A 56528-nucleotide genomic window follows, 5' to 3' on the forward strand; every position below is an offset into this window, starting at 1 on the left:
AGAACCTTCTGACCGCCCTCGATATGGGTGTCGATATTGTCGGCGGCATTCCCCATTTCGAGCGCACCATGGAAGACGGGGCCCGGTCGGTCGCCAGGCTGTGCGAAATTGCCGCCGAACGCGGCCTCAGGGTCGACATGCATTGCGACGAGACGGACGATCCTATGTCGCGCCACATCGAGACCCTTGCCTATCACACCCGGCGTCTCGGCCTGGAGGACCGCGTGGCCGGCTCGCACCTGACCTCCATGCATTCCATGGACAATTACTATGTGTCCAAACTGCTGCCGCTGATTGCCGAAGCCGGCATTCATGCCATTGCCAACCCCTTGATCAACATCACGCTGCAAGGGCGCCACGACACCTATCCCAAGCGCCGGGGCCAGACCCGGGTACCGGAACTGCGCGCCTATGGCATCAATGTCGCTTTTGGCCACGATTGCATGATGGACCCCTGGTATTCTATGGGCTCCGGCGACATGCTGGACGTCGCCTCCATGGGCCTTCACGTGGCGCAAATGACTAGCCGCGCCGAGATCCGCTACTGCTATGACTGCGTGACGGCCAACCCGGCAAAGGCCATGGGGCTGGAGGGCTATGGCCTCGCAAAAGGCTGCAAGGCCGACTTCGTTTTGCTGCAGGCCCGCAATACGATCGAAGCCATCCGCCTGAAAGCCACGCGGCTGAGCGTCGTCAAGGCGGGCAAGGTGATCGCAAAGGCGCCTCCCAGGCAGACCCGGCTGGCCCTGGAGGGAAGGCCTGCGAGCGTCGATCCCAGCAGCTACGCCCCCAACGAAGGCTGACACCTGCCATCAACCGGGCGCAAAAAAGGGCAGCGGCTGAACCGCTGCCCTTATATTCCGGTATCTTCTGATCCCTTGCCGTCAGGCGCTGGCCACAGCGTTCAGGAACCGGTCGACACGTTCCCGCAATTCCGTGGTCCGCTCATTCACATCCGTCGAAGCATCAAGGACCTGAGTGGCCGAGGAGCTGGTGACCCGCGCTTTTTCAGAGATTGAAACAATCGTCTGTGCCACGCTTTGCGTGCCCCTGGCCGCTTCCTGAACATTGCCGGAAATCTCGTTTGTTGCCGCGCCCTGCTGTTCGACCGCCGCGGCGATGGTTCCGGTATATTGATCCACTTGGCTCATGGTTTCGGTGATACCGGCAATCGCGTTCACCGCCTCTTTGGTGGCTGACTGAACCTCAGAGATCTGACTTTCGATCTCTTCGGTCGCCTTGGCGGTCTGTGTCGCCAGCTCCTTGACTTCCGAAGCCACAACCGCGAACCCGCGTCCGGCTTCTCCGGCCCTGGCCGCCTCAATGGTTGCGTTCAAGGCCAGCAGGTTGGTCTGCTCGGCAATGGCGGAAATCATGCTGACCACATCACCGATCTGCTGGGCCGCTTCCGCCAGCCCTTCGATCTTGGCATTGGTCTGCTGCGCCGCTTCGCTGCCGCTGCGCACGATCTCCGTGGTCGCATCCACCTGCCGCCGGATCTCATGGATCGAGGCAGACAGTTCTTCAGACGCCGACGCCACAGTCTGAACATTGGTGGAGGCGGTGCCGGAGGCATCGGATGCACTGGTCGCTTCGCCCGCCGTCTCATCCGCAACGCTGTTGAGATCCTGCGCAGCTTCCCGCATCTGTTCGCTGTTCGAATAGACCGCATCCAGCATCTGGGTGACTTCCTGCCGGAAGTCGGCAATCAACGCAGTGACGGCTTCGGCTTGCTGCTCCTGCGTCAAAGCGGCTTCCCGCTGCTCCTGTTCCAGCCGCTCCCGCTCCACCGCATTGTCGCGGAACACACTGACAGAGGCTGCCATTTCGGTGATCTCATCCTTGCCGGACTGCTCTTCAAGCTCGACACTGGTATCACCACTGGCAAGCACATTCATGACCTGGCTCAAGGTCGAAATCCGCCCGGACAGGTTCCGCGCCATCAGCAGGCCGAACAGGCAGGCGACAATGGCGCACACAATCGCAATGAAAAAGATCCAGAACCGCAAGGAGGCGAGCGGCGCCAGCACCTCTGCGGCATCCTGAACCACCACCATGACATATTGGTTGCCAAGCGCGGCGAGCGGCACGATGGCCGCGAACACATCACGGCCCTTGAAATCCGCAAGGCGCGTGAAGGTTTTGCTGCCTCCGAGGGCCGCCGTGACTTCCGGCCCTGTATATTGATCGCTCAGGAGCTCAGAGGTGTCCGCCGTGCGCAAACTGTCATTTTGAACCAGTCCTTTCTGGTTGATCAGAAAGCTGTCTCCGGTCTCTCCAAGGCCTGCAAACTTGCCAAGCAATGTCGTGATCTGGTCCGTAGGGGCTTCATAAACCACCATGCCGATGGTCTTTTTCCCGACCAGGATCGGCGCTGCGAGAAAGCCTGTCGGCTGGCCGTTCTTGGCCGCATAGGGCACCGGATCATAAGACAGGACTGTTGCGTCCTGACCGGCCACAATCTTGTCATAGGCCAGTCCGAGCGGCGTTTGCTGCCAGGTAGCTTCTTTCAGATTGACCCCGAAGTCCCCCATCTTCCGGGCCGTATAGATGACGTCCCCGTCCAGATTCACCAGGAGCAGGTCGGGAAGGCCATTGGCATCTGCAAAGTCGCGCAGAGGTGTGTGATGTTTCGCATGGGCCTTGTCATAAGGCTTGCGGCCCGCTTTCACGAGCTGATCCCGCTCCGCTTCGGGATGCGGGTTGTCGGTGACATAGATCTTCGTCAGCGTTGCTGACGCCTTGTCCTTGTATTTCTTCCAGGCTGAGTCGAACGCGCTGTAGGCTGCCCGCAGCGTCTTGCCCTGGCCATGTCCTTCAAGCGTTTTCAGTTTACCTTGATAAAAATCGATCAGGCTGTCCCTGCGGCTTTCCGCAAGCGCCATCAGCCGTTGTTCCGCCTGCCCGCGAACAGTGTTCGCCCCGGACACATAACTGGCAACCCCCACGCCAGCTGAACACAAAAGCGCTATGCCAAGCACAAGCGCAGGAAGTTTCGCCGCAACTTTCACAGCCGTCTCCTGATGAGACCAACGGATGTTCAACCGGATCCGGTTGACCACCATCTCGTTGATCAAGTTCAAAATGGTAGACAATTTTCGGTGCGCATGACCGCACCACGCGTCAGAGCGGGAAGGCGCGCCTCCTTCCCGCCCGGGCGCTCTCAGAGGTTTTCGACGTTTACACCGAACGTGACCGCCCCGATAGCTTCCCCGCTGTCCGGGTCAACAACCGGAACACTGACCTGGCTTTGCAAGGTCTGGCTGCTCTCATCTTCTTCCAGGTCGCTCACATGAACCGAGCCTTTGCCGACAGAATAGGTTTTCTGCCACTTGGCTTCATCGCCCTGCCAGTAGTCGGAAGTTACGTCACTCTGGCCCACATTCAGCCCCTTGCCATCCATGACAAAGATTTCCGTGAACAGACCGTCGCTGCCTTCCTGAATGTCAGCAAGGTAAACCGAAAGTGGCTTTTCCAGAATGGCATCGATCATCGGCTGATCGACCGCTTCTGCTTCCGCGCGCCACGCCTTGTCCAGCTCGTCGATCTTCGCCTGATCATAAGAGCCGGTTTCACCATTTTGTGCTTTCACAGCAGCAACCACTTCTGCAGAAGAAGCGATTTCGGCAATGCGCTCTGATGCAAGTGTCTTCAGCTCGGCTTCAAACTCATTTGCTGATGCTGCACCGGCAAACAAGAGAACCGCTGCAGTAGTGTAAAAAAAGCGTTTCATTCCTTACTCCCAAGTTTCTCCTCGACAACAGTGGACAAATCCAATTAAAATTATATGTATAAGAAAATAATTAAGTGATATATCTATATTTTTTTGCATGCATAGATTGAAAATATTGTTATTTTTTACAACAGAAATCAAATTTATACTTCTATTAATCAGAAATTCCGCATTGCAATAGGACAGTCCCTAGCCAAAATTTGTTGCATGACGCCTCGATTTTGCGGTATTTCGAATTCAGCTGCGAAGGCAAATGCTTGGCGCTCTTAGGCCTGCACGGCACAGAAGAAGCACAAGGGCCTGTCCGGCACATTTTCCGCCGCCCGCTCCCGGATAGGCAAGGACACCTAAATTGACCGCAACCGCCCACATTCTTGATCTTTATCGAGGCACACCGGAACACCGCTGGGCGGACAAGGCTCCGTCAGCAATCCGCAAGAGCCGCGTTCCGGGGACGGTGGCTCTGTCCCGGGAAGGATTGGAAGGCGACCGTCAAGCTGATCTTGAAGTTCATGGCGGCCCGGACAAAGCTCTGCACTTATATGCTTCGGAGCATTATGAAGACTGGCGCAAGGCCTTTCCCGGTTTTGCGGACATCTTCCAGCCAGGCGGTTTCGGGGAGAACCTGTCGCTCAGCGGAGCAACGGAAGGCAGCTTTTGTATTGGCGACATCCTGGCAGCCGGCCCGGTCCGCCTGCAGATTTCCCAGGGGCGACAGCCTTGCTGGAAACTCAACCTGCACACCGGCAATCCGGCCATGGCGGCCGCGTTTCAAAAAACCGGCAAAACCGGCTGGTATGTCCGCATCCTTGAAACCGGTCGGCTCCAGGCCGGAGACACACTGGAACTTGTCGAGCGCCCCTGCCCCTGCTGGCCTCTTGACGAGGTAATCCTGGCGAGGTTCAATCCCAAACTGGATGTTGCAACCGCAAAGGCCCTTGCCGGTCTCGATGTACTGGCAGAACCCTGGCGTGCTTCCTTTGCCAAGAAGGCCAGGCTCTGACAGGCCACCGCCCGCTGACAGATATCCCCCCTCGCCCCACCCCGCACAGTCAAAAACGGGCGGACGCTTGCATCCCCGGGGCTTTTCAGGTATACGCGCGCTCGCGCCTGCACCCCTGGAGGAGGCGCTTCTGGACCGATCCCGGACACTTTGCATCGCTTTAAGACGCTGGTTCGCCGGTCCGTTACCATACACTCAAGGAGTTTTGCCATGGCTGCCAGCTATGAGCTGAAGGCGTCGGCACGGGACCGGGTGGGCAAGGGGGCCGCACGGGCACTGCGTCGCGAAGGCCTTCTTCCTGCCGTGATCTACGGCGACAAGAAACCCGCTTTGCCGATCACCATTCCGGTGAAGGAAACCACCATCACCCTGCATAAGGGCGGCTTCCTGACCCATATCGGCGTGATCGATGTCGACGGTGAAAAACACCAGGTCATCGCCAAGGACTTCCAGCTGCACCCGGTGCGCGATGATGTCCTGCATGTCGATTTCCTGCGCGTTGCCAAAGGCGCGACGCTCACCCTCGAAGTTCCGGTGCACTTCCTCAACGAAGAAACCTGCCCGGGCATCAAGAAGGGCGGCGTTCTGAACGTTGTGCGCCACACGGTTGAAATGACCGTTCCGGCCGACAACATCCCGGAAGCTCTCGAGCTTGACCTTGCGAAGGCACAGCCGGGCGACAGCCTGCACATTTCCGCTGTGAAACTGCCGGAAGGCTGCCAGCCGACGATCACGGACCGCGACTTCACCATCGCGACCATCGCGGCCCCGGCCGGCATGAAGGACACCGACGACGAAGCGTCCGAAGACGGCGAAGAAGCAGCCAGCGAATAAGCTCTGCTGTTTCCGACACTCTGATTGGAGGCGGCCGACGCCTCCAGTCCCGAGCAGCCGGTTCCGGCTGCTTTTTCATATCCGGTGGTGAGAAGAAGGGTGTGCCATGAAACTGATCGTCGGCCTTGGAAACCCGGGCGCGAAATACGAAGGCAACCGGCATAATATCGGCTTCATGGCCGTCGATGAGATCCACCGGCGCCATTCCTCCTTCCAGCCCTGGCGGGCCCGGTTTCAGGGTCAGGTTTCCGAAGGCCGGCTGGGCAGCGGGAAAGTGCTGCTGCTCAAACCCTCCACCTATATGAACGAGTCCGGCCGCGCGGTCGGCGAAGCGCAGCGGTTCTACAAGCTGGAGCCGGAAGACATTATCGTTCTCTATGACGAACTGGACCTGCCGCCTGCCAAATTCCGCATGAAAAAGGGCGGCGGCCATGGCGGCCACAATGGCCTGCGCTCCATGACCGACCATATCGGCGCAGACTACCGCCGCCTGCGTCTTGGCATCGGCCATCCTGGGGACAAGAAGGTCGTCGCAAATTATGTGCTCGGCGACTTTGCCAAGGCAGACCGGGACTGGCTGGACCCGCTGCTCACCCAGATTGCGGACCATGCGGAGCTTCTGGCCGATGGCAAGGACAGCCAGTTCGCCAACAAACTGACTCTGGCCCTGGATCCGGGCAAAGCGCAGCGCAAGGACAAGCCCCCTGCCCACAAGGACAGGCAAGCTGTGGCGAAAGCAGACAAACCGGCCTCCAAGCCCAAGGGTCAAAGCCATATCCGCCAGGCCCGGCAATCGAAAACAGCCAAACTGCCCAAATCCGGCCCCATGGCCGATATGCTCAAAAAGCTTCTGGGCGGTGACTAAAGCCTGACGTGTTCATGTGATTTCAAACCAGTGTGTGTTGAGCATTGAAGTCTTTGATTTCAGGCCGAGAAAGGCACATCCTGAACGACACAATCTGCTCAGAGGCGCAAGCGCCAGCGGAGCTCCGCCTCAACCAAAACACAATCTAGGCACGAATAATTAGCCTGGCTCGCGTCATAAAATCGTCATCCCGTGGCGTCACGGTTGGACCGTCTCCCTCTTTCTCTGGAGAGAAAACTGATGCGCTTTTTTCTTTTTTCCTTCTTTGTTTCAATGTCTTTCACCTATCCAGCCGCTGCATTTGTCAAGCTGGAGGGCTATTTCATCGCCGAAGACACCTGCGAGGCCTATCAAAGCAAGAACCGGCAGACCAACCCCGGCAGCATCACCACCGTGCCACACAGGGCCTATCCGATGCTCGGCATCAATAAGGAGGGCGGGGATTATTTCCAGGTGCTGATCGAAGACGCTCCGGTCACCACATCCCGCTGGGTCTCCACCGCCTGTGGCCTGCACGCAGTCGCAGCCGGCACTGGAGAGGGACGACAGCCTCCTCCGACGGACGACCTTGTCGAGCAGGACGGGCCGGAATCGGTCGACAATCTTCTCACCTTGAGCTGGCAGCCCGCCTTTTGTGAAATACGCTCTGGCAAGACCGAATGCCGGAACCTGAACAACGGCCTTCTGCCCCACACAACCGGCCAGCTGTCCATCCACGGCCTGTGGCCCCAGCCCAGGAACAAAGCCTATTGCGGTGTGCCGGACAGCGTGAAACAGCTGGACACGCCGGACAGCTGGCAGCAATTGCCTGCGCCGGAGATCGACACGGAGACCGCCGACGCACTCAGCGCCGCCATGCCCGGGACCGCCAGCTTTCTGCATCACCATGAGTGGATCAAACACGGCACCTGCTATCTCGGTGAGGGCGGCGCCGACGAATATTATGATGACACGCTCTATCTCACCCGGCTGGTGAACGAGTCGGATGTGGGCGATCTCTTCTTCAACAATGTGGGGGAGGAAATCACCGGCGAGGAGATCCGGGCCGCTTTTGATGCGTCTTTTGGCGCAGGAACCGGCGAACGGGTTGAAATCAAGTGCAGCCGCGATGGCAACCGCACGCTTGTCAACGAGATCTGGATCAGCCTGAAAGGCAAGATCACGCCCCAGTCCGAACTAGGTGATTTGCTGATGGCCGCGACCCCGAAAAAGATGGGCTGCAAGCGCGGCATTGTTGATCCTGCCGGGCTGCAATAGCCAGCCCGGCCTCCAAGGCCCCGGCCCGGTCAGGCGGCGGCAGGCGTGACGCCGTCAAGACAGCGGCTGAACGTTGATGATCTCTACACGCCGGTTGCGGCCACTGGCCGGATTGTAAGGGTCCACCGGTCGGCTTTCGCCATAGCCGACCGGGAACAGCTGCTGCGGCGCAATCCCGTAAAAGGCGGCCAGGAAATCGGCCACGGTCCGTGCCCGCCGCAAGGACAGGTCGAGATTATACTGGGCCGAGCCCCTCAGATCCGTGTGACCTGCAACCTGGAACCGCATGTTCCTGAGCCGCGGATCCTGTAGCGCGACGCCGAGCGCCTGAAGGGTCAGGATACCGTCATTGGTCAGGGATGCGGAATCAAATTCAAAATTGACCGTCAGATTGATCCGGGGCAACTCCACTTCCGGCGGCAATTCGCCCTCGACGCTGATCCCCCGGTAAGGATGAGGCTCTGGCTCTTTGCGGCGGAAGGACCGGACAGCCGGTTCTGCGGATTTGGGCAGCAGGGCTTCGACAATCTGCTCGCTGGTGACAGTCTGCGCCGCCAGCTCTGAAGAGGTGGAAACAACTGCCAGTCCTCCCGCCACCAGAAGGGTGCAAAGCCAGCCCCTCAGGCTTGACGGCAAGGCCGCTGTCCTGATCTTCCCCGTCAAGAGTTTGCCCATAAGTCTCCCCTTTGCCCGGATCATTCTTCAATCGTCACATGCAAGACCGCCGCCGACATGTCCCTGGGCAGGCTCTGCCTGTCCGGCTGCTCGGCCATTCCGGCCCTCAAAGCCGTCAGGAAAACGCGGTCATCGGCGCCACCGTCTGCGCCTTGCGCACCGGCGGGCAGTTGAAACTGGCCGCCATTTAGGTCTTCAAGGTCTTCCAGCTGGCGGAGCGGACTGCGCGCCGCAATCACCACAATTGCTTCGGTTCCGGCCGGCGGACTGACGGTAAACTTGCGCCGGCCCTGGCGCCCGTCCCCGTAAAGAAACGCTTCACCGGCCCTGGCCTACTCCCGGAGCGGCCCCCGCCTTGGCAACAGATTAACCACCGTGCCATCGGCCTGCAGATAGACGATATAGAGGAAGGACGCATAGCCGGGCGCCGTCACCCGGAAGGCCAGCGAATCCCCATAGCGCAGGCGTGTATTGCCACCCAGCATGCGGATCTCCGGCCGGGACGGCGCCGCCAGCAGCGGGTCGAGGGTTTTCAGAACCTCACAGACCGGCCAGGGGCGTATGTCGATTTCACTGGTGATGCGCGCATCAAGCTTTTCTGTCAGAGCCGCCAGTGCCGCCGGACTGCTGACAAATCCGGCCAGCAGCGGCACCCCTCCGGCCGCAGTACCCTTCACATAGACCTTGCTGCAGGTGTCTCCGGGCACGGCCACATCGCTCTCCCGGCCGGTCCGCCCCATGCCCGGCACGGGCCTTGGCGGCTGGAACCGGGTGCGCATCACATAGGCATTGCGCATGTCCTGCCTTGCCGCCTGATAGCTGATCCAGCCGCGGCCGTCCCCGGCCCAGAACGGGCCCCAGGAATTCTGCACCAGAAAGGCCTGGCGGCGTTCGTCATAGCCGATAAAGACCATCTGGTGATTGCCGACACTCGGACCATGCGGCGCCAGTGAGCCCTGATAGATTTCACCCGACTGCAAATATTGCAGTCCGGACCCGCTCTGGCCGGACGCGGTTGACCCGGCCGCGTAGAGTTCGAACCCCGCCGTGACCGGATGGCCCGCCGCAAGTTGCTGCTTGATGGCATCCAGATGCCTGCTGGTTGCGCGGCGTTTGTAAAGCAGCACCTCATAAAGCGCATCGAAGCGGTTGATGCGGAAGCGTCCGGCCATGGGCTGCGCCTGTTCCGCCGCCCCGGTACACATGGCCTGTTCGGGTACGGTCTGCCGGTCCGGCACGCTGGCATTCACAAAATACTTTAAAGCGTGAAACGGATGACTACCGCTGTTTTCACAGCGGTCCGCCCGGTTGCGGATGCGCGAATGCAGAAAAGCCGGGCTCGGCGTGTGATTGACATGGCCAGGCGCGCTGCCGCTTTCCAGCGCCGCATAATAGCCCCTGAGCGCATAGCCAATGGCATAGGACACGCAGCTGCCATGGATCTGCTGCAAAGGCGGCGGCATCAAAGGCGACAGATCAATCGCATCGGGAATATAGGCCCGGGTGACCTGACGGGTGCTGAGCCCGCCCAGCAAAGCCGGATCGATGCTGTCGAGGCCGTAGAGTCCGGTCAGCTCGCTTGGGTCGAAGTCCTGCGCGGCCCCTCTTTCTATCGTCGCAAACAGGATTAACAAAGGCAGCAGAAACAGCGCTTTTTTCATCTGCCCCGCGCTCCGGAAAGATTTCAAGGCAGATTGCAGACCCCGTTCACGCCCCATGCCATCCTCAAATTGTCTAAACACATCTTCTCAAGCAACCTGACCATAGTGCACGATTTTCCGCAGAAATACAGATGCAACCTGCCGTGGCAGCTCTCACAAGCAGGCGCCGATGCCCAAGGCCATCTCAACAAGAGTTTCGCTGCACCAAACCTTGACCTTGGTCCCGGCCTCGGGCATGTAGCGCCAACAGTTTCAGATACAAACCGAAAGCGAACGCCCATGGGTTTCCAGTGCGGTATTGTCGGCCTGCCGAATGTCGGCAAGTCCACGCTCTTCAACGCGCTCACCAAGACGGCTGCGGCACAGGCCGCCAACTATCCGTTCTGCACCATTGAACCGAATACCGGTGAAGTCGCTGTTCCCGATCCGCGCCTTTACGCCATCCGGGACGTGGCCCAGTCCAAGGAAGTCATTCCGACCCGGATCACCTTTGTTGACATTGCCGGACTGGTGCGCGGCGCCTCCAAGGGCGAAGGCCTCGGCAACCAGTTCCTGGCCAATATCCGCGAAGTCGACGCGATTGCCCATGTGCTGCGCTGCTTTGAAGATGACGATATCACCCATGTGGACGGGGCCATTGACCCGCTGGCCGATGCGGAAACCGTCGAGACCGAGCTGATGGTCGCCGACATGGAAAGCCTGGAGCGCCGGATTGCGCCCTTGAAGAAAAAGGCCACCGGCGGCGACAAGGAAGCCAAGGTGCTGCAGCCGATCATGGAAGCCGCCCTGGCCCTTCTGCAGGACGGCAAACCGGCGCGAATGCTGGAGGTAGCCGACGCGGAAGAAGCCAAGCTTCTCAAGGGCCTCAATCTCCTGACCTCCAAACCCGTCCTTTATGTGTGCAACGTGGATGAAGCCTCAGCGGCAGACGGCAATGCCCTGTCGGCCAAGGTGGCCGAACGGGCCAAGGCGGAAGGCGCGGTCGCCGTGGTCATTTCCGCAGCCATCGAAGCGGAAATCTCCCAGCTCGACAAGGAAGAGCAGGACGAGTTTCTGGAGACCATCGGCCTGGAAGAACCCGGCCTCGACCGGATGATCCGTGCCGGCTATGACCTGCTGGGCCTGATCACCTATTTCACCGCCGGTCCGAAGGAAACCCGTGCCTGGACCATCACTGACGGCACCAAGGCGCCAGGCGCAGCCGGGGTGATCCACACGGATTTCGAACGGGGCTTCATCCGGGCCCAGACGATTGCCTATGACGATTATGTGTCCCTGGGCGGTGAAACTGGAGCCAAGGAAGCTGGCAAGGCTCGCGATGAAGGCAAGGAGTATGTGGTCAAAGATGGCGACGTGCTGCTGTTCAAGTTCAACACATGACCTACGTCATCCCGCAGCCGAAAACCCCCGCCCTTCCGGTCTCCGGCACTGAAGATCTTTTTCCCGTGCGCCGGGTCTATTGCATTGGCCGCAATTACGCGGCTCATGCGGTGGAAATGGGCCATGACCCGGACCGGGAGCCGCCGTTCTTCTTCCAGAAGAACCCGGACAATCTGGACGCTTCAGGCATCTTCCCCTATCCGCCCCAAACAGCGGATGTGCACCATGAGGTGGAACTGGCGGTCGCCTTGAAATCCGGCGGGACAGATATTTCAGTCAATACGGCGCTTGACCATGTCTTTGGCTACGGAACGGCTCTCGACATGACCCGCCGCGACCTTCAGGCAACGGCCAAAAAGATGGGGCGCCCCTGGGAAATCGCCAAGGCCTTCGAAGCCTCCGCCCCGATCTCCCCGCTGGTGCCTGTGGCCAGCTGCGGCCACCTGGACAGCGGCAAGGTCACGCTGAGCGTCAATGAGACCCTGCGCCAGCAAGGCGACCTCAACCAGATGATCTGGAAGGTCCCGGAAATGATCGCGTATCTCTCCAGCTATTTCGCGCTGGCCGCAGGCGACGTCATCCTGACCGGCACACCTGCCGGGGTTGGCCCCGTGCAGCGCGGCGACACAATGGTGGCCCGTGTGGCCGGACTGCCGCCGCTCACCGTGACAATTGCCTGACAGCTCCTCTCGTCCCTTTTGAACACAGCCAAAAGTCCCCGAAGCGCGCCCTTCGGGGCTTGCTTGACCTGACAGGCCAGTTGATCGCCATCAGCTTGCCTTGAGATCAAACCTTGGCCATGGTCCCCTGGGACGGCGGGGTTTGTTCCACCGCCCGGACCGGGAGCTTTTCAAACCGTGACTTTTGACCAGATTGCCTTGTTTATTCTGTTCGGGATCGTTTTTGCCCTTCTCGTCTGGGGCCGGATCCGGTTCGACCTTGTGGCCTTTGCGGCCCTGATCTTCGGGGCCTTGCTGGGCCTTGTGCCTTCCGGCGAAATTTTTTCCGGCTTCGGCCACCCGGCGGTCATCATCATTGCGCTGGTGCTGATCGTCTCCAAGGGGCTGATGAATTCGGGCGCCGTGGAATTGATTGCCAGTCGGCTCCTATCCGCCTCGCGGGGCCTGCCGGGACATATCTCGCTGATGTCGGTTGCCGGCGCCGGGCTGTCGGGCATCATCAACAATGTGGCCGCGCTGGCCCTGCTCATGCCGCTGGATCTGGAAGCGGCCCGGAAAGCGGAAAGGTCCCCGGGCCTCTCCCTGATGCCACTGTCCTTCGCCACAATTCTTGGCGGCATGATCACCCTGATCGGTACGCCGCCCAATATCGTGATTGCGCAATACCGCTCAGACGCGCTTGGCAGCCCCTTCACCATGTTCGATTTTGCCCCCGTCGGGCTGACGGTTGCCATCTTCGGGATTGCCTTTGTTGCCCTGTTCGGCTGGCGCCTCCTGCCCGCCCATTTCCGCAGCAAACCGAAACAGGAAGGCTTTGCGGAAAGCCTTTATTCTGCGGAACTGAAAGTCGGCAAGGTCAATCCGGACATGCCGGTCACGGTCGGCGATCTTTATCCCGTTGCCGATGAAAAGGATGTCACGATTATCGGCCTCATCCGAAACGGCCGCCGGATCAGGGGGTTTGCCCGGCGCGAACCGGTCAAGGCGGATGATTTTCTGGTGGTGGAAGGCGACCCCAAGGCCATTGAAAGCTTCATGGGCGCCGCCAAACTGGACTTCGCCGGATCAGAGCAGCACAAGGGCAAGCTCGGCGGCTCCGCCCTGTCCCTGGCCGAGGCCATTGTTCCCGACAGCGCCCGCATCAGCGGCACCTCTGCCTTCAACCTGCGTCTTCTCTACGGCCACGGGGTCACCCTGCTCGGCATTTCCCGGCAGGGGCGGCGCATCCAGAAACGGGTGCGCCACGAGACTATCCGCCCCGGCGATGTGCTGCTTCTGATCGGCACCGACGAGCGTCTGGAAAACGCCTTTTCCTGGCTGGGCGTGCTGCCGCTGGAAGGGCGCCAGACCGGCATGATCCAGCGCAACAAGGCCTGGCTTGCCATTGCAGGGTTTGTGCTGGCGATTGTTGCCGCCGTTGCGGGCCTTGCCTATCTGCCGGTCGCGCTCGCCGCCTGTGTGATCCTGTATGCGGCGGCTGGCCTTGTCAGCGGCTCAGAGGTCTACAGCGCTGTGGAATGGAAAGTGATCGTGCTGCTCGGCTCGCTCATCCCCCTCGGCAAGGCCTTTGAGACCTCCGGCAATGCCCAGGTGATTGCGGACGGGATCGTCGCAGGAACGTCCGGCGCACCGGCCTGGGTCACGCTCGCAGTCCTGATGATTGTAACCATGACGCTCTCCGACTTTCTGAACAACGTGGCCACCTGCCTGATCGCCGCGCCCATCTCGGTCCAGATCGCCGAACGGCTCGGGGTCAGTTCCGATCCCTTCCTGATGGCCGTCGCCGTTGCCGCCTCCTGCGCCTTTCTCACCCCGATCGGCCACAAGAACAATACCATCATCATGGGCCCGGGCGGCTACCGCTTCGGTGATTACTGGCGCATGGGCCTGCCGCTGGAGCTGCTGGTGCTCGTGGTCGCCCTTCCGGCTATTCTCGTCTTCTGGCCCCTGTGAAGACCGACCGGAAGCCGAAGACAACCGCCGAAAACGAAAGGATGAAAGATCATTTCATATAAAACGTCTAAATGAAGAAAAACAACAAAATAACTCCTCTTAACTCATGCAAAACAACATAAGAATACGGATTTAGTAAGCACCTTTCACGACCCTCCTGCTAGGCTTGACCGCAAGACAACAGGAGAACCACCAATGTCCTTGCTGACAAGATTTGAACGCTACCCGCTCACCTTTGGCCCAACCCACATTGAACATCTTCCAAGGCTGACGGAAGCCCTTGGCGGCAAGGTGGATATCTACGCCAAACGGGAAGACTGCAATTCCGGCCTTGCCTTTGGCGGCAACAAGCTGCGCAAGCTGGAATATATTGTGCCGGATGCGATTGCCTCAGGCGCCGACACACTGGTGTCCATCGGCGGGGTCCAGTCCAATCACACGCGCATGGTGGCAGCCACCGCCGCCAAGATCGGCATGAAATGTGTCGTGATCCAGGAAAAATGGGTTCCTCACTATGATGCGGTTTATGACCGGGTCGGCAATATTCTGCTCACGCGGCTGATGGGCGCCGACAGCCGTCTGGTGGAGGACGGGTTTGATATCGGTATCCGCAAAAGCTGGGAAGATGCGATCAAGTCGGTGGAAGAGGCTGGCGGCAAGCCCTATCCGATCCCGGCCGGGGCCTCGGTCCATAGATATGGCGCGCTTGGCTATATCGGCTTTGCCGAAGAAGTGGCGCAACAGGAAGAAGAACTGGGCTTCACGTTTGACTATATCGTTGTGTGCGTCGTGACCGGTTCGACACAGGCCGGCATGATTGTCGGCTTTGCAGCCCAGGACAGGGCGGACCGGGTGATCGGCATCGATGCCTCTGGCACCCTGGATCAGACCCGTGCCCAAGTGCGCTCCATCGTGGACAATACGGCCGAACTGGTCGGACTTGGCCGGGCTGTACGCGAGGACGAGATCCATATCAATCCGGACTATGCCTATCCGGCCTATGGGGTGCCGTCGGAAGAAACCAATGACGCGATCCGCCTCGCCGCCAAGACCGAAGCCATGATGACCGACCCGGTCTATGAGGGCAAATCCATGCAGGGCATGATCGATCTCACCCGCAAGGGCTTTTTCCCGGAAGGTTCAAAGGTTCTCTATGCCCATCTGGGCGGCGCACCGGCCCTGAACGGCTACAGCTATTATTACAAGGACGGCTAAGCCATAGCGTCATTCCGGCAGCCACTCTCCCAAGCCTATGATGCGGGGTCGTAGCACACGCCAATCTAGCTTAACGGCCCAGCAATCGCCGCGCTTTGTGCTTGAAGCACCTTCAACCTGCCGAAGCTTCGATACCAGTCTCTTCCGGCTTTGGCCGTTTGATCGCATCTCTGGTCCTCCAATTTGCGGGACAATATCTCCAAGTTGGTGGACCACTCGATGGGGGCTGCTCCATCATCAATGTTGCGCAAAACCCATCCATTGAAGCCCTCAAAGGTGTAATTAACTTTCAAATCTTCCGTGCTGACTCTGGCGCATCTTCATCCAGAAAATCGTAGGATTGCATGGCGAGAACTGCGAAATCTGAGACTTGCGAGGTCATTCTTTCCACCCTTTTGCAACTGGTTCACCCGACGTTGCTTTGATTGCTTTGCTTTTAAAAATGACGAACTCATCGAGTTTCGGTACGAAGATTGGATCAAGAGTCGGCAAACGCGCGAAAAGGCGCTCGCCGACGAGTTCATAGTGAAACGATGGTGTCGGTTCGCTGGAACGATCGATCTTGAAAGGCTCATTGGCTTCGACACGGTTTGGCTGTATCAGCAGAAATTCGCACCCCATGAAGCCTTGGCGCTGCAGGTCAACGTACGTCCCTTGATCAGTGATGATTGCCGGATTGATCGCATCGAATGTTTCAAACCGGTCGATACCGACACCAGGCTCAGGTTCAACAGGAACAAGGCCTGGTGAAACTCTGATACCGTCCAGCATGTCGTTAAATGCCCCCCAATAAGGTACAGCAATTTGATAAGCACGCCCATCGCTCGGCAGGCTTGCAACCCACTCTTCAAGCCCGGGCACTTGGGACCACTCCGACCGTGGCACCCGCCACGCGGCGAAGCATTGCGGGTAGACACCACCGCTAAATTGCTTTCGAAATCGCTTTTTGTAGAGAGATGTTTCTTCCGCCAGTCTCCTGTCTTCCGGGCGGAAGAAAGGCGTTAGATCCGGGCTTGCCGCTGCTGCCCGTTTTTCAGAGGATTTAAAATCAACCTCTCCAACAATTTCCGGCGGATAAGCGCGCAAGAATTCCACACGGCTATCAATGCCCGACAACGCCCGCCCGCTGACGTAATATTCCATTTTGTCAAACGTCTGATCGTCACTTACCCAAAGGACGGGTAGCATCGAACTGGGTGGGAGATACTCATTCTGGTCCGTGAAGGGAGGATCCAATACACGCGGCTGATTCTTAGCATCTTCTTCACGCTCCTCGGATGTCGCCGATGCCCATCGGCAGGCGCTGATGACCGGAACGTAGACGGCTTCATCGGACCCAGGCACATAGGCACCAACAATAGGAGGACTTAAATAGGTCCTACCAGTTTTGACACCTGGAGCATAACTGGAACCGGTCACCAGTGTTCCCGTACACTTGATCACCCGCTCAACCCGAACGGGTTTGCCGTCAACCTTCAAATCCACTATGTACCGATAGTAAGCTGGATAACGCGGGTCAGATTCGACGCAACCCGACAGCGTCAAAATCATCAATGCCGACAAGATACAGAACCAAGCCTTCAGACTCGTGCACTTGAGACCACCTTTCAATATTTTTTTCATATTGCCTGAACACAACATGCCACCACTCCTTCTGACAGGCTCAGAATGAGATACTGGACAAGAAACAGTCTTCAACATCAGTTATTTGTTCTCTCTAGCTCAACGGCTCGCAGAGTTCTTCGCTTTCAAAATTTCAAGCGCGTCGAAAGCTTTGCTCAAGAGGTGATGGCGGGGCACCATCAAGTGGTCCAGTTTAATTGTTAGTGCGTCGTGGGTCTCCGGTCCATCGGAACGATGCTTTCCGGCGCAGGCGGGCGGTAGCCCGGAGCGCTATGCGGTCTGAGAGTGTTGTAGTGGACGCGCTATTGTTCGATCAGGATTTGTGCCTCCGGTAGGTTGTAGAATATCTCACCGTTGAGCAACTCATCACGGAACCGGGCGAGCAGGAAGCCCTCTTTTCCAACCGCAAGATCAGCGCCGTCTGGGGGTCAAGAAACACCACAACTGGCGCTCTTATGTGACGCCCTGCCCCCTCTTCTCCAGATGGCCGGAGACCAGGCTCTGGCCACCCTATTTTTCCCGTGCTACGTCCCCCTGCAGAACCTTTTCACAGCAGCAAGCTGCCGCCTCCCGATCCTCTCCCTGGCGGCGGCTTTGCCGGGAGCCTGTTTCTTTTCATGACCACACCCACCCATTTTGAAGACTTTGCCGCCGGGCAGTCGTTTGATCTTGGATCCATCGAGGTGAGCCGGGACGATGTCATTGCCTTTGCTTCAGAGTTCGATCCCCAGCCCTTTCACCTGGACGAAGAGGCAGGCAAGGCCTCGCTGCTGGGCGGTCTTGCCGCCTCCGGCTGGCATACCGGCAGCCTGATCATGCGCCTTCTGGCGGTCAACCTGTTCAACAAGAGCACGGGAAGAGGCTCGCCCGGCATTACCAGCCTGAAATGGCGTCAGCCGGTTTTCCCCGGTGACACGCTGTCAGCCCGCGTGGAGATCACCGGCACCAAGCTGCTGCGCTCCAAACCGGATCTCGGCCTGGTTTTCCTGCGCGTATCGGCCGCCAATCAAAACGGCGCTGAGGTGATTGAATGGGAGAACCCGGTTCTCTTTGAACGGCGGGAGCCCGGCGCATGATTGAGTTTTTCAACGACATCGCCGCCGGGCAGGTCACTGAGCTTGGCAGTTACACCTTCACGGCAGAGGAGATCATCCGCTTTGCCGAAAAATATGATCCCCAGCCCTTTCATCTGAGCGAAGACGCCGCTGCGCAAACCCATTTCGGACGGCTCTGCGCCTCCGGCTGGCACACGGCATCGATCTTCATGAAGCTGCAGGTGGCCAAGACGGCGGCTCTTCGGACTGAGGCGGAAGCTGCGGGCAAACCGGCCGCGAGGATCGGCCCCTCTCCCGGCTTTGAAGACCTGAAATGGCTCAAGCCGGTCTTCGCCGGAGACACGCTCACCTATTGGCGCACGGTGACCGGCAAGACCGAAAGCCGCAGCCGGCCGGACTGGGGCCTTGTCCACGCAGACATGACCGCCCGCAATCAGGACGGTGTTCTGGTGTTTTCCTTCAAGGCGACTGTGTTTGTGGAGCGGCGGCCGGACGCAGCGTAGCGCGCTGTCAAGCCAGATGGCAACGCGACGAAAGCATCTCAAAGCGCCCTCGCAAACAGAACTTCGTCGCGGATCTCAATGCCGTAATCGCCGCGCAGGGGAATTTCCGGCCTTTTCTCCCGCTCCGCATCAATCACACCTTGTGCGACCCGCTCCATGCGGAAGCCCCGGCGCTGGTAGAAGCGGAAAGCGTCGAGATTGTCGTTGGAGGTCCGGACCGTCAGACGGGGCACGCCTTTTGAGCGGGCCTCGCTCACAACCGCGTCCAAAAGCTGGCTGCCAACACCCCCCCAGCGGTTGAGGGAATCGAGCGTAAGGATTTCCCATTCCCCGTCCCGCTGGATCAGGGTCACCAGCCCGACAAGCACCTCGCCATCAAAAGCGACGTAGCCCGGCAGGCGCGAGGCGTCAATCAGCTCGCCATCCAGCAGCATTTCCGGGCCCGCCCAACGCTCCCGCAACAGCTGATAGACGTCAGCATGATCCTTGTCTTCCGTTGCACGAATGATCGCGGGCATGGTTTGCTCCTAGCGGTGAAACAACCGGGTTTTCAGGGGGCTGCGCGCCTGCCAGCCTGCCCGTTCCAGCTCCGGATCCACATGATCTTCTTCCGGATAGCCAACGCATAGATAAGCCACGAGCCGCCAGCTGCCGTCAACCTGCAGGATTTCACGAACTTCGACCGGATCCAGAATCGACACCCAGCCAACCCCGATCCCTTCAGCCCGCGCTGCCAGCCAGAAGGTATGGATCATACTCACCGTGGAATAGGCAAGCGTCTCGGGCATGGTCGCCCGGCCAAGGCCACTGCCCTGCTCCGGCTGCTCCTCACAGAAAACCGCCAGATGCACCGGAGCGTCTTTCAGACCGGCCAGTTTCAGCGCCCGGTAGTGCCGGGCTTTTTCCGGTTCATAGGCGTCTGCCGCTTTCTGATTTTCCGCTTCGAACTGGGCCGTGATCCGTTTGCGCGTGTCATGACTGTCAACCATCACGATCCGCCAGGGCTGGCTGTTGCCAACAGATGGAGCCAGATCGGCCAGCTGCAGCAGATGCTGCAGTTTGCCCTCCGCCAGGGGCTCGCTGCGGAATCGGCGCACATCGCGCCGCCATTTTAAAAGGGTTTCAAAGTCCTGCTGGAACCGGCTGGAAAACCTTGGGGGGCTCTCCCCGCTCTGGTCGCCGCCGTTCATAAACGCTCAGTGCCCCGGAAATTCCACCAGGGTGCGCACCGGCACATTCAGCTCTTCCAGCTTCTTGCACCCGCCAAGATCCGGCAAGTCAACAATGAAGCAGGCCGCCTCGATATTCGCGCCCATGGATTTGAGCAGCTTGCAGGCCGCTTCCGCCGTGCCGCCAGTCGCAATCAGATCATCCACCAGGATCACCCGGTCGCCCGGCTTGATCGCATCCTTGTGCATTTCCATTTCGTCCAGGCCATATTCCAGGGAATAGGCAATCCGCACGGTCTCATGGGGCAGCTTGCCCTTCTTGCGGATGGGCACGAACCCGGCCGAAAGCTGATGGGCCACCGCCCCGCCCAGAATGAAGCCCCGCGCCTCGATCCCGGCAATCTGGTCGACCTTGGAGCCCGCCCAGGGCTGAACAAGCGCATCGACCGCCCGGCGGAAAGCCCGCGCATTGCCGAGCAGCGTGGTGATATCCCGGAACAGAATACCCTCTTTGGGATAGTCCTTGATCGTGCGGATCGCATTGATCAATTCATCCTGGATTGTCTGGTCACTCATCGAGACGTCTTTCTTCAAACTGTTCGGTTCGGCACATGCCCCAACGGACGCTTATATCAAGTTTGCGCGCCCGGTCGAAGCGATTTCAGCCGGGTTTTGATGGATCAGAACGGCGGGGGCGGTTCCGGTCAGGAGGTCTTGGTCAGCACCCGTCCGGCCACCGCATCCAGCTTGGCCACCAGCTCCGGGTCCCGTTTATCCGGCGCCGTCATCAGAGCATATTCCAGAGCGGTGTCAGATCCGGCCGGGCAGGCCTGATGCTCTCTGGGCAGATCCCGCGCCACCCGGCCCACCAGCCGCTGCGCATTTTCAGCGTTGTCATGCAGCACCTTGATGATGGCCTGGATATCCACTTCCCCATGATCCGGATGCCAGCTGTCATAGTCGGTCACCATGGCGACGGTGGCGTAACAGATCTCCGCCTCCCGGGCGAGCTTGGCTTCGGGCATGTTGGTCATGCCGATCACGTCACAGCCCCAGGACCGGTAGAGCTGGCTTTCGGCAAGCGAAGAAAATTGCGGGCCTTCCATCGCCAGATAGGTGCCGCCTTTGGAACAGGCCAGGCCTTCGGCCTCTGCAGCCGCCGCAACAGCGTCCACCAGTTTCGGGCTGACCGGCACGGCCATGGAGACATGGGCCACACAGCCCGTACCGAAGAAGCTCTTCTCTCGGGCTATGGTGCGGTCAATGAACTGGTCCACCAGCACGAAGGTGCCCGGCGCGTGCTCTTCTTTCAAGGACCCGCAGGCGGACACGGACAAAAGGTCGGTGACACCGCAGCGCTTCATCACGTCAATATTGGCGCGGTAATTGATTGTCGTTGGGGAATAGACATGACCCCGGCCGTGGCGGGGCAGGAAGACGACCTTCAACCCGTCAATCTGGCCGATCCGCACATGGTCGGACGGCGTGCCCCAGGGGCTTTTCACTTCAACCCATTCGGACTGTTCCAGTCCGGGCAGATCGTAAATGCCGGACCCACCGATAATGCCAAGCACTGCGTCAGCCATTCTTCATCTCCTGCGAGAAACCCATCCGGCTCGCTGAGTATCAAGCGGCTCCGCCGTTGAACAGGGCAAAAACGAAAAAAGGCGGGCACTCTGCCCGCCTTTCTGAAGCTCCTGGGTCCTGCCAGCCTTAATGCGCCACGTTGCGCCAAAGCTGTTTCTTGGTGAAATACAAGAGCCCGGCAAAGACAATCAGGAACACCATCACCCGGAAGCCGATCTTCTTGCGCTGCTCCAGATGGGGTTCTGCCGCCCACATCATGAACGCGGCCACATCCTTGGCGTACTGGTCCACCGTCATGGGCGTGCCGTCGGTATATTCCACCGCCTCATCATAAAGCGGCGGAGCCATGGAAATGAAATGACCGGCCAGGAAGGAGTGGTTGTAGTACTGCCCGTCGGGCACTTCAACGCCTTCCGGCGGGTCCACATAGCCCGTCATCAGCGAGTAGATATAATCCGGCCCGTTCTCCTGATACTGGGTGAAGATGTCGAACACAAAGCCCGGGAACCCGCGCTGGGCCGCACGCGCTTTTGCCAGCAGGGAGAAGTCCGGCGGATAGGCGCCGTTATTGGCAGCACGCGCCGCCTGCTCGTTCGGAAACGGCGACGGAAAGCGGTCGGCCAGAATGGCAGGACGCTCAAACATGTCGCCGTAGTCATCCGGTCCGTCGATCACGGTGTATTCCGCCGCAATCGCCTTGGCCTGGTCTTCCGTGAACCCCGGCCCGCCCTCTTGCGCCAGATTGCGGAAGGCAACGAATTTCAGCCCGTGACAGGCTGAACAATTCTCGCGGTAGATCTTGAAGCCGCGTTGCAACTGCCCCCGGTCATAGAAACCGAAGGGGCCTGAAAAAGACCATCTCTGATAGTCGATCTCAACCTTTCCGCCAGCAGCCAGGGCCGGGGACGCGATGGCAAGAGCGGCAACAGCTGCAAGGGAACGAACCATTTTGATCATGGTGCTCATGTCTCAATTAACTCCTGATCCGGTTCGCGTTACTTCGTTTCCGGTGCGGCGGGCGCACCGGCTGGGGTGCCGGAGCCGCCCTTCAACACCGCTTCTGAAATCGACGCCGGGAGCGGCCGCGGCTTCTCAAGGAAACCGAGCATCGGCAGGATGATCAGGAAGTGGGCGAAATAATAGGCGGTGAAGATCCGGGAGAAGATCACATACCAGCCTTCCGCCGGCATCGCACCGAGATAGCCCAACGCCACACAATTGGCTGCAAAGATCCAGAAGAACTGCTTGAACAGCGGCCGGTAAGTCCCGGAACGGACCTTGGACGTGTCGAGCCAGGGCAGCACAAACAGGATCGCAATGGCGCCGAACATCAACACAACACCACCCAGCTTGTCGGGCACCGCCCGCAGGATCGCGTAGAAGGGCAGGAAGTACCATTCCGGCACGATATGGGATGGCGTCACCAGCGGGTTTGCTTCGATATAATTGTCCGCATGGCCAAGATAGTTCGGCAAATAGAAGGCGAACCACGAGAAGAAGATCATGAACACGATAATCGCGAACAGATCCTTGATCGTGTAATAGGGGTGGAACGGCAGCGTGTCCTGCTTGGTCTTCGGCTGCACCCCGGTCGGATTGTTGTTGCCCGTTGTGTGGAACGCCCACACATGCAGGATCACCACGCCGAATATCATGAATGGCAGCAGATAGTGCAGGGAGAAGAACCGGTTCAGCGTCGGATTGTCGACCGCGAACCCGCCCCAGAGCCAGGTCTTGATGGCTTCACCGACAAGCGGAATGGCCGAGAACAGGTTGGTGATCACGGTCGCGCCCCAGAAGGACATCTGACCCCAGGGCAGCACGTAGCCCATGAAGGCGGTGCCCATCATGATCAGGAAGATGATCACACCCAGGATCCACGAGATTTCCCGCGGGGCCTTGTAGGAGCCGTAGTAAAGCCCCCGGAAAATGTGAATATAGACGGCGATGAAGAACATCGACGCGCCGTTGGCATGCAGGTAGCGCAGCATCCAGCCGAAATTCACATCGCGCATGATGTGTTCGACGCTGCTGAAAGCGGCTTCCGTGCTCGGTGTATAGTGCATTACCAGCACGATGCCGGTGAGGATCTGGGCGATCAGCACGAAGAAAAGAATGCCCCCGAAGGTCCACCAGTAGTTCAGGTTTTTCGGGGTCGGGAAGTCCACAAAGGATCCACGCACGAGCGAAATGACCGGCAGGCGGCTTTCAAGCCACTTGGCTGCAGCGCTCTGCGGGACGTAGTTTGAATGTCCAGCCATGACTGTCTCCTGGAAAGATGTGCCGTTAACCGATCTTGATCGTCGAGTCGCTGACGAACTCGAGCGGCGGAATCAGCAGATTTTCGGGAGCCGGGCCCTTACGGATGCGGCCGGCAGTGTCATAGTGGGACCCGTGGCAGGGACAGAACCAGCCACCGAAATCGCCGGAATCGCCAATGGGAACGCAGCCAAGATGGGTGCAGATGCCCACCTGAACGAGCCAGTTTTCCTTGTCTTTCACACCCCGGTTCGGGTCCGTTGCCTCGGCATCGGGCGGCAGATTGGAGTTCCGGGCCAGCTTGTCCGGCAGATCGGTCAGCGGCACCTCTTTGGCCTCTGTAATTTCCGTTTCGGTCCGATTGCGGATAAAGACCGGTTTTCCGCGCCATTTGACCGTAATTGACTGCCCTTCTTCAACAGCAGACACATCCACCTCAATCGAAGCCAGTGCCAGCGCCGATGCATCCGGGTTCATCTGATCGATAAAGGGCCAGGCCAGTGCCCCTGCACCAACCACGCCCATTGCCCCAGTCGCGATATAGAGAAAATCACGGCGGTTCGGTTCTTCCGGATCCGTGTTATGTTCCAAGGTCGCGTCCCCTCTCCATTTTACCTGTGCCGAAAGCCCGCCTCATATCCGGTCCTTCGCTCCTTCCAAAGGATAGCCGGAATGACTGCGGGCTCAACGGTTGCCGGGTGCGGCAAGTTTCCGCACCATACAAGCGGAGGCGATTGTGCACCCTTCGAAACGCTTGTCCAGATAAACTGACGCAAGGGTATACATATGTCGCAGGTGGAACAAACGCCCTGCGGCATTTTTGGACCAGTTTTGAAAGGAGATGCAAGACCGGAAAAGGACGTAGTCCCGCCTTGCATCCTTGAGGGAATTCTCCGGGTCGACGGCAGCCGGCCGACTTTGCCCGTCACGGGCAGACGTCAACATTTTCAAAGCGTTGGCCAACCGGGTGAAGCCATTCTAATCATGGCATATTCTGGCGCGCTCGATGCTCACCCGCATGCGGGTGAGCATCTCTCAGCCGATCTTTTCAACGAGCCCTCAGGCCGCCTGGACGGGCGCTAGAAACCCGCCGGACTGATGCTGCCAGAGCTGGGCATAAAGACCGCTCTGCTCCAGCAACTCCTGATGGGTGCCTTCCTCGATGATTCGGCCCTTGTCCATGACGATCAGCCGGTCCATGGCCGCAATGGTCGACAGGCGATGGGCAATCGCAATCACGGTCTTGCCTTTCATCAGGTCGAACAGGCTTTCCTGGATCGCGATCTCCACTTCCGAATCGAGCGCAGACGTCGCCTCGTCCAGCGCCAGGATCGGCGCATCCTTCAAAAGGACACGGGCAATGGCAATGCGCTGGCGCTGTCCGCCGGAGAGTTTGACCCCGCGTTCCCCGACATGGGCATCCAGCCCCTTGCGCCCTTCCATGTCGGTCAGACCATCCACGAACGTATGCGCATGGGCCTTTTCAAGGGCGGCTGCAACCTCCTCGCGCGTCGCATCCGGTTTGCCATAGGCGACGTTTTCAAAGATCGAGCGGTGCAGAAGCGACGTGTCCTGGGTGACCACACCAACATTGGCCCGGATGTCATCCTGCTGCACTCTGGAAATGTCCTGGCCGTCAATCGTAACCTTGCCGCCTTCCAGGTCGTAAAAGCGCAGGAGCAGATTGACGAGCGTGGACTTGCCCGCCCCGGAGCGGCCGATCAAGCCGATCTTTTCCCCCGGCTGGATGGTGAGGCTGAGATCTTCCAGCACGCCAGCTTTCTTGCCATAGTGGAAGTGGATCTTGTCGAAGCGGATTTCGCCCTTGTCGACCACAAGGGGCTTAGCCCCCGGAACGTCCATCACTTCCCGTTCGCGGGAAATGGTGGTGATGCCATCCTGAACCGTGCCGATATTTTCAAACAGGCCGGCAAGTTCCCATAAGATCCAGTGAGACATGCCCTGAAGCCTCAGAACAAAGGCGACCGCGATGGTGACATCTCCAATCGAGACCGTACCGGTCTGCCACAACATCACGGCGAGCGTGCCGATCGCAGTCAGCAAAAGCATGTTGATGAACACCAGCACGATGTTCAGCCCCGTCACCAGACGCATCTGAAGAAAAACGGTCTTCAGAAACCCCATCATCGAGCCTCTGGCATAGGCCTCTTCACGGTCCGCATGGGAAAATAGCTTCACCGTTGTGATGTTGGTATAGGCATCCACAACGTGACCGGTCATCAAGGAACGGGCATCGGCCTGCGCCTTGGAGACATCCCGCAGCTTCGGAATGAAGAAGCGGATGGTCAGCAGATAGGCCGCAATCCAGACCAGGAACGGCAGGCCCAGCCACAAATTGGCATCGGCCACCACAAAGACCGCCGCAACGAAATAGACGGCCACATAGACCAGAATATCGGCAATGCGCGAAATCACCTCGCGCACGCCGAGCGCCGTCTGCATCAGCTTGGTCGCAATCCGCCCGGCAAAGTCGTTCTGATAGAAGGAAACGCTTTGGCGCAGCAGATAACGATGCACCCGCCAGCGGATGGACATGGGATAATTGCCCATCAGACCCTGGTGGAAAAACAGCTGCCAAACCACTTCCAGCCCAGGCCTTAGCACCAGCAGCACAACCAGCATGAACAGCAGCGTGGCCCAGTTCTCATTCAGGAACGTAGCCGGGTCCGACTTTTCCAGCCAGGTGACCAGATCGCCCAAGAAGGTGAAGATATAGACCTCTGCGAGGGCAACCAGCGTGCCAAACAGCGACACACAGGCCAGGATGGGCCAGACCGGTTTGGTATAGTACCAGCAGAAAGCCCAGAACCCTTTGGGTGGAACGTCAAGCTCTGTCTTTTCAAAAGGATCAACGAGCTTTTCGAAACGATCAAACATGACTACCTCTCAGAGCCGATCAAGCGCAACATAGCCAGATGCAGGAGGACATCCTGCTTGCTATCGGAAGACGGCCTCGGACGGATTGTGGGGCCGGCAGCCATGTAGCGGGCGCCGGCAATGAAACTTGTAAAGGCAAGCGCGACAATAGACGAGCCCCAGAAGAGAGCGCCAATCTGGCGGACAAATTCGGCAGCCGGAACCTGCGTCCCGGCAATGTCCAGGGCCTCGATCCGGCTGAGATTGAACGCCAGAACAGGCACAAAAAGAAGGGCGGCCATCAGAAAGGTCACGCCTGAAAAAACGGCCACGACTGTGGCAGAACGCCGAAGACGGGCAGGAAAGGTCCTGTCCTGTTGAGGGGCCGGTGGCACCTCGATATCCTGACGGTCTGCGAGCACAGACAGGTCCTGCGAAGAATACGGAAACATCGCAATGACTCCGAAACGGGAACTGAATCACTGGTGACGGCGGACACGCGTCATTGCGCGTGCAGCTGAGACGAACGGCTTGAGCCGGTCACCGCAAGGCTATGGGAAAGTCAGAAACGGACCTGCGCTCAGCGCTGCAGGTGAGAGCCCATCAGGACACCTGGACGGGCAGACATGATATGGATCGTGCTGTGATCTGTCATCTAAACCCCTCCTGGTTGCGCGACCGGGCGGCCGCTGGGACAAAGTCTGTCTAGGTGAAACACCAGACTGCGGTGTTGGTAACCGCTTTTGACTTGCTTGAAAAGAGGCAACGTGAGGAGGCCGGACATGAAAATCACAACTGTTGCCCTGTCGCCACACACCCCCATTGGGAATCCGCGCTTAGAGCCGTAGTTCCTGCCCTGCGCGGGCCTGGAGGAAAATTTCTGCTTCCCGTGGCGATACGCGGCCTGAGATGATCCCACCCTGAACAAAAGCGCAGCCCAGGTCTTTGAGGATCTCAAGCTGCTCTTTTCGATCGACACCAACCGCTGCCACTTTCAAACCGAACTTCTCTGCAACATCTATGATAGAGCGGGCGAGATATTGTTTCTTGACCTGTGTTTCCAGATCTTCGGTCAACCAGGAGCTGATTTTCAGACTGCTGGCCCGGATCCGGACGATCTGCCCGGCCCCGCCGCCCTGGCCGCTGCCAACCCCGTCCAGGGCAATCCGGCAGCCAAGGTCTTCCAGACTGTCAATCGCTTCCAGCATCCGCCCGTCTTCATCAAAGCGGATGAGCTGCTGCTCCAGATCAATCGTAAGATCGTGGAGCGCAATTTGAACCTCGTCACACAGCCTGCGCAAACGATCCTTGAACCATGCCGCCACCAGAGAGGCTTCACTCAGATTGACGGACATGGCAAGTGACTGGCCAACTGCATCCCGCAAGCGCTTGACCGCCTGCAAGCCCTGCTCCAGCGCAAAAGCTTCAATCTGGGCAACCCGTTTGAAGTCCTCTTCAAGGGACAGAAAGCGGACCGGGTCCACAAGCCCCTCCGAGGGGTGCAGCCAGTGCGCGAACACTTCAAAGCCTGTGACACGCTGTTCATCAAGCCCGAAATACGGCTCCATGAGGAGCGAGAGACTACCTGTCTCCAGATCCTGATCCAGCTGCGCCCATGCTCATGCGCCGGTGCCGGTGCGCGGCCCCAAGGGCATCCGTATACCAGGCAAACCGGCCCCGCCCTGCCCGTTTGGCCGCATAAAGCGCCATGTCAGCCCGGTTGATGAGTTCCGTCACGCCGATCTTGGCCGCCGCGGCCAGAACGAGCCCCATACTGCCAGCCACCCGGATTTTGTGGGTATCAATCAGAGCCGGTTCGTGAAGCTTTGTCAGGATCTCGTGGCCAAGCTCTTCCATCTCCTTAGAACCTTCGGGCTGTGAGACCGTAACGAGAAACTCATCCCCGCCAATACGCGCCACCAGTCCCTTGTCACCGACAACCGACTGCAGGATGCCTGCGACATGGCAGAGCACGGCATCCCCCGTGCTGTGGCCATGCCCGTCATTCACATCCTTGAAATTGTCCATGTCAAAGAGAATAACGCCGACATTCCCACCCGTGTCCGCCGCTGCCGCAAGACGGGCCTGAAGAACCTCTTTTATCTTCGCCCGGCTCGCCAGTCCGGTCAGGTCATCATGTTCGGCCTGATGCTTGAGCCGCTTGCGCGCCTCCTCCAGCTCGGACACCCGGCCCACCTCCTGGGTCACATCCTGGCAGATCAGAATCATCCGGGTGGTTTCCGGCGTATCCCCGGCAACCTGCGCGAAGGTCAGCTGGTTCCAGAAATATTCGCCATTCTTCCGGCGGTTCAGGATCAGCTCCTTGAAGCCGGGCTCGAATGTCCTGAGATCGTAGCGGAAATTTTTGAGTTCTTCAGGATCAAGCTGCCTGTCTGGAGGCAGCAGCAATTCCTGCGGGCGCCGCCCAAGCAACTCCTCAGCTGAATAGCCTGTAATCCGGCTGTAGGCCGGATTGGACCACTGTATCCGGCCGCAGATGTCCTGCATGATCAGACCTTCATGCACATGTTCAACAACCGTTTTCAGAATAGCCGCATCATCCCTTGAAGCAGCCTTTGCCCGCCTCTCGGCACTTCCCTTACGAAAACGCCCAACAAGAACTCCGCAGCAGAAGAGTATTCCTCCCACCACAAAGGCAAGGAAAAAAGGCAACCAAGGCCAATTATAAGAAAAATCTTGCATGCTTCTTCGTCAATAAAGCGTCCACCCATAGACATGATAGCAGCAGACGTTAAATAAACAATAAAACTGAGATTAGGAAAACCAATTACCGTTAGAATTGCAACGTATTTATCAGAATATAACTTTAAGGCATGGGGTCATAAAACTGTATTTTCGCCCAACCTGAAACAATGAGATCGAAAAAGCTTTCCTTGAAGCGCCAAGCCGGACGACATCAAAGACAAAGACGTTTCAAAACGTTCAGCGGACCAAGGTACGAGCCCATATGAACGCGGCAACCCTGATACCACCGTCACCAAACAAGACCCTACCGGATGGTTTTTTCCGGTTCGCCGGCAAGGAAAGGCGGGTAGACCGGCCTAGACCTGCGGCACGCTCCTCGCCGAAGGCTCTCATGTCACGGTCGAATAGGGTCCAGGTTGTTGAGGTTTGCAGCAGCGGCAAGTCCATCAAGAGGTGACGAAAGAAAGCGCCCTTGCCTGGCCAGCGCGAATGCAAAACAGGGGCCCGAAGAGCCCCTGAATGCGTTTCGTTTCCATAGAACAGTCCCTGACCCGTGCTGTCAGGCTGCACGGACACTTTGCAGGAATTGGCGGACCTGGGATTGGAGAGAATTGGACAGGCTGCCGAGTTCGGCGGAGGCCCCGAGCATTTCGTCGGTCGCCGAGCGGCTGGTCTCCATGACCTCGCTTAACGTACCGACATTGCTGGCAACCTGGCTGGAACTGGCATGGGCGGCATTGGCGCTGTGGCTGATTTCCTGCGTTGCGCTCGTCTGCTCTTCCACCCGGTCCCGGATCTTCGAAGAAATCTCGCTCACCTTACCGATGGTTTCGGCAATGGAGCGGATCGCCACTTCGGACAATTCGGCAACATTTTGCACCGATGCCACCTGCGCGGAAATGTCATCGGTTGCCTTGGTGGTCTGTTCCGCGAGCGCCTTGACTTCATTGGCCACAACCGCAAAGCCGCGCCCGGCCTCTCCGGCCCTGGCCGCCTCGATGGTGGCATTCAGGGCCAGAAGATTGGTCTGGCTGGCAATCTGGCTGATCAGTTCAACAATTTCGCCGATGGCCCGGCCGGTCTCCGACAGCTGGCCAACGATCTCATCCGTTTTGCGGGCCTCTCCCACGGCCACGCGGGCAATTTCGGTGGCCTCATCAACATCCTCGCGCACCCGGATCAGCGATCCGGTCAGCTGCTCCGCAGAGGCGGTCACTGTTTCAACGGATTCATTGGCGTTTTCAGTTGCCTGGTGAACTTCACTCACCGCATGCAGGGACGAGCCAACCGCCTCATTGAGCTGGCCGGAATTGCGTTCCACGCTGCCCGCTGCTTCTGTCAGGGCGGATACAACACCGATCACTGACTTTTCAAAGTCGTCAGCCACGTCCTGCATCAAGGCCTTGCGCTCTTCACTCAAGGCTTCCTGATGGGCCAGTTCCTGACGCGCCTGCTCGGACGCCCGATGCGCAAGGTTTTCCCGGAAGGCTGTCACCGAGCGGGCAATCTCCCCGATCTCGTCTCCCCGTTCATTGCCCTTGATTTCAATCTCAAGGCTTCCTTCAGACAGCTGGTCGAGACCGTCCTGAAGCCGGGCCAGAGGCCGTGCAATGCCTATGGCAAGAACGAGAGCCATTCCCAGAAAGGCGACGCCCACGGGAGACACCGTCAGACCGATGGAGATCATCTGGTCGAAGATCAGCTGATCGATATTGCCCGCGATGTTGCCGCTTAAAAACGCCTGCGCGCCCGCGTCGGTGCCGATTTTTTCCAGCAAGGCCTGCCGGAACGAATAAAAGGCAAATGCTGTCCCCGCCATCATGATGGCAGAGGCCGTCAGTACCATGGCAACAAAACGGCCCTTGATCGAAAGTGTCACTACGCAACCCCGAAGCGATTCCCAAACTCCCGTGCCCTGGACAAACGTCAACAGAGCCCTTACGCCGTTAAGGATACCTTCAAGCCCGTAAAAAATCTGTAACTGCATCGGGACAGAATTTAAATTTAAGATTGTATTCCAAGCTTCTACGCAAATTCACGCAACCTGAAATACAACCTTCCCCTTCGTTTGCAGAGGCTTGCACCTACCCTAATCCGTTCTCAGGACACAAGACGGGTGAGCGTATACCCCATGCCTGCGGAGAATGCCGACAGGGCTGTGCCCCAGCCCACATCGACAATGGCCACGATCACCGGCCAGTTTCTCAGCGTTGCGTAATTGGTGACATCGTAGGTGGCATAGGTGAAAAACCCGAACATCGCACCGTAGAGCACAGCGGTCACAACACTTTCCGACCTGAGGGCCGGTGCAACAGCAAAAACGACGATGCCGACCACGTAGATAATATAAAAGGCCCCTGCGGCCGCCATGTTGGGTTTGTCCATCAGAAGATGCCCGATCCGGTCGAAATAGAACCGGGTTGCCACCTGTGACAACCAAACATAGTCAACCGCAAGAAAAACAATCGCGGTTGCGACATAGGCGGTGGAATATTGTATCATGAGATCCTCAACTGACTGACAGACCTGATACGCTTGCGCTCTTGCCCCGGATCAGCAAAGACAGCGCTGCGTGCGGTGTTTAACACTCAACCGGCGAGAGCTGCGGTCTTGAGGAACCCGCCGGACTGCCTGTGCCAGAGCTGGGCATAAAGCCCGTCCGTTTCTGTCAGAAGATCCGCATGGGCGCCTTGCTGCACGATGCGGCCCTTGTCCATCACCACGAGACGGTCCATGGCCGCGATGGTCGACAGGCGGTGGGCAATGGCAATCACGGTCTTGCCGGACATCAGCCCTTCAAGGTTCTCCTGAATCGCGGCCTCCACTTCTGAATCGAGCGCTGAGGTCGCCTCATCGAGCACCAGGATCGGCGCGTCTTTCAAAAGCACCCTTGCGATGGCAATACGCTGACGCTGCCCGCCTGAAAGCTTGACCCCTCTTTCGCCCACATAGGCGTCAAAGCCCTTGCGGCCCTTGCGGTCCTCCAGGGTCTGAATGAAGTCAAAGGAATGGGATTTGCGCGCGGCCTCGATCAAAGCCTCTTCCCCGGCATCCGGACGGCCATAGAGAATGTTCTCACGGATGGACCGGTGCAGCAGAGACGTATCCTGGGTCACCATGCCGATGGACCGGCGCAGGGTTTCCTGGCTGACATCTCGCAGATCCTGGCCATCCAGACGGATGCCGCCCGCCTCCACGTCGTAAAAGCGCAACAGCAGACTGACCAGCGTGGTCTTGCCTGCCCCGGACGGCCCCACCAGCCCGACACGTTCGCCCGGCGCAATCTCCAGATTGAGATCTTCCAGAACCCCGCCTTCCCGGCCGTAGTGAAACCGGACATGATCGAACACAATCCGGCCGCCGGAGACGCTCAAATCCTGCGCCTGCGGCTTGTCTGCCAGGGTGATGGGCTTGACGATGGTCTCCACACTGTCCTGAAGCGTCCCGAAGTTCCGGAACAACCCGTTGAGCTGGTTGAACAGACGGTTCAAAAGAACATTGAGCCGCAGAACAAGACTGAGGGCAAAGGCCACATGGCCCGTGCTGATCCCCCCTTCCTGCCAGACGAACAGCGCGGTGGCGGCAATCGCAACGATCATGATCCCATTGATGAGGCTCATGGTGATGCGCACGGTGGACAGCAGCCTGGTGAACACCTGGATCTTTTCAATCAGGGCTTCGAACGCGCCCCGGGCGGCCCGGTTCTCCTCAAGCGCAGATCCGAACAGCTTGACCGACTGAATGTTTGTATAGGTGTCGACCAGACGGCCGGAGACACCGGAATAGGCATGGGAAAAGGATTTTGCTGCCGCGCGGACCCGGGGCACAAACTGCCAGGCAGTGACGGCAAACAGCCCCAGCCAAAGCCCGACCAAAAGCCCCAGGCGCCAATCGAGATCGCCCACAAGGATCAGGGTCGACAGGGCATAGACCACGATATACCAGGCCACCTGCAGCAGATTGACCATGAAGTCGCCCGCAGCCAGGCCCGATTGCAGCACCTTCTGGGACAGCCGTCCGGCCAAATCATCATGAAAATAGCTCAGGCTTTGTTTCATGACGCGCTGATGGCCCTGCCAGCGCACGAGCTGAAAGAAGCTCGGCACGATGGTTTGCTCCTCCATCAGCGCCCCCAGAGCATTGACCAGCGTGCGCACAAACAGCACAACCACGGCCATCCACAGCAGCGTCCAGCCATGGGTTGCAAAGAAGGCCTCCCGGTTCCCGTCTTTCAATAGATCGACCAGGCTGCCGAGGAAGCTGGCAATGGCCACTTCCACCAGCGCCATCGCCCCGCCAACCACAAGCAACAGCGCAAATGGCCAGCGGACCTGACCAACGAAATAAACAAGATAGGCCAGAGCGCCCGTGGGCAGATCCCGGGCGGGCGGTGCTCTGAAGGGATCGATCCAGGACTCGAACAGGCGGAAGATTGGGGACACGAAGCGTCTCCATGAGTGGTATGGAAAGAATGGCGAGGTGAGTCTTCGCCACATCCTACGCGTTTACGTGCGGCTTGGCTCACGCAATTTGCCTCCACACGTGTCTTGAGGGTTCCCAAAGCCCCTTCTGTGGCCAAAGGGCCACCCTTTCGAGAGGACCGCCATGCCGGACATTGCCCTTTACCAGCCTGATATCCCGCAAAACACCGGAACGATCCTGCGCCTGGCCGCCTGTCTCAACGTGCGGGTCCATCTGATCGAACCGGCCGGGTTTCCGATCTCGGATACGGCGCTGAAGCGGGCCGGAATGGACTATCTGGAAAGGGCAGCCATGACCCGGCACATCTCCTTTGACGCGTTTGAGGACTGGCGCAGCACCCATCGCGGCAGGCTCATCCTGATGACAACCAAGTCCAGCTCGCCCTATACCGGCTTCCGGTTTCAGGCTGACGATATTCTGCTCTTCGGCCGGGAAAGCACCGGCGCTCCCGGGAATGTGCATGACCTTGCCGATGCCCGGCTGACCATTCCGCTTGCCGATGGCATGCGCTCCTTGAATGTCGCGGTGTCGGCCGGCATGGCACTGGGCGAAGCCTTGCGGCAAACCGGGACATTTCCTAAAAGCGCTTCTTGAAGGCTGCCAACTGCGCATCAACCCCAAACAGCGAGGCCAGTTCCATGAACGCCCCTTCCCCGGAAAACCGCGGGGGTCCGATCCCCGACCAAATCGAGGACAAAAAGACGCGCGCACCTGTTTGGTTCGAGAGTCTGCGCGACCGGATCTGTCAGGCGTTTGAGGATCTGGAAGACGAGATTGCCTCCGTGTCCGGCCCGATGTCAGATCAGCCCGCCGGACGGTTCGAGCGCACCCCCTGGGAGCGGACGGACAGCAGCGGTGCCAAGGGTGGCGGGGGCGTCATGTCGATGATGCATGGCCGCGTCTTTGAAAAGGTCGGGGTTCATGTTTCCACCGTGCATGGTGAATTCTCACCGGAATTCCGCGGCCAGATCCCCGGCGCCAACGAAGACCCGCGCTTCTGGGCCTCCGGCATCAGCCTGATTGCCCATTTGCACAATCCCCATGTACCGGCCGTGCATATGAACACGCGCATGGTGGTCACCACCCGCCAGTGGTTTGGCGGCGGTGCGGATCTGACCCCGGTGCTGGAGGCACGGCGGACCCAGGACGATCCGGACACGGTGGCCTTTCACAAGGCCATGCAAACCGCCTGCAATGCCCATGACGTGGCCGATTACGAAGCCTACAAGGCATGGTGCGACGAGTATTTCTTTCTAAAACACCGCAACGAAGCGCGCGGCATAGGCGGAATATTCTACGACTACCTGAACAGCGGCAACTGGGACACCGACTTCGCCTTCACCCAGGCGGTCGGGGAAGCCTTCCTGTCCATCTATCCTGAGCTGGTCCGGCGCAATTTTGAAAAGACCTGGACAGAAGGAGAGCGCGAAGAACAATTGATCCGGCGCGGGCGCTATGTGGAATACAATCTGCTCTATGACAGGGGCACGATTTTCGGGCTGAAGACCGGCGGCAATGTCGCGTCGATCCTGTCATCCATGCCACCTGTTGTGAAGTGGCCGTAAGGCGGGGACAGGTCAGGCGGCCGGTGCCGCCCGGGTGACTGCGCCGAAATCCCGTCCGAACAGCATTTCGTCCAGCTTCTCAACCATAGCCTGATCCAGCTTGGGGCCCATCTCCTTGAGCATGGCAACAGCCGTGCGGGCCGGGAAGCTTTTCTTGTAGGACCGCTCTTCAGTCAGGGCAACATAGATATCGCAGATGGTCATAAGCCGGACTTTGGGCACGAGCTGATCGCCTGAAAGACCGCGCGGATAGCCCGAGCCATCCAGCATTTCATGATGCTGGACCGCCATACGCTTGATATCGGCCGAAATCTCCGGCCTTGTTTTCAGGATTTCCTGACCAAATGCAGGGTGCTTGTCGACCAAGTCCCGTTCTTGCTGCGTGAGCTTGCCTGCCTTGTCGAGGATTGTCAGGGGAATGCGGGTCTTGCCAATATCATGGACCAGCCCGCCGGCAATGAGTTCCTTGCAGTCTGCGTCACCCCAACCCAGGTGCTTGGCCAGCATTCCGGCCAGCCCGGCCACCTGAAGGGAGTGGCAATACGTGCCGCTGTGGTGGGTCGCAACGGTGCTCAGCCAGCAAGACAGGCCATCCGTCTTCAGCGCGGTCAGCATTTCTTCCGCGCTTTCATTCATCAGTTCGGTGCAGATCCTGGTGCCTTCGACAGCCGAAAAACATAAGGAATCCAGAAACGTGCTGCCTTTCATATAGGCCACTTTCGTGCACTCGGGGCAACACTTGGGCAAAGCTTTCAGCACATCGCCGTCGATAAGATCTTTCACCTGTTTCAGCAACAGGGAAAACGGGACTTCACGGTCCATCCGCTCCGTGCGCCCCAGCGCCCCGGCCTGTATCATTTCCCGGCGGTTCTTGGGCGCCGCAATGCAAATGACGGGAATGGCTGCGATGCAGTCCCAAGACGCTTTGAGAGCGGTCAGCCCCGCATCCGTTGATCCAGATAGTTCGATGATCGCGACCTTCGCGCACCCAACCGTGGACGGGGACACTTTGTCCATCGCAACCAGGCGGGTAGCAAAGAAAAACGGGAGTTTCCGTAAGGGAGACTCCATCGGCAACGAACCGTCAGATATCAGAACTATTTCCATCTACCGACACATCCACATTCCCCAACGACAGGGATTTAAATATTCCTAAACTTACCAAACGGAAATTTCGTCGATCTTGAAATCAATGACTTAAAAAAGCCCTAAGATTCCATCTGAGATTTTGCCAGCAAATGGCTTTTGCTTAACGAAAAGCCGCTGTCCTGCCATGCGCCCTCAAGCTCTTTCAATAGCGCACCCAACTTAGGGCCCGGAGCATGCCCCTGGGCAATGAGATCCGCTCCTTTCAAGGGAAATTCCGGAACGTCCTGCGCCCGGAGCCCGGAAAGGGCCGTCTTAAACGTGTCCAGGTCCGCCACATTGGCGGCTATGCCTTTCGCCCAGGCAGCCAACAGCCCATCCACCCCGGCTTGCCGTCCGAACTGATAAACCATGGCCGCCGCGCCGGGCAAATCACCGGATTGAAGATACTGCTTCTTGGCCGCCCAGGCCCTTTGCATCCGCTTGCCTTGCGCATTGGAAAGCCGGAGCCGCTCACAAATCCGGTCCAGATCCTCATGAACAAAGCCACTCAGCACCACCAGTCCCAGCTCGGGGTCGCGGGTTTCAGGCGCGATGGCATCCAATCGGCGCAAGGCTGCATAGTCTTCCACAAGCGCTATGCCGCCGGTCGCAATCTCCCAAAGACCCGCCTCATTCATGCACCGGACCGCCATGGGTGCCAAGGGGGCCTGTAACAGACGCCGGATCTCATGCCCGATCCGCTCAGCCGACAGGTGCCTCAAGCCGTCCCGCTGGCGCAAGCAAGCGCCCAGCCCGTCCGGATCCAGGTCACCGGACCCGTAGGCCGCATGAATGCGGAAGAACCGCAAAATTCTCAAATAGTCTTCCCGAAGACGGTCGTCCGGATTTCCGATGAAACGCACCCGCCCGTCCAGGCAATCCTGAAGCCCCCCGAGCGGGTCGTGCAGGCATCCGCTGCGATCCACATAAAGGGCATTCATGGTGAAGTCCCGGCGCCATGCATCCTTGGACCAGTCCCGCCCGAACACCACCCGGGCCTGACGCCCGAACGTCTCCACATCCTCGCGCAAGGTCGTGACTTCGTAAGGATAGCCATCGCTGATGACCGTAACCGTGCCATGATCCAGGCCGGTCCCGATCGGCTTCAACCCAGCCGCTTCCGCGCGCCGCATCACCTCGTCAGGAGGCGCGGTTGTGGCTATATCGATGTCGGGAACAGGATGGCCCAGCAAGGTGTTCCGCACAGCGCCGCCAACCGCCCGCGCTGCATCACCCTTTTGCTCCAGGGCGGAAAAGACAGCCTGAATACCGGATGTTGCAAGCCAGTCCGCCGCCCGGAGCCTGTCTTGAGCTGCTGCCGTCATGGCCTATTCGAACCCTCCCGGCACAAAGACACCGTCTTTCATCTGCGTTGGCCGGTAATTCGTGCCTTCCGGGCCCCGGTTCAGCGTGGACATGACAACGAAGCCGACGATCACCAACCCAAGACCGCTGACGGTCAGCCAGGCCAGCGGCCCTTTTGCCCAGCGCTCCGGATGCCCGCTGCGCTTGGTCAGCCAGAGCCACAGGGCGTAACAGAAGAACGGCAGCAGAAAGAGAATGAGATGAGTAAGCGCAACACGCAGCATCAGCGATAGACCGTTTCATAAAAGGACCGGATGATCCCGGCAGTGACACCCCAGATATGGTATTCCCCAAAGGGCATTGCATAAAAATAGCGCGGCTTGCCCTCCCACTCCCTGCTTTGCTTCAGATGGTTGGCCGGATCCATCAAAAACCGGAAGGGCACTTCGAACACATCGGCCACCTCTTCCGGATTGGGGTGATAGTCAGCAACCTGATGCACCACCCCAACCACCGGAACGACCCGGTAGCCGGACCCGGTCAGGTAGGGTGGCAAAGTCCCCAGCGGCTCGACCTGGGCGGGCGGGAGCCCGATTTCCTCTTCCGCTTCCCGCAGAGCCGCCTCGACAGGCCCCTTGTCCGTTGGATCGATCTTTCCGCCTGGAAACGCGACCTGCCCCGCATGGGAGCTGAGATGCACGGTCCGCTGGGTCAGCACCACGCAGGGACCGCTGTCCCTTTGCACCAGACCAATCAGAACGGCAGCGTCCCGGGGCGGCCCGTCCCATTTTGCGTAAGGGCCAAGGTCCGGGTTGAGCACATGATCCCCGGTCTCCGGCGCAGCTCGGTCCGCCTGGATCTCCCCCAGCCGGGTCCGGAGCCGGGTGACCCAGTCCTGGTCATGTCCGGTCTCGACGAAAGATGAGACAGTCATTCAGCCCGCACGTCCTTTAGCCCTTCAAACCAGGTCATGCCCATGAAGGCATACCCATTCATATGTACCCATCCCGCCGGATCCGCCCCACCGGCCTCATGCCAGACACTCAGGCGCAATTGGGTAGAAGCTGCCTTTGCTCCAAATGCCCATTTGCGTCCCTTCCGGACCGGACCGGTCCACGATCAGATCGGCAAGCTGATACATGAGCGCCCGTGTGAACAGCGCCTCCAGCCTGCCTCTGACGAGAACATAGGGTTTCAAACCGCCACTGTCCGGTTCTTTTTCGAACCGAAGCGGGTGGTCCGCGCCGACGACCACCAAGTCTCCAACATTGGTCCGAAGCGTCAGCTCCTGGGCCTCCCCCTCTCCGGCCACAGCCATTTCCACGGCCAGAAACGGCGCGTCCTCAACCGTAATGCCGATCTTTTCGACCGGTGTGACCAGATAATGCCGGTCATCCGCATCCCTGCGCAGAACGGAGGCAAAGAGTTTCACCAGGGCCTGACGGCCGATGGGCGAGCCCAGATAGAACCAGGTCCCGTCACGGGCAATCCTGATGTCCAGATCCCCGCAAAACGGTGGGTTCCATTTCTCTACCGGCGGCGGTTTCCTGTCCCCGCCCCCGGCCCGGCTGATCAGGGCTTTCAGCCCCTCCGGCATGATGTCCTTGCTAGGCGCGTGTGCCTCGGCCATGACTTTCAACGTCCTTTTCCACCGCCCGGAACCTTCGAAATTCTACCTAGACCGGGCTCAAGCTGCGTGCCGGGGGCCCGCATGTCCTGCGCGCAGTCCCGGTCTTTTTCCCAACGCGTGGAAAGAATCTTGGACCTTTCCACTGTATGCCGCACAATAGCGCCTTATCTACTGACTTATATGGTGTCAGACTGAACGAGTCGTAGCAAAAACAGACAAGGTCCCAAACAGACCGGCCGGACAGGTTCCAGGACAAGACGGGAAAGGTGATTAATGAGCGTTGTTTCCCCCTCCAGCCCGAGCGAGGAAGATCTCGCAGCCGTTGCGGAAAACGCGGAACGCGCCGTCGCCCGGATTCAGGATGCCAGGGCGGATATCGCCCGGATCATCTTTGGTCAGGAAACGGTGGTTGAACAGACCCTGGTCACTATTCTGGCAGGTGGCCACGGCCTGCTGGTCGGGGTGCCCGGACTTGCAAAGACCAAGCTGGTTGAAACTCTCGGCACGGTTCTGGGGCTGGACGCCCGCCGCATCCAGTTCACTCCCGATCTGATGCCCTCAGACATTCTCGGCGCGGAAGTCATGGAGCAGAGCGCCGAGGGCGGCCGCTCGTTCCGCTTCATTCCCGGCCCGGTCTTTTCCCAGCTGCTCATGGCCGACGAGATTAACCGCGCCAGCCCGCGTACCCAGTCCGCGCTGCTGCAGGCCATGCAGGAATATCACGTGACGGTTGCGGGCCACCCCCATGACCTGCCCCGCCCGTTCCACGTGCTGGCCACCCAGAACCCGCTGGAGCAGGAAGGCACCTATCCGCTGCCCGAAGCCCAGCTGGACAGGTTCCTGATGCAGATCGACGTGCATTATCCGGATCTGGACGCCGAGCGGCGCATTCTGCTGGAGACCACCGGTGCAGATCAGGCCGAAGCCCAGGTCGCCATGCGCGCCGAAGAACTGATGGACTATCAGCAGCTGGTCCGGCGCATGCCCGTCGGAGAATCGGTGGTTGAAGCGATATTGAAACTGGTGCGCTCCGCCCGGCCAGGAGACCCGGCCACAACAAATGACGTCACCAGCCTGATTGCCTGGGGTCCGGGCCCCCGCGCCAGTCAGGCGCTGATGCTGACCGTGCGCGCCCGAGCCCTGGTGGATGGGCGGCTTGCCCCTTCCATCGATGATGTGCTTGCCCTTGCCGAGCCGATTTTGCAGCACCGCATGGCGCTGACATTCGCGGCCCGGGCCGATGGGCACACGGTGAGAGACGTCATTCAGCGCGTCAAAGAGACAATCGCCTGACCCAAGGTCTTTTGCAGGAGCGCGCGTCTATGGTTTCCCGCAGCCCACAGACTGGCATTGATCAGGCGTCCTGGCCAAATGTGATCGGCGAGGCCCGGTCCGTCGCCGACGCCCTGCCGGATCTGCTGGTGGAAGCAAGCCATGTGGCGGGTTCCATCATTGCCGGTTGGCATGGTCGCCGCCGGGCGGGGCCAGGGGAAAGCTTCTGGCAGTTCCGTCCCTTCAACATGGGTGAACCGGCCAAACGCATCGACTGGCGCCGTTCGGCCCGGGACGATCATCTTTACGTGCGCGAGCGCGAATGGGAGGCGGCCCACACCGTGTGGCTCTGGGCGGATCTGTCCTCGTCCATGGTGTTCCGCTCAAAGCTTTCCGAGGTCAGCAAGAGAGACCGGTCCATCGTCTTGATGCTTGCGCTGGCCGACATGCTGGCCGAGACCGGGGAACGTGTGGGATTGCCAGGCCTGACCCGAGCCTTCTCCGACCGCAGGGCCGCCGAGCGTGTTGCCGATGCCCTGACCCACCTGTCCCGGCCCATTGCCTTGCCGGACACGACCGCCGTCAACCGGTTTGCAGATATCGTTCTGATCTCGGACTTTCTGGACCCGCTTGAAGATATCGCCGCCTGGGTCGCCCGGGTGGCAGGCACCGGCGCCCGCGGTCATCTGGTTCAAGTGCTTGACCCGATTGAGGAAACATTTCCCTTTGACGGACGGGTAGAATTCACGGACCCGGAACGGGGCCTGCGCCTGACCGCCGGGCGCGCAGAACAATGGCGCGAGGACTACAAAACCCGCCTGGAAGCCCACCGGGCCGAAGTCCGGGACATAGCCCGCCGCGCGGGCTGGACCTTCATCTTGCACCATACGGACCGGCCAGCCTCCGAGCCGCTGCTGGTCCTGCACAGTGCACTGTCCGGTGCCCAGGATGTCCTGACCAGGGGAGGCATGTGAGCTGATGTTTGCCGGCCTGACCTTTACAGCCCCCTGGATCCTGACAGCGCTCGCCCTGCTGCCCGTGATCTGGTGGCTGCTGCGCCTCACCCCGCCCCGCCCGAGGGAGGTGGCCTTTCCGCCCACCCGTCTGCTGCTGGATATCGACCAGCATGAGGAAACCCCGCAGCGCAGCCCGTGGTGGCTGACCCTTCTGCGTCTTCTTCTGGCCGCCCTTTTGATCATCGCCCTGGCCGGTCCCATCTGGCGCACCGCCGATACGGTGGAAACCGGCAAAGGGGTTCTGTGGGTTCTGATCGACAATGGCTGGACCTCCGCAAAGGGCTGGGACAGTCAGGTCGCGGCCGCCGAGCATCTTTTGACCACAGCGGAACAGGAAGGCCAGCCGGTCCTTTTTGCGGCCACCGCCGACGGCCCCTCCCAGAATTTTGCACCGGAATCCGCTGCAGCTGCGCTTGAGAAATTGCGTGCGCTCGAGCCCCGCCCCTTCCCGCCTGTGCGCAGCGAATTAAGTCTCGGACTGCGCAAAGCGGCCCAGGCGGCGCCCCCCGGTGCAGTGGTCTGGCTGTCCGACGACACGCAGACACGGGACAGTTTCCTGACCGATCTGGCCGCAGTCACAGGCAGCACACCCATCACTGTTCTCACCGGGCTGGATACGCCTCTGGGCTTGACGGGTCTTCAAAACGATGCCGATGCCCTGTCTGTGAAAGTGGTGCGCCACCCCGGCCAGGTCCGCTCCGCCGCCAGCGTGCGCGCACTTGATCTGAAAGGGCTTGTGCTGGGGGAAGTTCCGGCCGTGTTCGAGGCGGGCAGCACCGAGACAACCGCCCGGTTTGAGCTGCCAAGCGAATTGCGCAACGATATTGCAAGGGTTGAAATTGCCGGGGAAGCTGCCGCAGGCGCCGTGCAGCTGGTGGATGACAGCTGGCGGCGGCGGACGGTCGGGCTGATTTCCGGCCAGTCGGGCGATCTGGACCAGCCCCTTCTGTCCCCTGTCTATTATCTGGAACGGGCCCTTCTGCCCTTTTCCGACATCCGCCAGCCAAAGGATGGCGACATTGCACTCGCTGTTCCGGCCCTGATCGATCAGGGTATTTCGGTTCTGGTGCTGGCCGATGTCGGGCGCCTGCCGGACACCACCGCAGCCGAATTGAGGGATTGGGTGCAAAATGGTGGCACCCTGGTGCGCTTTGCCGGGCCCCGCACCGCCGGGGGCAGTGACGATCTGATCCCGGTCCAGCTGCGCTCCGGCGACCGCTCCCTTGGCGGCTCTCTGTCCTGGAAGCAGCCCCAGCATCTGGCGGACTTTCCCGACGATTCTCCGTTTTTCGGGTTGAAAGTACCCAAGGAAGTGACCGTCAACCGGCAAGTTCTGGCCGAACCGACCTCGACCCTCTCAGAACGCACCTGGGCGATGCTGGAGGACGGCACCCCTTTGGTCACGGCCGCTCCGCTGGGAGCCGGAAACCTCATCCTTTTCCATGTGACAGCCGATTCCACCTGGTCGAACCTGCCGCTGTCCGGTGTGTTCCTGAACATGCTCCGGCGCATTCTAGCCGTTTCCAATGTGGCTGCCGCCTCCGAGACCCCGGATGACAGCACCCCGGCGAAAAGTGTGCTGCCCCCCTTGCGCCTGCTTGACGGCTATGGCCGCTTCGGCGCACCGCCGGTGGAAGTGACACCGGTCAGCGCCGAGGTGTTCCGCGATGCCAGCGCCAACCGCAGAACCCCGCCGGGCCTTTACGGCACCGAGGACGGGTTCCGGGCCCTGAACCTGATGCAGTCGCAGGACACGCTCGCCCCCATCGATTTCACGGCCCTCGGACCGGCGGCAACCCTCGCCGCCTACCCCTCCTCCAACCCGATTGATCTGCGGGCCGTCTTCTTCACCGCCGCATTCCTGCTGCTGATCGCCGACGCAGTTGCCGTCTTCCTGCTGGCTGGGGGGCTCAGCCGCCTCAGCCCGCGTGGCCGCACCGCAAGTCTGGCGGCGCTTCTCACCCTGGCCCTGGCCGGGGCGCTGCTCCTGCCCCAGGACCGGGCATTCGCGCAATCCACATCCGATGACCTTCAGGCGCTGCAATCGACCTTGGAAACGCGGCTTGCCTATGTGCTGACCGGTAATCCGGAAATCGACGACGCCAGCGCTGCAGGACTGGCCGGTCTGACCCGGTTCCTGGCCGAACGCACGGCGCTGGAGCCCGGCTCGCCGGTAGCCATCGACATTGCCCGCGATGAGCTGGCCTTCTATTCCCTGCTCTATTGGCCAATTGATCCGGCGGCCGACAAACCCAACGCACAGACGATCGCCCGCATCGACACATTCATGCGCAATGGCGGCACGATCCTGTTCGACACCCGCGACCATCTCAATGCCGCGACTGGCGGGTTTGCCTCGACTCCGGCCACTTTGAAACTCCGAGAGATTCTGGAAGATCTGGACGTGCCCCCGCTTGAGCCTGTGCCGCCGGATCACGTCCTGACCAAGTCCTTTTATCTGCTGGATTCCTTCCCCGGACGCTATGCCACCAGTCCCTTGTGGGTGGAGAGCCTGGAAGAGGTTGCCGCACGCGGCGACCGCCCGGTGCGGGCAGGTGACGGGGTCAGTCCGCTCTTGATCACCGGCAATGATTTTGCCGCCGCCTGGGCCGTGACCGAAGATGGCGACTTTCTCTACCCGACCGTGCCCAACAGCCCGGTCCAGCGGGACTACGCCTTCCGATCCGGGGTCAACATCGTCATGTACAGTCTGACCGGCAACTACAAGGCCGATCAGGTGCATATTCCCGCCCTGCTGGAACGGCTGGGCCAATAGGAGCGCTGATGGTCTGGTCCCTTTCCTTCGATCCTCTCCTGCCCCTTTGGGCCCTGATTGCCGGAGGAGTGGCCGCTCTGCTGCTGGCCGGACTGTCAGGCTATCTCAATCTGCGCGGCTGGGCCTTGCGCGCCCTTACCATGGCGCTGCTGCTGTTTGCCCTGGCCAACCCCGCCATTGAGCGGGAGGACCGGGAGCCCCTGTCCAGCGTGGTGGCGCTGGTGGTCGACAAGAGCCAGAGCCAGCGGCTGGCTGACCGGGAAGCCACCACGGAGGCGGCAGCCGCCGAATTGCAAAGCCGCATCAGCGCACTTGGCGGGTTCGAATTGCGGGTTCTGGAATCGCGCAATTCCGGCTCCGGCAACGGTACGGAGATCTTTCAAACCCTGACAAATGGTTTGGCGGACGTGCCGCCCGAGCGGGTCGGTGGCGCCATCATCGTCACGGATGGCCAGATCCATGACATTCCCCAAAGCGCGGGCGCGCTCGGCTTCGATGCCCCCGTTCATGGCGTGATCACCGGAGCACCGGAGGAGCGCGACCGCCGGATCGCTTTGGAAACCGCTCCCCGGTTCGGGCTGGTCGGGTCCGAGCAAACCGTCAGTTTGAGCGTGATCGACCAGGGCCGGGGCACCGGCCCGGGCGATCAGGTGACGCTGACCGTGAAGCGGGATGGCGATGTGGTCAGCCAGCGCACGGCCCGTACCGGTGAGACCATCGATATTCCTGTCGAAATCTCCCATGGCGGCGATAATATCTTCGAATTCGAAGCGGCGCCGCTGACCGGGGAACTGACCACACTCAACAACCGGGCTGTGGTCACCGTCGACGGCATCCGGGAAAATCTGAGGGTTCTGCTCGTCTCCGGATCGCCCCATTCGGGCGAGCGCACCTGGCGCAATCTGCTGAAATCCGACGCCTCCGTTGATTTGGTCCATTTCACCATTTTACGGCCGCCGGAAAAGCAGGACGGCACCCCGATCAACCAGCTGTCGCTGATCGCCTTCCCGACCCGCGAGCTGTTCTCGGTCAAGATCGATGAATTCGACCTGATCATCTTCGACCGCTATGTCCGTCGCGGTGTGCTGCCGATGCTCTATTTCGACAACATTGCCCGCTATGTGCGCGACGGTGGCGCGGTGCTTCTGGCCGGCGGCCCCGACTATGCAGAGGCCGGCAGCCTCTACCGCACTCCCCTGGCCCCGATTCTGCCGGCGAGCCCGACCGGCAGCATCCTGGAAGAACCCTTCCATGCCACCCTTGCGGAGATCGGCAAGCGGCATCCGGTGACCCGTGGCCTGCCCGGGTCCAAACAGGACCCGCCTGCCTGGAGCCGCTGGTTCCGGGCCGTCGGCACCCATCTGGATGCGGGCGAGCAGCTCATGTCCGGCCCGGGCGACACACCGCTGCTGGTTCTGAACCGGGAAGGCAAAGGCCGGGTTGCCATGCTGTTGTCCGATCACGTCTGGCTGTGGGCGCGCGGTTATGAGGGCGGTGGGCCCCATGTGCCGCTCTTGCGGCGGCTGGCCCATTGGCTGATGCAGGAGCCGGATCTGGAGGAAGAGGCGCTCAATGTGTCCATGCGCGGATTAGATCTGGTGATCGACCGGCAGACCCTGGGAGACAGCATTGGTGAGGTCACCGTGACGGCCCCGTCCGGCGATCAGACCCAGATTGCCATGGGCGAGGAAGAGCCGGGCCTGTGGCGTGGCACTCTGCCGGCAAGGGAAACCGGGCTCTTTTCGGTATCGGATGGCACCTTGAGCGCGCTTATTCATGTGGGCCCGCAGAATCCAAGGGAATATACCGACGTCCTGTCGACCACCGAAGCGCTCGCCCCGATCAGCGAGGCCACCGGTGGCAGCACCCAGCGGCTGCGGGATGTGGGCGGGGACATGCATATCCCCCGGATCGTGTCACTGGCGCCCTCTGCCAGTTATTCCGGCAATGGCTGGATTGGACTGAAAGCGACAGAAGCCAGCGTGCTGAACGGCGTTGACCGCTACCCGCTGATGATCGGCCTGCTTGGCCTTGCCCTGCTTCTGGGCATGTTGTCCCTGACCTGGTACCGGGAAGGACGATAGGGGAAGAGGCCCGTAATACACGGGCGAGAGCCTCGTGCGATCAGTCGGCACGAGGCTCAAATGCCAAGCGCAATTCATCATGACCAATTGCGCTTGGCATCATACAGTTTCAACGGGCGGGCGCTCCCGCTCCTTGGCCTCGTTTCTTTTTTTCTTGTCCTGATCGTAGTGCCACTTAATGGCGAAGAACATTCCAACGCCCAAAACGATCATCTTGAACGGAAAAAAAACGATCGGAAAAAAGTCGACCCAATCGAGATCCATGGCAAGTGTCCAAACGGTTTTATATGACCCTGTTGAGCGTGCCGCGTGTCTTTACATCCAGTGCGGATCTCCTTTTGCGCTGACAGTCTTGATCGCAGACAGAAAAAGAAAGATCCGATGGACTGTGGCAAGCTCCATGTTCAGCAGCGCTACTTGAGAACGGCTTAAGACAACATCCGCCATATTGACGCAGGCCAAGACCCAGGACACCAAAGACACCTGCCCGCCTCCAGAGCGAGAGGACCTCCGCTGAAACGCGCGATGGTCTATGCCCCGCCCTGCACCGCCCCTTCGGGCATCTCGGCGCCATTCAGCAGTGCGACCAGAAGCCGGGCCGGATCGACGGGACCTGGCAGGGTGATGCGGCCGAAGGGAACCCGCTGGAAGCCGAACGGGCCGTAATAGGGTGCATCGCCCACGAGCAGGATAATCCGGTCACCTGCCGTTTCCGCTGCAGCCATGGCAGTGCGCATCAGCGCCTTGCCGATTCCCCGGTTCTTGAATTCCGGAGACACGGTCAAAGGTCCCAGCAGCAGCCCCTTGTGGCCGCCAATCCGGATCGGCGACAGGCGGATGGACCCGGCGATGTCCTGACCGACCAGACCGACAAAGGACAGGTCAGCCCGGTGCGGCACGCCTTCGCGGATGCGGAAGGCGGTGCGGGCGAACCGGCCTGGCCCGAAAGCCTCGGCCTGAAGGTGATCGATGGTGGCGGTGTCGGCAGCGTCTTCGAGCCGGATGACCCACGTGGTCTGTTTCATGTGGCTATTCCTTGACAAGCAGTTTTTTGGAAAAACGCGCCTGCCGAGAGCCGGAATGGAAGGGGTGGAACTCCGGGATCAGGTCAGCCGCGACGGAACAGACGAGAGCTTTCTCGTCGGTCGGTTCGTCGTCGGAGCATCAGACCTGCGGTCATTGATCCCAGTCTCGTTTCTAAGCCGGATGCGTCAAGTGCCCCGGCAGATCATGGATGAGGCAAAGCGGTTACCACGCACGCCGGTCCCGGTCCAGCGCTTTTTTTCGGCACTCTGGTCCGGCCGATTGTTCACCCTTGCCGAACACAGCATTCAATTGATTGATTTCAGCACCTGACGCACAAGATTTTCCCAAAGGAAACGCAAGGAGCATCTCATGGGATTGCTGGTCGAAGGTGTCTGGAAAGACCAATGGTATGACACGTCATCAAGTGGCGGACGCTTTGTGCGCAAAGACTCTGCATTCCGCAACTGGGTGACAGCGGACGGATCTGCAGGCCCCAGCGGAAGGGCCGGGTTCAAGGCTGAGCCAGGCCGGTATCATCTGTTCGTCTCCTATGCCTGCCCCTGGGCACACAGGACCATGATCTTCCGCAGGCTGAAGGGCCTTGAAGATGCAGTCTCCCTTTCGGCCGTCGAACCTTTGATGCTGGAAAACGGCTGGGAATTTGCCGAGACCGATCCGCTGACCGGCGCAGACTATGCCTGGCATATCTACGTCAAGGCAGACCCCGGCTATACCGGGCGCACAACGGTGCCGATTCTCTGGGACAAAGAGCAGAACACCATCGTCAGCAACGAGTCGTCCGAAATCATCCGCATGTTCAATTCAGCCTTTGACGGCCTGACCGGATCGACGCTGGATTTTTATCCCGAGGACTTGCGCAGCAAGATCGACACCGTCAATGAGCGCATCTATCACGCGGTCAACAACGGCGTTTATAAATCCGGCTTTGCCACCACCCAGGAGGCCTATGAGGAGGCGGTGGCCGTGCTATTCCACACGCTGGACGATCTGGACAAGCTGCTAGGCACCTCGCGCTATCTCACAGGCGGCCGGCTGACGGAAGCCGACTGGCGCCTTTTCACCACGCTTGTGCGCTTTGATGCTGTTTATGTCGGCCATTTCAAATGCAATATCCGCCGGATTGCCGACTACCCGAACCTGTCCAACTATCTGCTGGAACTCTACCAGATGCCCGGCATTGCCGAGACCGTCGACATGGAGACGATCAAGCAGCACTACTATGGCTCCCACGGGACCATCAACCCGCACGGCGTCGTTCCGGTGGGGCCTGCTCTTGATTTCACGCAAGCCCACGACCGGAACCGGCTGCCCGCCGCCGCTTGAGGCTAGCGCCTCTGGCGATAAGTCAGCATGTCTTTGGTCTCAGCAGACAGGCACCTGTGTCACCAGTGCCCGCCTGAGGGGATATCACCCGCCTTGAACGCCTCAAGGCGGCGGGCGGTGGCCGGACTGAGCCGGTCCGGCAGGGCATCCAGCGGAAAAAAACCGGCTTCGGCAATTTCACGGTTTGGCAGCAGGAAACTGCTGCCCTTGCTCCATACGGTCAGGTGGAACAGGCCGACATGATCCCGGCCGGTGGCTTCCCGGTTAAGATAGATGCCCAGAAGCTGCGGCGGCGCCTCCGCCACCAGTCCGGCTTCCTCCGCCACTTCCCGGCTGGCTGCCGCTTCCAGCGTTTCCCCCCGGTCGACTGCACCGCCGGGCAGATACCAGCCGTCCAGATAGGTATGGCGCACCAGCAGAACCCGTCCCTGCCCGTCTTCCACAATAACCCGGACCCCGAGAATGTAGGGATTGCGCACAAGCACCGCTGTCTGGACGATCCGTTTGGTCCAGCGGCTTGGCAGCAATGACAGGATCTTCAACATGGCCCCAACTTGCACGCATAACAGGTGAAGCAACACTTAACGAACCCATGCGCTTCTTGCAGGGCAGATGCGCCACAATAACGCTCCTTCTTTAGGCCTGAATTGCCTATATGGAATGCAGATTGATGATTTTGAAGGCAGCGCATCTGCCTGACCCTCCCAAGGAGATGACCATGTTGAACGCACTTTTCGGCAAGCGCCGCCCCCGTCCGGCCCATTACAACTGGAAACCGGCTGTTGATCTGAGCAACCCGCGTGTTGCCGCGATCCTGACCACATTCCCCACCAACTAAGGGTCGGGCAAGGCCGCGACCGGAGCAAGAAAAATGTTCGGATTTGTGACTGTTGTGAACGCGACGCTGCGCGAAACCACGCGCTCCGCCAAAACGACCGGTGGCTCAGCCTCCCAACAGGCTGCGGTCAAGGCCGTCCGGGTCAACCCCAAACGCTGACCCCTTGAAAGTTCAGACGTGATTGTGATGCGCCGCGTTATTTCCTTGACGCGGCGCATTTTGGTTTGATGATGCGCCCCCATGTTCACCCTTGCGCATTTGTCCGACCCCCATTTAGGCCCCCTGCCCGATCCCAAGCTGATCCAGCTCTTGTCCAAGCGGATCCTGGGCTATCTCAACTGGCAGCGGAACCGCTCGAAAGTGATGGGCGGTAATCATCTGGACCAGCTCGTCGAAGATCTGAAGTCCAGAGCGCCGGACCATATCGCCGTGACTGGCGACCTCGTCAACATTGCCCTGCCCCTGGAAATCTCCGGGGCCCGGACCTGGCTTGAGGAACTCGGGGCGCCGGACCATGTGTCCGTGGTGCCTGGCAATCACGATGCCTATGTGCCCGGCGCCGTGCGCAAGGCGAGCGCTGCCTGGCAGCCCTTCATGTGCGCAGATCCAGCGTCGCAGGTTTCAAGTAACTTAGGGGAGCAAAACGCCCCCGCCCCCTCCCGGACCGAGGCCGTCTTTCCCTATCTGCGCCAGCGGGATGGCCTTGCCCTGATCGGCGTCAATACGGGCCGGGCCAGCGCCCCCTGGTTTGCGACCGGCCGGGTCGGCAGCCAACAGGCCAAGGCCCTGCGCAGGCTGCTGGAGACAACCGGACAGGCCGGGCTGTTCCGGGTCGTGATGCTGCACCACCCGCCGTTCAAACACGCCACCAAATGGCACAAGCGCCTCTCCGATGCCTCCCGGGTGCGGGCCGTCGTCAAACGGGCCGGGGCAGAGCTGATCCTGCATGGCCACACCCACATCGACAGTTTTGAGGAAATTGAGGGACCGAACGGACCCGTCCCGGTCGTCGGCGTGCCTTCGGCTACCTGCGCGCCAGGCGGCCACAAACCGGCCGCCCGCTACAATCTGTTCAGGATTGAGCGCAACGGCAGCGGCTGGTCCTGCCGCATGGAAGAACACGGCTTCGAGGCGCCCGGTGCCTCCATCGCTCTGGTGAGAGCACGGGAGGTGCAGGTTCCGGCGGGCGGAGCCCTCCGGGGTGGCTGACAGTCGGCAAAAACCTCAGATCGGATTGGCAAACCAGGCAAAAGCGATCAGGCCAACCACACCGGCGGCAAGCCCAATGCCAAACCCGCCGGCAATGGCCAGCCAGGACGTCGTGCTTTCCTTGACCCGCACCACCTGGGAATCGAGCGCGACCTGACGCAGGCGCTGGTTCAGCCAGTCCCCTTCCAGGGCCTTTTCCCGCTCGATCACCCGCTCTGCAATATATTCGGTCAGGCAATCCGCCATATCGTCGATATTGGCGGTTTCCAGGATCACCACCCGGCCAAGCCGCGTGTCCTTCAAGAACCGGTAGGTCTTGCGGTCACCACCGACCGAAACATGACTGGTGACATCGATCCACAGGCGCGGTGTCGAGCCTGCAATGATCTGAAGGGAGAACTGATCATCATCTTCCGGGATCTCCCGGAACACGTCTTTGAGCTCGTCCGCCAGCATGTCCAGCCGGGCCCGTTCGGTGTCCTGCAGCTCGACCACCACATCCGAGCGCTCAACCTCGCCGAGCTGCACCTTGCGAATGGCATCGCGCAAAGAGCGCATGCGCGTATGGGGGACGACATTATCCTGCATTTCAGCCATGAGGCGCCTGACTCCAATCTTCTGGTCTTGCCGTTGACGAGAGTCTTAACCGAGTCTCTTGGGCGCGGAATGGCCCGCGAGGGGGAAACTCCAGCCTATCCACTGACAATGATCCCAAACTGGTTAACGGCCATTCTGGGGAGTTTAGGAGATTTTTAACCGTAACACCAGCGAGGCGGCACTGGTTCGCGCCCCGGCCGTGCGCTATGCAAGGATAGGTCGTATGGACGGCAGAGCAGTTTGATTTTGACCTGGTCCTGGAGGGCATGTCTTTGAAGGTGGATGGCAAGAAACACCGCGCGATCCGGCTTTGCGAAGAAGATGACAGTGTCGAGATCATCGACCAGACGAAGCTTCCCCACACATTCGAGATCGCAAAGTTGCAGGATCTGGAGGACGCCGCCCGGGCCATCCGCGCGCTGCAGGTGCGCGGTGCGCCCCTGATCGGGGCAACGGCGGTGTTCGGGGTTGCGCTTGCCATGCGGGCGGATCCGTCCGAAGAGGCTTTGCATGAAGCCTGTTCCGTGCTCCTGCAAACCCGTCCGGCCACGATCAACCTCAACTGGGCTCTGGACCGGGCTCGGCGCAGTCTTGTCCAGATCGAGCCGGAGCACCGGGCCAGAGCCGCCTTCGCGCTGGCCAATGTCATTTGCGATGAAGATATCGGCCTCAACATGGCCATCGGCATGTTCGGCATGGAACTGATTGCCGCCATTGCCCGTACCAAGCGCCCCGGAGAGCCGGTCAACATCCTGACCCATTGCAATGCAGGCTGGCTGTCCACCGTGGACTGGGGCACGGCAACCGCCCCGATCTACATGGCCCATGATGGCGGCCTGCCAGTTCATGTCTGGGTGGATGAAACGCGGCCGAGATACCAGGGTGCTTATCTGACTGCCTGGGAGCTGGGCCATCACGGCGTGCCCCACACCATCATCGTCGACAATGCCGGCGGCCATCTGATGCAACACGGGGAGGTTGATCTTGTGATCACCGGCGCAGAGCGGCTCACTGCCACCGGCGATGTCTGCAACAAGATCGGCACGTATCTGAAAGCCCTTGCCGCACGGGACAACAAGATCCCCTTCTATGTGGCGCTGCCCTCGCCGAGCATCGACTTTTCCCTGACCAATGGTCTGCGGGACCTGCCGATTGAAGAGCGGGAAGGCACGGAAATCACCCGGGTGACCGGCAAGACCGAAGCTGGCGGCATTGAGACCATATCCATCATGGCCGATGGCGCCCGGGTCAGCAATCCCGCGTTCGATGTGACCCCCGCGCGCCTGATCACCGGCCTCATCACCGAACGCGGGGTTCTGGAGCCAAGCCGGCAGGCCCTGACCCAGGCCTTTCCCGAAAGGGTGAAAATGAGCGCCTGACGGCACCGCCTTTCAAGCACAGGCCGCAGCCCGGTCCTCCGCCCACTCGATGCGTCAATCTTGATCAGCCTGCCTTGAGCACAGGTACATGGGGCGCCTTGTCTACGCCATGCAGACCCAGCCCCCTCGGATCATCGGCGATCTCGATGGCGCGCTTATAGGGTTTGAAACCGCAGGACATATAGAATTTCAACGCCTGAGGGCTGTCCGCCGTGCAGGTGTGCAACCACAGACGTTCAGTCTCCGGGCGCGACCAGGACATGGACACCGCCCGGGACATTAGCCAGCGGCCAATACCCCCGCCAATCGCCTCCGGCACCAGTCCGAAATAGGCTATTTCCGGTTCTTTCGGGTCGGCGAAGTCAAGTTCGAGTGTCCCGATCGGCGTGTTTGCGCGCGCAGGCAGATAGTTCTCCCGCGCCGGTTCGTTCAAAAGAGCCGACAGTGCCACATCGTCATGGGTGAGACGGCCAAACCAGAGCCAGTCCTCCCCCACCTGACGGAACAATCTGCGATAGGCCTCAAGTTCCGGCTTGCTCCAGCGGACGAGCTCAAGATCGGTCCTGTCTGCAGCCAGGGGCTCCGCCGGGGCTTGGGTCATCTCCAGATAGGTGACCACAAAGGCCACCTTGCCCTCTGGCACATCCGTATAGCCGTTCAAATCAAGCACAGGCGCTGACACTGTTCCCTCCGAGATCTCTTGTAGGTGTCAACCGGAGTAAACCAGTTTGGGCACAAGACAAGCCGGAAACGTAAAGAGTGTTGATTTTGTTTCTCAAAAACGGTTTCCCCCGGCTTGCATACTGCAGCCGATTCATCACTTGTTAACCATGGTTTGAGACACTTACCCCGTATCCAGGAAAGATGCGCACATGCCTAAAGTGGGAAATTACGTCCAGCGGGACTATCATAACAAATTCAAGTCCCAGCAGAAATCCACCTGGTCGGACTATAACAAGTCCTGGAACCAGCGCCGGGAAGCCGCCGCCCAAAAAATGGCGCAGCTGCGCACCATCGCCAACAATTTTTCGACAATCACGTCCGAAGCCTCCCAGTCCAACACGAATTTCCTGATGCAAAATCAGGGGCAAAGCGGGCCTTATGCCAGCAATACCGCCGTCATGGCACGGGTTAACGTGGTCGTCTGAGACACCCGCTTTTCTGAAGCGCTTCGTGGTGAAGCAAGGCCAATCCTCTGTGTCATTTGGGTTGAACGCCCTGTTGTTGTCAGGCAACGAAAGACACATCCGGTAAGACGCAATTTGCCTGACGACACTCCTCCTAGACCGAGCCCACCGTCTTCAGCTTGATCCTGGGATGTACTTCCGCCTGGCTCATCACCGTTGTATGGGCGCGGAAACGTTCCACGATGGAGCGCACGAAGGAGCGGGTCTGGGGCGAGGTCAGAAGCACCGGCACCTCGCCCTGCTGGGCAGCGGCCTCAAAGGCATCGCGCACCTTGGCCACGAATTCCTGCAACCGGCTTGGCTGCATGGCCAGTTGACGCTCGTCGCCTTCGCCCACAATCGATTCCAGGAACGCCTGCTCCCATTGCGGCGACAGGGCGATCAACGGCAGATAGCCACCCGGCGCCAGATTGGCTGCACAGATCTGACGGCCGAGTCGCGTGCGCACATGTTCGGCAATCGTGTCGGTGTTGCGGGTCATCCCGGCCGCCTCCGACACACCTTCCAGAATGGTGCCCAGATCGCGCACCGAAATGCGCTCGTCCAGAAGGGTCTGCAGCACCCGTTGCAGGCCCGAGACGGTGATTTGCGAAGGAACCAGATCTTCTACAAGCTTGGCCTGCTCGCCCTTCAGCTCCTTCAGAAGTTTTTGAACATCACCATAGGTCAGAAGTTCACTGATATTGGTCTTGATCGTTTCAGTCAGGTGGGTGGACAGCACAGTTGCCGGATCGACCACCGTATACCCACGAAGGGAGGCATCTTCCCGGTACTGGGCCTCCACCCAGGTTGCCGGCAGGCCGAAAGTCGGTTCCGTCGTATGGGTTCCTGGCAGTTTGACCTGCCCGCCCGCAGGGTCCATCACCATATAATGGTTGGGATAGAGAATGCCGCGCCCGGCCTCCACTTCCTTGACCTTGATGACATAGTCATTGGCGCCGAGCTGAATGTTGTCGAGGATGCGCACCGGCGGCATGATAACCCCCATGTCGCCGGCGACCTGACGGCGCAGCGCCTTGATCTGCTCTGTCAGAACATCCCCTTCCCCTTGTGCCTTGCCATTGATCAGGGGCAGCAGGGCATAGCCAAGCTCAATCCTCAATTCGTCCATCTTGAGTGCATCGGTGATCGGTGGCTCGGGCGGCGGTTTCGGCGCGGCCTCAACGGCTTTTTGATGGGCGACCTTGGCCGCTGCCTTCTTCTTGCGCGCCCCCACCTGAAAGGCAAGATACCCGGCAAGACCGGCCAGGCCCAGGAACGGGATCATCGGCATGCCCGGCAGCATTGCCAGGACCACCATGACCGCAGCCGACATGCCAAGCGCTTTCGGATAGCCGGTGAACTGGCTGGTCAAGGCCTTGTCGGCTGCGCCGTGCACACCGGCCTTGGAGACCAGAAGACCGGCCGCAGTCGAGACGATCAGCGCCGGGATCTGCGAGACCAGACCGTCCCCGATGGTCAGAAGCGTATAGTTGTTCGCCGCTTCCGAAAAACTCAGCTCCATCTGGGCGACACCGATAAAGATCCCGCCCAGAATGTTGATAAAGGTAATCAGGAGGCCCGCAATCGCATCGCCGCGCACAAATTTCGAGGCACCATCCATAGCCCCGAAAAACGAGCTTTCATCTTCCAGCGCCTTCCGGCGGGTCTTGGCTTCCGCCTCATCGATGAGACCGGCAGACAGATCCGCGTCAATGGCCATCTGCTTGCCCGGCATTGCATCCAGAGTGAAGCGGGCGGCGACTTCCGCGATCCGGCCTGACCCCTTGGTGATCACCACGAAATTCACGATCACCAGGATCGCAAACACAATGATCCCGATGACAAAATTGCCGCCCATCACCAGATTGCCGAAGGACTGGATGACGTTGCCCGCCGCCGACGTGCCCTCATGGCCATTGGCCAGGATCAGCCGGGTGGATGAAATGTTCAGGCCTAGCCGCAACATAGTCGCGATCAGCAGCACCGTCGGGAAGGACGAGAATTCAAGCGGTTTTTGAATGAACAGGCCCGTCATCAGGATCATGACGGAAAAGATGATCGACACTGCCAGAAACGTGTCCAGCATAACCGGCGGCATGGGCAGGATCAGCAGCGTCAGGATCACCAGAACGCCGGTCGCCAGCCCGACATCCCCCTTGCGCAGGGTGTCGATCAGCTCCTGAAGGGAAGGCAAATTGGACGGTGCCGCATCGGACTGGGCCGCTGCCGCCGGTTGCTCCGGTCCTGATGCCGGGGCCGATCCCCCGCCTTGTCCACCTGCTGCCGTGTCCGACATTCTCTATTCCGGTTTCTGACAGACGCCCGGACTCACCACATGCCGCGTCTGGATTGCACGATGTTTGATGATCAGGCTCTGGCCTCGCCCGGTCCCGGGACGCTGACCCCTTCATCGGTATACTGATTCAGCTTGTTCCGCAGCGTGCGGATGGAGATTCCCAGAATTTTCGCCGCATGGGTCCGGTTGCCCAGGCAATGGTCCAGCGTGTCCAGGATGAGATCCCGTTCCACATCCGCCACCGTGCGCCCGACAAAGGACCGGGTCACGGCTTCCGCTGTCTCTGCAGCCCGCTCCGCAGGGCCGCGCGAGCCGGTCAGCGGCGTGCCATCCGGCATGCGGATCGCCTCAACTCCGATTTCCGCACCCGAGGCCAG

Annotated in this window: 55 protein-coding genes and 1 pseudogene (2 of these 56 cut by a window edge); 23 read left to right on the forward strand and 33 right to left on the reverse strand. The window is 59.8% G+C overall.

The window, feature by feature from the left end; translation table 11 throughout:
- A protein-coding gene (locus tag ACXAH0_RS11980; protein WP_475191469.1) for an amidohydrolase family protein crosses the window boundary here: on the forward strand, positions 1–803 show its 3' portion. It extends 490 nt beyond the left edge of the window; the window shows 803 of its 1293 coding nt (coding positions 491–1293); its start codon lies off the left edge, out of view; it ends in the stop codon at positions 801–803.
- 81 nt (positions 804–884) lie between these two features.
- Here the strand turns inward: ACXAH0_RS11980 and ACXAH0_RS11985 are convergent, their stop codons facing one another.
- Positions 885–3011, reverse strand: coding sequence for a methyl-accepting chemotaxis protein (locus ACXAH0_RS11985; protein ID WP_475174845.1), 2127 nt, complete (start codon positions 3009–3011; stop codon positions 885–887).
- Between the two features lie 152 nt (positions 3012–3163).
- Complete coding sequence (locus ACXAH0_RS11990; protein WP_475174848.1) at positions 3164–3733, reverse strand: hypothetical protein; 570 nt, start codon at positions 3731–3733, stop codon at positions 3164–3166.
- A gap of 352 nt (positions 3734–4085) precedes the next feature.
- Between ACXAH0_RS11990 and ACXAH0_RS11995 the strand changes: the two genes are divergently transcribed.
- The 4 genes from ACXAH0_RS11995 (at position 4086) to ACXAH0_RS12010 (ending at position 7692) form a co-directional block, all read left to right on the forward strand.
- Complete coding sequence (locus tag ACXAH0_RS11995) at positions 4086–4736, forward strand: MOSC domain-containing protein (RefSeq protein WP_475174849.1); 651 nt, start codon at positions 4086–4088, stop codon at positions 4734–4736.
- A 210-nt stretch (positions 4737–4946) separates the two neighbouring features.
- Entirely contained in the window at positions 4947–5570 is a 624-nt protein-coding gene (locus ACXAH0_RS12000; protein ID WP_475174852.1) for a 50S ribosomal protein L25/general stress protein Ctc, read from the forward strand.
- A 106-nt stretch (positions 5571–5676) separates the two neighbouring features.
- A complete protein-coding gene (gene pth / locus ACXAH0_RS12005) occupies positions 5677–6435 on the forward strand; it encodes an aminoacyl-tRNA hydrolase (protein ID WP_475174853.1) in 759 nt (252 codons plus the stop codon).
- 240 nt (positions 6436–6675) lie between these two features.
- A complete protein-coding gene (locus ACXAH0_RS12010) occupies positions 6676–7692 on the forward strand; it encodes a ribonuclease T2 family protein (RefSeq protein WP_475174855.1) in 1017 nt (338 codons plus the stop codon).
- A gap of 54 nt (positions 7693–7746) precedes the next feature.
- Here the strand turns inward: ACXAH0_RS12010 and ACXAH0_RS12015 are convergent, their stop codons facing one another.
- The 3 genes from ACXAH0_RS12015 to ACXAH0_RS12025 all read right to left on the reverse strand — a co-directional run bounded on the left by ACXAH0_RS12015 (position 7747) and on the right by ACXAH0_RS12025 (position 10028).
- Positions 7747–8367: an OmpA family protein gene (locus tag ACXAH0_RS12015; protein ID WP_475174858.1), complete on the reverse strand. Its 621-nt coding sequence runs from the start codon at positions 8365–8367 to the stop codon at positions 7747–7749.
- A gap of 20 nt (positions 8368–8387) precedes the next feature.
- The gene (locus tag ACXAH0_RS12020; protein ID WP_475191472.1) at positions 8388–8609 is read right to left on the reverse strand and encodes a hypothetical protein; all 222 of its coding nucleotides are present in this window, start codon (positions 8607–8609) and stop codon (positions 8388–8390) included.
- Positions 8610–8699: 90 nt separating this feature from the next.
- Positions 8700–10028, reverse strand: a complete 1329-nt coding sequence (locus tag ACXAH0_RS12025) for a C1 family peptidase (RefSeq protein WP_475191473.1) — start codon at positions 10026–10028, stop codon at positions 8700–8702.
- A 279-nt stretch (positions 10029–10307) separates the two neighbouring features.
- On the opposite strand from ACXAH0_RS12025, the gene ychF reads away from it, so the two are divergent.
- The 4 genes from ychF (at position 10308) to ACXAH0_RS12045 (ending at position 15256) form a co-directional block, all read left to right on the forward strand.
- Complete coding sequence (ychF, locus tag ACXAH0_RS12030) at positions 10308–11408, forward strand: redox-regulated ATPase YchF (protein ID WP_475191475.1); 1101 nt, start codon at positions 10308–10310, stop codon at positions 11406–11408.
- Complete coding sequence (locus ACXAH0_RS12035) at positions 11405–12088, forward strand: fumarylacetoacetate hydrolase family protein (protein ID WP_475191476.1); 684 nt, start codon at positions 11405–11407, stop codon at positions 12086–12088. The genes ychF and ACXAH0_RS12035 overlap by 4 nt, the downstream gene beginning before the upstream one ends.
- A 177-nt stretch (positions 12089–12265) precedes the next feature.
- Positions 12266–14041, forward strand: a complete 1776-nt coding sequence (locus ACXAH0_RS12040; RefSeq protein ID WP_475191478.1) for an SLC13 family permease — start codon at positions 12266–12268, stop codon at positions 14039–14041.
- Positions 14042–14236: 195 nt separating this feature from the next.
- Complete coding sequence (locus tag ACXAH0_RS12045; RefSeq protein ID WP_475191479.1) at positions 14237–15256, forward strand: 1-aminocyclopropane-1-carboxylate deaminase; 1020 nt, start codon at positions 14237–14239, stop codon at positions 15254–15256.
- Between the two features lie 378 nt (positions 15257–15634).
- On the opposite strand, the gene ACXAH0_RS12050 is transcribed toward ACXAH0_RS12045, so the two are convergent.
- On the reverse strand, positions 15635–16957 hold the full coding sequence (locus tag ACXAH0_RS12050; RefSeq protein WP_475191480.1) for a hypothetical protein: 1323 nt from the start codon (positions 16955–16957) through the stop codon (positions 15635–15637).
- A 122-nt stretch (positions 16958–17079) separates the two neighbouring features.
- Positions 17080–17259, reverse strand: a pseudogene (locus ACXAH0_RS12055) (integrase core domain-containing protein); the annotation flags it as partial.
- 237 nt (positions 17260–17496) lie between these two features.
- Here ACXAH0_RS12055 and ACXAH0_RS12060 point away from each other — a divergent pair.
- Positions 17497–17955 (forward strand): MaoC family dehydratase, encoded by a 459-nt coding sequence (locus tag ACXAH0_RS12060; protein ID WP_475191482.1) that lies wholly within the window; start codon positions 17497–17499, stop codon positions 17953–17955.
- A complete protein-coding gene (locus tag ACXAH0_RS12065; RefSeq protein WP_475174873.1) occupies positions 17952–18437 on the forward strand; it encodes a MaoC family dehydratase in 486 nt (161 codons plus the stop codon). Before ACXAH0_RS12060 ends, ACXAH0_RS12065 begins: the two co-directional genes overlap by 4 nt.
- A 38-nt stretch (positions 18438–18475) precedes the next feature.
- Here ACXAH0_RS12065 and ACXAH0_RS12070 read toward each other — a convergent pair whose 3' ends face one another.
- The 14 genes from ACXAH0_RS12070 to ACXAH0_RS12135 form a co-directional block, all read right to left on the reverse strand.
- On the reverse strand, positions 18476–18955 hold the full coding sequence (locus tag ACXAH0_RS12070; RefSeq protein ID WP_475174876.1) for a GNAT family N-acetyltransferase: 480 nt from the start codon (positions 18953–18955) through the stop codon (positions 18476–18478).
- Positions 18956–18964: 9 nt separating this feature from the next.
- Positions 18965–19627, reverse strand: a complete 663-nt coding sequence (bluB, locus tag ACXAH0_RS12075; RefSeq protein WP_475191483.1) for a 5,6-dimethylbenzimidazole synthase — start codon at positions 19625–19627, stop codon at positions 18965–18967.
- A 6-nt stretch (positions 19628–19633) separates the two neighbouring features.
- Positions 19634–20182, reverse strand: coding sequence for an adenine phosphoribosyltransferase (locus tag ACXAH0_RS12080; protein ID WP_475191485.1), 549 nt, complete (start codon positions 20180–20182; stop codon positions 19634–19636).
- 128 nt (positions 20183–20310) lie between these two features.
- On the reverse strand, positions 20311–21192 hold the full coding sequence (locus ACXAH0_RS12085) for an S-methyl-5'-thioadenosine phosphorylase (protein WP_475174883.1): 882 nt from the start codon (positions 21190–21192) through the stop codon (positions 20311–20313).
- A gap of 127 nt (positions 21193–21319) precedes the next feature.
- Entirely contained in the window at positions 21320–22159 is an 840-nt protein-coding gene (locus ACXAH0_RS12090) for a cytochrome c1 (RefSeq protein ID WP_475174885.1), read from the reverse strand.
- 29 nt (positions 22160–22188) lie between these two features.
- Positions 22189–23454 carry a cytochrome b gene (locus ACXAH0_RS12095; protein ID WP_475174888.1) on the reverse strand — a complete coding sequence of 422 codons (1266 nt, stop codon included), beginning with the start codon at positions 23452–23454 and terminating at the stop codon, positions 22189–22191.
- 25 nt (positions 23455–23479) lie between these two features.
- Entirely contained in the window at positions 23480–24043 is a 564-nt protein-coding gene (gene petA, locus ACXAH0_RS12100) for a ubiquinol-cytochrome c reductase iron-sulfur subunit (protein WP_475191487.1), read from the reverse strand.
- A 468-nt stretch (positions 24044–24511) separates the two neighbouring features.
- Entirely contained in the window at positions 24512–26350 is a 1839-nt protein-coding gene (locus tag ACXAH0_RS12105; RefSeq protein WP_475174891.1) for an ABC transporter ATP-binding protein, read from the reverse strand.
- A 2-nt stretch (positions 26351–26352) separates the two neighbouring features.
- On the reverse strand, positions 26353–26781 hold the full coding sequence (locus ACXAH0_RS12110) for a hypothetical protein (protein ID WP_475191489.1): 429 nt from the start codon (positions 26779–26781) through the stop codon (positions 26353–26355).
- 384 nt (positions 26782–27165) lie between these two features.
- On the reverse strand, positions 27166–27897 hold the full coding sequence (locus ACXAH0_RS12115) for an EAL domain-containing protein (RefSeq protein ID WP_475191492.1): 732 nt from the start codon (positions 27895–27897) through the stop codon (positions 27166–27168).
- A gap of 13 nt (positions 27898–27910) precedes the next feature.
- Positions 27911–29032, reverse strand: coding sequence for a diguanylate cyclase domain-containing protein (locus tag ACXAH0_RS12120; protein ID WP_475191494.1), 1122 nt, complete (start codon positions 29030–29032; stop codon positions 27911–27913).
- Positions 29033–29594: 562 nt separating this feature from the next.
- A complete protein-coding gene (locus tag ACXAH0_RS12125) occupies positions 29595–30914 on the reverse strand; it encodes a methyl-accepting chemotaxis protein (protein ID WP_475191498.1) in 1320 nt (439 codons plus the stop codon).
- 221 nt (positions 30915–31135) lie between these two features.
- The gene (locus ACXAH0_RS12130; RefSeq protein WP_475174903.1) at positions 31136–31537 is read right to left on the reverse strand and encodes a DUF2177 family protein; all 402 of its coding nucleotides are present in this window, start codon (positions 31535–31537) and stop codon (positions 31136–31138) included.
- 86 nt (positions 31538–31623) lie between these two features.
- Positions 31624–33531, reverse strand: coding sequence for an ABC transporter ATP-binding protein (locus ACXAH0_RS12135; protein WP_475174906.1), 1908 nt, complete (start codon positions 33529–33531; stop codon positions 31624–31626).
- Positions 33532–33640: 109 nt separating this feature from the next.
- Between ACXAH0_RS12135 and ACXAH0_RS12140 the strand changes: the two genes are divergently transcribed.
- Both ACXAH0_RS12140 and hemF read left to right on the forward strand, forming a co-directional pair.
- Positions 33641–34111: a tRNA (cytidine(34)-2'-O)-methyltransferase gene (locus ACXAH0_RS12140; RefSeq protein ID WP_475174908.1), complete on the forward strand. Its 471-nt coding sequence runs from the start codon at positions 33641–33643 to the stop codon at positions 34109–34111.
- A 44-nt stretch (positions 34112–34155) separates the two neighbouring features.
- Positions 34156–35082, forward strand: a complete 927-nt coding sequence (gene hemF, locus ACXAH0_RS12145; protein WP_475191500.1) for an oxygen-dependent coproporphyrinogen oxidase — start codon at positions 34156–34158, stop codon at positions 35080–35082.
- Positions 35083–35094: 12 nt separating this feature from the next.
- Here the strand turns inward: hemF and ACXAH0_RS12150 are convergent, their stop codons facing one another.
- From ACXAH0_RS12150 to ACXAH0_RS12170, 5 genes are all read right to left on the reverse strand, one after another.
- Positions 35095–36099 carry an HD-GYP domain-containing protein gene (locus tag ACXAH0_RS12150; protein WP_475174913.1) on the reverse strand — a complete coding sequence of 335 codons (1005 nt, stop codon included), beginning with the start codon at positions 36097–36099 and terminating at the stop codon, positions 35095–35097.
- A 191-nt stretch (positions 36100–36290) separates the two neighbouring features.
- The gene (locus ACXAH0_RS12155; RefSeq protein ID WP_475174915.1) at positions 36291–37535 is read right to left on the reverse strand and encodes a CCA tRNA nucleotidyltransferase; all 1245 of its coding nucleotides are present in this window, start codon (positions 37533–37535) and stop codon (positions 36291–36293) included.
- A gap of 3 nt (positions 37536–37538) precedes the next feature.
- A complete protein-coding gene (locus ACXAH0_RS12160) occupies positions 37539–37799 on the reverse strand; it encodes a DUF6111 family protein (RefSeq protein WP_475191503.1) in 261 nt (86 codons plus the stop codon).
- Positions 37799–38449, reverse strand: coding sequence for a CoA pyrophosphatase (locus tag ACXAH0_RS12165; protein WP_475174918.1), 651 nt, complete (start codon positions 38447–38449; stop codon positions 37799–37801). The genes ACXAH0_RS12160 and ACXAH0_RS12165 overlap by 1 nt, the downstream gene beginning before the upstream one ends.
- 96 nt (positions 38450–38545) lie before the next feature.
- Positions 38546–39145, reverse strand: coding sequence for a DUF1285 domain-containing protein (locus ACXAH0_RS12170; protein ID WP_475174921.1), 600 nt, complete (start codon positions 39143–39145; stop codon positions 38546–38548).
- 273 nt (positions 39146–39418) lie between these two features.
- Between ACXAH0_RS12170 and ACXAH0_RS12175 the strand changes: the two genes are divergently transcribed.
- The 4 genes from ACXAH0_RS12175 to ACXAH0_RS12190 are packed head-to-tail and all read left to right on the forward strand — an operon-like array spanning position 39419 to position 46293.
- Positions 39419–40438: an AAA family ATPase gene (locus ACXAH0_RS12175; RefSeq protein WP_475174924.1), complete on the forward strand. Its 1020-nt coding sequence runs from the start codon at positions 39419–39421 to the stop codon at positions 40436–40438.
- Between the two features lie 29 nt (positions 40439–40467).
- A complete protein-coding gene (locus ACXAH0_RS12180; RefSeq protein ID WP_475174927.1) occupies positions 40468–41391 on the forward strand; it encodes a DUF58 domain-containing protein in 924 nt (307 codons plus the stop codon).
- Positions 41392–41395: 4 nt separating this feature from the next.
- A complete protein-coding gene (locus tag ACXAH0_RS12185; RefSeq protein WP_475174930.1) occupies positions 41396–44209 on the forward strand; it encodes a DUF4159 domain-containing protein in 2814 nt (937 codons plus the stop codon).
- Between the two features lie 8 nt (positions 44210–44217).
- Positions 44218–46293 (forward strand): hypothetical protein, encoded by a 2076-nt coding sequence (locus ACXAH0_RS12190; protein ID WP_475191506.1) that lies wholly within the window; start codon positions 44218–44220, stop codon positions 46291–46293.
- A gap of 99 nt (positions 46294–46392) precedes the next feature.
- Here the strand turns inward: ACXAH0_RS12190 and ACXAH0_RS12195 are convergent, their stop codons facing one another.
- On the reverse strand, positions 46393–46557 hold the full coding sequence (locus tag ACXAH0_RS12195; protein ID WP_475174934.1) for a hypothetical protein: 165 nt from the start codon (positions 46555–46557) through the stop codon (positions 46393–46395).
- 266 nt (positions 46558–46823) lie between these two features.
- The gene (locus tag ACXAH0_RS12200) at positions 46824–47318 is read right to left on the reverse strand and encodes a GNAT family N-acetyltransferase (RefSeq protein WP_475174937.1); all 495 of its coding nucleotides are present in this window, start codon (positions 47316–47318) and stop codon (positions 46824–46826) included.
- On the opposite strand from ACXAH0_RS12200, the gene ACXAH0_RS12205 reads away from it, so the two are divergent.
- On the forward strand, positions 47305–47649 hold the full coding sequence (locus ACXAH0_RS12205; protein WP_475174940.1) for a hypothetical protein: 345 nt from the start codon (positions 47305–47307) through the stop codon (positions 47647–47649). The genes ACXAH0_RS12200 and ACXAH0_RS12205 overlap by 14 nt on opposite strands.
- A 39-nt stretch (positions 47650–47688) precedes the next feature.
- Positions 47689–48663: a glutathione S-transferase family protein gene (locus ACXAH0_RS12210; RefSeq protein ID WP_475191509.1), complete on the forward strand. Its 975-nt coding sequence runs from the start codon at positions 47689–47691 to the stop codon at positions 48661–48663.
- A gap of 59 nt (positions 48664–48722) precedes the next feature.
- On the opposite strand, the gene ACXAH0_RS12215 is transcribed toward ACXAH0_RS12210, so the two are convergent.
- A complete protein-coding gene (locus ACXAH0_RS12215; RefSeq protein WP_475174944.1) occupies positions 48723–49208 on the reverse strand; it encodes an NUDIX domain-containing protein in 486 nt (161 codons plus the stop codon).
- Between the two features lie 326 nt (positions 49209–49534).
- Here ACXAH0_RS12215 and ACXAH0_RS12220 point away from each other — a divergent pair, with 326 nt between their 5' ends.
- Both ACXAH0_RS12220 and ACXAH0_RS12225 read left to right on the forward strand, forming a co-directional pair.
- On the forward strand, positions 49535–49660 hold the full coding sequence (locus tag ACXAH0_RS12220; protein WP_475174947.1) for a hypothetical protein: 126 nt from the start codon (positions 49535–49537) through the stop codon (positions 49658–49660).
- Positions 49661–49741: 81 nt separating this feature from the next.
- Positions 49742–50710, forward strand: a complete 969-nt coding sequence (locus tag ACXAH0_RS12225) for a metallophosphoesterase family protein (RefSeq protein ID WP_475191512.1) — start codon at positions 49742–49744, stop codon at positions 50708–50710.
- Between the two features lie 15 nt (positions 50711–50725).
- On the opposite strand, the gene ACXAH0_RS12230 is transcribed toward ACXAH0_RS12225, so the two are convergent.
- Positions 50726–51307 (reverse strand): hypothetical protein, encoded by a 582-nt coding sequence (locus tag ACXAH0_RS12230; RefSeq protein ID WP_475174951.1) that lies wholly within the window; start codon positions 51305–51307, stop codon positions 50726–50728.
- Between the two features lie 272 nt (positions 51308–51579).
- On the opposite strand from ACXAH0_RS12230, the gene mtnA reads away from it, so the two are divergent.
- The gene (gene mtnA / locus ACXAH0_RS12235) at positions 51580–52686 is read left to right on the forward strand and encodes an S-methyl-5-thioribose-1-phosphate isomerase (protein WP_475191574.1); all 1107 of its coding nucleotides are present in this window, start codon (positions 51580–51582) and stop codon (positions 52684–52686) included.
- Between the two features lie 64 nt (positions 52687–52750).
- Here mtnA and ACXAH0_RS12240 read toward each other — a convergent pair whose 3' ends face one another.
- The gene (locus ACXAH0_RS12240) at positions 52751–53368 is read right to left on the reverse strand and encodes a GNAT family N-acetyltransferase (RefSeq protein WP_475191516.1); all 618 of its coding nucleotides are present in this window, start codon (positions 53366–53368) and stop codon (positions 52751–52753) included.
- A gap of 190 nt (positions 53369–53558) precedes the next feature.
- Between ACXAH0_RS12240 and ACXAH0_RS12245 the strand changes: the two genes are divergently transcribed.
- Positions 53559–53834, forward strand: a complete 276-nt coding sequence (locus ACXAH0_RS12245; protein WP_475174956.1) for a flagellar biosynthesis protein — start codon at positions 53559–53561, stop codon at positions 53832–53834.
- 133 nt (positions 53835–53967) lie between these two features.
- Here the strand turns inward: ACXAH0_RS12245 and flhA are convergent, their stop codons facing one another.
- Entirely contained in the window at positions 53968–56151 is a 2184-nt protein-coding gene (flhA, locus tag ACXAH0_RS12250) for a flagellar biosynthesis protein FlhA (RefSeq protein ID WP_475174959.1), read from the reverse strand.
- A 71-nt stretch (positions 56152–56222) separates the two neighbouring features.
- A protein-coding gene (gene flbD, locus ACXAH0_RS12255; RefSeq protein WP_475174962.1) for a sigma-54-dependent transcriptional regulator FlbD crosses the window boundary here: on the reverse strand, positions 56223–56528 show its 3' portion. The gene runs 1047 nt beyond the window's last position; only the last 306 of its 1353 coding nucleotides appear in the window; its start codon lies beyond the right edge, outside the window; the stop codon is at positions 56223–56225.

Source organism: Roseibium sp. AWQ4_290 (assembly GCF_056160985.1).

What these genes read in the sequence shown, in the direction of transcription:
- ACXAH0_RS11990 (WP_475174848.1), bottom strand. Translation starts at nt 3,733, where the DNA reads ATGAAACGCTTTTTTTACACTACTGCAGCGGTTCTCTTGTTTGCCGGT.
- ACXAH0_RS12000 (WP_475174852.1), top strand. Translation starts at nt 4,947, where the DNA reads ATGGCTGCCAGCTATGAGCTGAAGGCGTCGGCACGGGACCGGGTGGGC.
- pth (WP_475174853.1), top strand. Translation starts at nt 5,677, where the DNA reads ATGAAACTGATCGTCGGCCTTGGAAACCCGGGCGCGAAATACGAAGGC.
- ACXAH0_RS12010 (WP_475174855.1), top strand. Translation starts at nt 6,676, where the DNA reads ATGCGCTTTTTTCTTTTTTCCTTCTTTGTTTCAATGTCTTTCACCTAT.
- ACXAH0_RS12015 (WP_475174858.1), bottom strand. Translation starts at nt 8,367, where the DNA reads ATGGGCAAACTCTTGACGGGGAAGATCAGGACAGCGGCCTTGCCGTCA.
- ACXAH0_RS12025 (WP_475191473.1), bottom strand. Translation starts at nt 10,028, where the DNA reads ATGAAAAAAGCGCTGTTTCTGCTGCCTTTGTTAATCCTGTTTGCGACG.
- ychF (WP_475191475.1), top strand. Translation starts at nt 10,308, where the DNA reads ATGGGTTTCCAGTGCGGTATTGTCGGCCTGCCGAATGTCGGCAAGTCC.
- ACXAH0_RS12035 (WP_475191476.1), top strand. Translation starts at nt 11,405, where the DNA reads ATGACCTACGTCATCCCGCAGCCGAAAACCCCCGCCCTTCCGGTCTCC.
- ACXAH0_RS12045 (WP_475191479.1), top strand. Translation starts at nt 14,237, where the DNA reads ATGTCCTTGCTGACAAGATTTGAACGCTACCCGCTCACCTTTGGCCCA.
- ACXAH0_RS12050 (WP_475191480.1), bottom strand. Translation starts at nt 16,957, where the DNA reads ATGTTGAAGACTGTTTCTTGTCCAGTATCTCATTCTGAGCCTGTCAGA.
- ACXAH0_RS12060 (WP_475191482.1), top strand. Translation starts at nt 17,497, where the DNA reads ATGACCACACCCACCCATTTTGAAGACTTTGCCGCCGGGCAGTCGTTT.
- ACXAH0_RS12065 (WP_475174873.1), top strand. Translation starts at nt 17,952, where the DNA reads ATGATTGAGTTTTTCAACGACATCGCCGCCGGGCAGGTCACTGAGCTT.
- ACXAH0_RS12070 (WP_475174876.1), bottom strand. Translation starts at nt 18,955, where the DNA reads ATGCCCGCGATCATTCGTGCAACGGAAGACAAGGATCATGCTGACGTC.
- bluB (WP_475191483.1), bottom strand. Translation starts at nt 19,627, where the DNA reads ATGAACGGCGGCGACCAGAGCGGGGAGAGCCCCCCAAGGTTTTCCAGC.
- ACXAH0_RS12080 (WP_475191485.1), bottom strand. Translation starts at nt 20,182, where the DNA reads ATGAGTGACCAGACAATCCAGGATGAATTGATCAATGCGATCCGCACG.
- ACXAH0_RS12085 (WP_475174883.1), bottom strand. Translation starts at nt 21,192, where the DNA reads ATGGCTGACGCAGTGCTTGGCATTATCGGTGGGTCCGGCATTTACGAT.
- ACXAH0_RS12090 (WP_475174885.1), bottom strand. Translation starts at nt 22,159, where the DNA reads ATGAGCACCATGATCAAAATGGTTCGTTCCCTTGCAGCTGTTGCCGCT.
- ACXAH0_RS12095 (WP_475174888.1), bottom strand. Translation starts at nt 23,454, where the DNA reads ATGGCTGGACATTCAAACTACGTCCCGCAGAGCGCTGCAGCCAAGTGG.
- ACXAH0_RS12105 (WP_475174891.1), bottom strand. Translation starts at nt 26,350, where the DNA reads ATGTTTGATCGTTTCGAAAAGCTCGTTGATCCTTTTGAAAAGACAGAG.
- ACXAH0_RS12110 (WP_475191489.1), bottom strand. Translation starts at nt 26,781, where the DNA reads ATGTTTCCGTATTCTTCGCAGGACCTGTCTGTGCTCGCAGACCGTCAG.
- ACXAH0_RS12115 (WP_475191492.1), bottom strand. Translation starts at nt 27,897, where the DNA reads ATGGAGCCGTATTTCGGGCTTGATGAACAGCGTGTCACAGGCTTTGAA.
- ACXAH0_RS12120 (WP_475191494.1), bottom strand. Translation starts at nt 29,032, where the DNA reads ATGCAAGATTTTTCTTATAATTGGCCTTGGTTGCCTTTTTTCCTTGCC.
- ACXAH0_RS12130 (WP_475174903.1), bottom strand. Translation starts at nt 31,537, where the DNA reads ATGATACAATATTCCACCGCCTATGTCGCAACCGCGATTGTTTTTCTT.
- ACXAH0_RS12135 (WP_475174906.1), bottom strand. Translation starts at nt 33,531, where the DNA reads ATGTGGCGAAGACTCACCTCGCCATTCTTTCCATACCACTCATGGAGA.
- ACXAH0_RS12140 (WP_475174908.1), top strand. Translation starts at nt 33,641, where the DNA reads ATGCCGGACATTGCCCTTTACCAGCCTGATATCCCGCAAAACACCGGA.
- hemF (WP_475191500.1), top strand. Translation starts at nt 34,156, where the DNA reads ATGAACGCCCCTTCCCCGGAAAACCGCGGGGGTCCGATCCCCGACCAA.
- ACXAH0_RS12150 (WP_475174913.1), bottom strand. Translation starts at nt 36,099, where the DNA reads ATGGACAAAGTGTCCCCGTCCACGGTTGGGTGCGCGAAGGTCGCGATC.
- ACXAH0_RS12155 (WP_475174915.1), bottom strand. Translation starts at nt 37,535, where the DNA reads ATGACGGCAGCAGCTCAAGACAGGCTCCGGGCGGCGGACTGGCTTGCA.
- ACXAH0_RS12160 (WP_475191503.1), bottom strand. Translation starts at nt 37,799, where the DNA reads ATGCTGCGTGTTGCGCTTACTCATCTCATTCTCTTTCTGCTGCCGTTC.
- ACXAH0_RS12165 (WP_475174918.1), bottom strand. Translation starts at nt 38,449, where the DNA reads ATGACTGTCTCATCTTTCGTCGAGACCGGACATGACCAGGACTGGGTC.
- ACXAH0_RS12170 (WP_475174921.1), bottom strand. Translation starts at nt 39,145, where the DNA reads ATGGCCGAGGCACACGCGCCTAGCAAGGACATCATGCCGGAGGGGCTG.
- ACXAH0_RS12175 (WP_475174924.1), top strand. Translation starts at nt 39,419, where the DNA reads ATGAGCGTTGTTTCCCCCTCCAGCCCGAGCGAGGAAGATCTCGCAGCC.
- ACXAH0_RS12180 (WP_475174927.1), top strand. Translation starts at nt 40,468, where the DNA reads ATGGTTTCCCGCAGCCCACAGACTGGCATTGATCAGGCGTCCTGGCCA.
- ACXAH0_RS12185 (WP_475174930.1), top strand. Translation starts at nt 41,396, where the DNA reads ATGTTTGCCGGCCTGACCTTTACAGCCCCCTGGATCCTGACAGCGCTC.
- ACXAH0_RS12190 (WP_475191506.1), top strand. Translation starts at nt 44,218, where the DNA reads ATGGTCTGGTCCCTTTCCTTCGATCCTCTCCTGCCCCTTTGGGCCCTG.
- ACXAH0_RS12195 (WP_475174934.1), bottom strand. Translation starts at nt 46,557, where the DNA reads ATGGATCTCGATTGGGTCGACTTTTTTCCGATCGTTTTTTTTCCGTTC.
- ACXAH0_RS12200 (WP_475174937.1), bottom strand. Translation starts at nt 47,318, where the DNA reads ATGAAACAGACCACGTGGGTCATCCGGCTCGAAGACGCTGCCGACACC.
- ACXAH0_RS12210 (WP_475191509.1), top strand. Translation starts at nt 47,689, where the DNA reads ATGGGATTGCTGGTCGAAGGTGTCTGGAAAGACCAATGGTATGACACG.
- ACXAH0_RS12215 (WP_475174944.1), bottom strand. Translation starts at nt 49,208, where the DNA reads ATGTTGAAGATCCTGTCATTGCTGCCAAGCCGCTGGACCAAACGGATC.
- ACXAH0_RS12220 (WP_475174947.1), top strand. Translation starts at nt 49,535, where the DNA reads ATGTTCGGATTTGTGACTGTTGTGAACGCGACGCTGCGCGAAACCACG.
- ACXAH0_RS12225 (WP_475191512.1), top strand. Translation starts at nt 49,742, where the DNA reads ATGTTCACCCTTGCGCATTTGTCCGACCCCCATTTAGGCCCCCTGCCC.
- ACXAH0_RS12230 (WP_475174951.1), bottom strand. Translation starts at nt 51,307, where the DNA reads ATGGCTGAAATGCAGGATAATGTCGTCCCCCATACGCGCATGCGCTCT.
- ACXAH0_RS12245 (WP_475174956.1), top strand. Translation starts at nt 53,559, where the DNA reads ATGCCTAAAGTGGGAAATTACGTCCAGCGGGACTATCATAACAAATTC.
- flhA (WP_475174959.1), bottom strand. Translation starts at nt 56,151, where the DNA reads ATGTCGGACACGGCAGCAGGTGGACAAGGCGGGGGATCGGCCCCGGCA.